Origin of the sequence: Streptomyces luteosporeus (assembly GCF_039532865.1) — a bacterium.
Lineage (GTDB): Bacteria > Actinomycetota > Actinomycetes > Streptomycetales > Streptomycetaceae > Streptomyces > Streptomyces luteosporeus.
On the sequence record NZ_BAAASL010000025.1, the window covers coordinates 53653 to 101830 of the forward strand.

Below are 48178 nucleotides of genomic sequence, written 5' to 3' on the forward strand. Positions count from 1 at the left end.
CCGGCACCAAGCAGGCCACCATCCCCGCGCTGGGCATCGACGACTGGGACAACCCGGAGCACCCCGTCTTCGCCGAGATCGCCCCGCTGCCCGCCGGCCTGGAGACGTGGGTCAGCCTGTACCTGGCCATCACCAAGAACCCCGAGCGCGGCACCTTCGTCTACGACGCCGCCACCGACCGGGCCGCCCTGCGCTGGAAGCGCGAGCAGAACGCGCCCGCGGTCGAGGCCGCCAAGTCGCTGTTCGACCGGATCAACAAGGCCAACGCGACCATGTACCGCTACGACCTCTTCGGCGCCCGGCTCAAGAACTTCGCCGACGACTTCTGCTACCACCCGCTCGGCGGCTGCGTCCTGGGCGAGGCCACCGACCTGTACGGCCGCGTCAAGGGCTACCGCAACCTCTACGTCACCGACGGCTCGCTCATCCCGGGCTCCATCGGCGTCAACCCCTTCGTGACCATCACGGCGCTCGCCGAGCGCAACGCCGAACAGGTCGTCCACCAGGACGTCACCCCGGCCTGAGCAGGCGCCTACGAGGTCTGCAGGTCGCTCGTGCCGTCGTGGGAGACCCACTCCCCGAACGGCACACCGCCCGTGACCCGGGAGCGGGCGCTGGAGAGCCGGCCGTCCATGCCGAGCACCACCGCCACCGTACGCCCCCGGGCGTCGCGGACCAGGGCGGGCGTCCCGCGGTGCGGGACGCCCCCCTCCCGCCACGGGCCGGGCCGCCCCGGCCCGGCCGACAGCCGGGCCAGGCCCGCGCCGTCCCGGGCCGCGAGCACCGTGGTGCCGCCCTCCTCCGAGAGCGCCACCCGCCCGTAGCCGCCGATCGGTTCGCAGGAGCCGACCGGGCGCCAGGTGCCGTCCGCAGGGCGGTCGAAGAGCAGCACCCGGGCGGTGCCCGCCTCGCGCATCGCCAGCCGCACGCCGCCGCCCGGCAGCGCCGCCAGGGCCGGCGGCGCGGCCGCCGCGGGCAGACGCGTCGGCCCGGCCGGGCGCAGCGGCGCGCCCGGCCCGTCGCTGGTCCAGTGCTGCACGGTGCGGGCGTCGGCGGCGACCACGTGCACCCGGCCCCGGCCGTCGACGACGGCGTCCAGCGCGTCCTCGATGCGCACCGGCGGCCGGTCGTCCTGCCCGGCCGGTGCCTCCCACGGCGACCACCGGCCGTCCGGGGTGCACGTACGGAAGGCGAGCCCGCCCGCCCAGTCCTTGACGAAGAGGTGCAGCGTGCCGTCCGCGCCGGCCACCGCGACCGGGTGCCCCACCTCCAGCGAGCGCTCCGGGTCCTCCTCGGGCGAGCCCAGCGAATGCCAGGGGCCGAAGGCCGGGGCACCGCCGGCCATGCCCTGCTGCACCGCCGTCATCACCTCCCGCCGGTGCGCGGTGCCCGGGCGCGGCAGCACCGTGCGCACGGAGAACAGCACCAGGGTGCCGTCGGGCCGGCGCAGCGCCTGCACCTGGCCCTCCAGCATCGAGCCGCCGGCCGGCACGGGCGGCGACCAGATGCCGCTGCCCGCCGCCGTCTCCGTCCAGCACTGCGCCTCGCCGTCGAGGACGGCGAAGGCGGCCAGCCGCCCGTCGGGCAGTACCTGTGCCCAGCGCTGGGTGCCCGGGGCGCGGTGGCGCAGGTTGTCGGACCAGCGGATGTCCTTCGACCGGTTGCCGATCTTGCGGTCGCCGCAGCCCGCCGCGTCGCCGCAGTCCCTGCCGTCGGCCCAGCCGTAGACGTCGAGCATCTCCACCTTGTGCGCGGTGGCCGCCCGGTCGAGGCTGTCGGGCAGCAGGGCCACCTCGTAGCCGACGTAGGCGTCCACGGCGGTCGGCCGGGCGTGCGGCCGGCCCCAGTACTGGGCGAGGGCGGCCTGGGTGAAGCGGGCCGAGGCCGTGTGGTCCTGGTGGTCGTGGAAGGCCAGGCCGCGCAGCACCGCCGGTACGCCGGGGAAGTCCGGCTGCGTCGGCAGATGGGTCGGCGTCGGGTCCAGCGTGCGCACGACGGTGGGCCGGTAGCGCTCCAGGACAGCCGTCAGGGAGTCGATCACCTGCTGCCGGGTGTAGCGCTGGGTGCGCCGGACCGGGCTCCCGGCCGGCACGAGGGTGGGCAGCTGCTCGGTCGCCCCCAGCCACAGGCCGCGCAGGCTCTCCCTGCGCGGCACCCGCACGTACCGGGCCTCCACCAGCTCCATGAAGATCAGCTGGATCTGCGGTGCGGCCCGGAGCGTCTGCAACTCGACCTGGAACCCCGGCAGCAGCGTCAGCGGCTCCACGCTCCAGGGGCTGAGCCAGTCGCCGGTGACCATGCGGGCGGTGGCCTCGCGCAGCCCGTTGATGCGCGCCCGGACGAACTCCGGCCGCTTCTGCGGCAGCCGGGCGTACCCCGGGGTGCGCGTGAGCGCGTTGCGCCCGTCGGACTCGCCGCCGGTCATGCAGACGGTGACCGCGGGCGCGCCGCTGCGCAGGGACTGCTCCAGCTCGGGGTTCATGAAGTACAGCGAGTCGTCCGCGTGCGCCATGACGTGCACGAACGCCTCGGCCGGCGCCGTCCGGGCGGGGCGTGCGGCGGTGTGCCCGGCCCCCCGCTCCCGCGGTGCCCCGGGGGCCAGCCACTGCCAGGCGCCGCTCATCGCGCCCGCCCCCAGGAGCAGACCGCCGCCGGCGCCGAGCATGTGACGACGTGCTATTCGTGCCGGCACGGACGCGTCCCCCTCCGCCGGGCGGGCCGGCGCGTGCATGGAAAAGGGCGATGGTGATCAATCGCCCGGTCGAACAAGACGCTGATCGTATGAGTCGTAACCTCCGGTTTTCCTGCTGTTGTGTAACAGCCGTGCCACGGCCACCCATGGATCGGGCATCAGCCGTGGCCGCGGCCGCCCACGGCGCGGCAGGCGTTGCGATCAACGGCTGATGCGATCATCCGTTACCGGCGGGCGGGCGTTGTCACCCCAGCGGGTGGGCCCGGCGCCCCGGCGACTCACACAGCGGGCGCCACCGGACGGTCGTTGAGGATCCGCTGGAAGAGGACGTGGTCCTGCCACACGCCGTTGATGTGCAGGTAGGCGGGGGCCACGCCGATCCGCTCGAAGCCGCACCGGGCCAGCACCCGCTGCGAGGCGGCGTTGGCGAGCACCGTACCGGCCTCCACGCGGTGCAGCCCGAGGTGCTCGTCCGCGTCCCGGCACACCGCCGCCACCGCGGCGGAGGCCAGGCCCCGGCCCGTGCGGGCCGCCGCGACCCAGTACCCGAGGTTGGCGCTGCGCCACGCGCCGTGGACGATGTTGTTCAGGTTCACCACGCCCACGATCTCGCCGGAGCCGGGCCCCGCCCCCTCCTCCTCGGCCAGCACCCACGGCATCGACCGGCCGGCCGCGCGCAGCTCCACCAGGTCCCGCAACCGGGCGGCCTGGCCCTCCGCCGTGAAGAACGACTCGCCGCGCACCGGCTCCCACGGCCGCAGGTGCTCGCGCTCCCGGCGGTACGCGCGGGCCATGGCCTCGGCGTCGTCCTCCGTCACCGGGCGCAGCACGAGGCCGGGGGCAAGGGTCTGGATACGGGATTCGAAGATCATCGTTCTACCGTAGCCGCGCTCCGGACACCGCTGTCATACCTGGGTATCACCTGCCGGACAGCACCGTGGAGTGACGCGGCGTCAGTCACCTGCTCCCTACGTTTCCCCTCGTCAGCACGGCAAGACGAGGGAGAACCACCGATGCGCCGCCTCAAGCGCACCCTGATCGCCGCGACCCTCGCGGCGACCGCCATGGCAGGCACCGCCGGCTGGGCCGCCGGGGACCGGCAGGACGCCGTCACCGGCCCGCCCGCCGGCAGCGCCGCGTGGCGCGCGGACGACGTGCTGCACCGGCCCCTGCCCGACCCGGCCACCGCCACCCCGCGCGAGGTCGCCCGCTTCTTCGCCTCCCTCGACGCCACCCGGCAGCAGCAGCTGGCGACCCGTCACCCCCTGGTGGTCGGCAACCTCGACGGCGCCCCCGTCGCCCTGCGCTACGCGGCCAACCGGCTCGCCATCACGGCCGAACGCGACCGGCAGCTGGCCCGCTCCACCGACCGCTCCCGCACCGCCCACGAACGCGAACAGGCCCGCGCCGCGGCCGCCCGCTACGCCCGCCTGCTCGCCCCCGGCCGCCAGATCCTCGCCTTCGACCCCCGCGGCCGCGGCCAGCTCGCCGAGGTGTACGGCGACTGGACGGCCGCCCGGCACACCGCCGTCGTGGTGCCCGGCTCCGACACCGACCTGGCCACCTTCGACCGCGGCGAGCAGCGCTACGACAGCCCGGCCGGCATGGCCCGCGCCCTGCGCGCGGAGATGGCGCGCCAGGACCCCGCCGCGCCCACCGCGGTGATCGCCTGGGCCGGCTACACCACCCCCGTCGGCGTCGGCCTCGACGCCGCCACCGGCCGCCTCGCCGAGGCCGGCGCCCCGCGCCTGGACCGCTTCCTCGCCGGACTCGCGGCCCTCGGCGGCGACACCGCGCCCGCCGTCTTCTGCCACAGCTACGGCTCCGTCGTCTGCGGCCTGGCCGCCCCGCACCTGGGCGCCGCCGAGGCCGCCGACCTCGTCGTCCTCGCCAGCCCCGGTGTGCACGCCGACTCCGCCGCCGCCCTGCACACCGGCGCCCGCGTCTGGGCCACCCGCCGCAACGGGGAGGACTGGATAGGCGACGTGCCCAACGTCAGCCTCTTCGGCCTCGGCCACGGCGCCGACCCCACCTCCGGCGCCTTCGGCGCCCTGAGCGTCCCCTCAACGGGCGCCCACGGCCACAGCGGCTACTTCACCCCGGGCACGCAGTCGCTGCGGCACTTCGCGCAGATAGCACTGCGGCGCTACGACGAGGTGCGCCGGGCCGCGTGAGCATGGCCGGCGGATCGGGGCAGCGCCCCGTCAGGGGCGCGGGGCAGTGTCGATCTGCGGCTCCGCCGCGCGGGCGCGATCGGCCACCGACGGCCCGCGCCCGACGCCCGACCGCGGCGCCCCGAAGGGGCGCGGGGAACTGCGCGACAAGCCACGACGCGCCCGCAGACGAAGTGCCGCGCTGCGCCCGGTCCCGGGGGCGGCGTGTCGACTGCGGGCCGTCGGTGGCCGGTCGCGCAGTTCCCCGCGCCCCTGACGGGGCGCTAAACGTGCCGCTCCACCAAGTGGTCGGCCAGTGCGAGCAGTTCGAGCCGTGCCCCCGGTGCCAGCGGCGCCGCCGACAGCCGCTGCCGCGCTGCGGCGGCCCGTTCGCGGGCCAGTGCCAGGGCCGCGGCGCGGCCGCCCGCCTCCTCGACCAGGTGCGCCGCCCGCCGGGCCGCGTCCGCGTCCAGGGGCGTGCCCAGCAGGGCCCCCAGCCGGCGGCCCGCCTCACAGCCCGCTGCCAGCGCCGCCACGACCGGCAGCGTCTTCTTGCCCCGCCGCAGGTCCCCGTGGACCGGCTTGCCCGTGTGCGCCGGGTCCCCCCAGATGCCGAGGACGTCGTCCACGGCCTGGAACGCGGTGCCCAGGTCCCTTCCCGCGGCGGCGAGGGCGTCGGTGACCGCCGCCGGCGCGCCCGCCAGCGCCGGGCCGAGGGTCAGGGCGCACGCCAGCAGGGCGCCCGTCTTGGCCGCCGCCATCGCCTCGTACTCGGCGGCCGTGACCGCCGCCGGGCCGGTCCAGGGGCGGGCCTCGAACAGCAGGTCCTCCGCCTGGCCGTGGACCAGCGCGCGCATCGCGCCGGCCAGCAGCCCGAGGGCCTGCGCGGTGTGCGGGCTGCCGGAGCCGGCCAGCCTCTCCACCGCGAGCGCGAAGAGGGCGTCTCCGGCCAGCACCGCCGGACCCGTGCCGTACTCCTTCCACGCGCTGGCCCGGTGCCGGCGCCGTTCGTCGCCGTCCATGATGTCGTCGTGCAGCAGCGAGAAGGTGTGCACGAGCTCCACGGCGACGGCCGCGGTCACGGCGTGCTCGCGCGGGGCGGCCACCGCCTCGGCGCCCAGGACGGCCAGGGCCTGGCGCATGCCCTTGCCCCCGCCGCCGGTGGCGGGCGTGCCGTCGGCCTCGCACCAGCCGAGGGAGAAGGAGGCCATGCGGTGCGGCCAGGGATGCAGGCTCGCCACGGCCTCCCGCAGCGCGGGTTCGGTCAGGGTGCGGCAGCGTGCGAGGACCTGCTGTGCCTCGACGACGGGGGGTGCGGTCGTCATCGCCGGACCCCTGCCGTCGCCGGGTCCAGCTCCGCGCGCGCCGTGTCGACCATCTCCCGCACGTGCCGCAGTCCCGTCCCCTCCAGCGACTGCCCCAGCGCGTCGAGCGCGGCGGCCGTGCGGGCGGGGTCCTCCCCGAGCCGGGCGCGGGACTTCAGGAGCCCGAGCGTCGCCAGCGCCGTGCCGCGCGGCTCGGCCATCTCCCGGAATTCGGCCAGCGCCTCCTCGTAGACGGCGCGCGCCTCCTCGTACCGGCCGGCGCGGAAGAGGACGTTGCCGCGCATCTTGTGGTTGTAGGCGAGCGCGCCGGCCAGGCGCATGCGGCGGCAGCCGGCCTCGGCCTGCGACAGCAGCTCCAGGGCCCGCTGCGTCTGCCCGCGCAGGGACAGTACGTCGGCGATGCCGCGCAGCGCCCAGGCGTGCCCGCGGGTGTCGTCGGCGCGCAGGGCTATGGAGGCCGCTTCCTCGAACATCTCCAGGGCCTTGTCGTGGGCGCCGGTGTTGCGGTGCATCTGCGCGATGCCCTCCAGGGCCCACACGGTGTGCCGGGCCTCGCCGCGTCGTCTGGCCTCGGCGAGCAGCTTCTCGTGCAGGTCGGCCACGGCCGCGTAGTCGCCCTGGATGCGGCCGGTCTCGGCCAGGCCGGCCAGGGAGTAGCCGCGCGCGACGACGTCGCCGCCCCGCTCGGCCAGTTCGGCGGCCAGGGCGAGGAGCCGGCGGGCGAGGGCGAGCCGGCCGCGCTGCCGGGCGAGCGTGCCGCCGCTCCAGACGGCCCAGGCCATGGCGCCCTCGTCGCCGGCCCGCCGCGCGGCGCGGTAGCTGGCCCGCCAGGCCCGGTCCGCCTCGGTGACCCGGCCCAGGCGTCTGGCGGCCTCGGCGGCGGCGAGGCCGGCGTGGGCCGACTCCAGGTCGCTGCCGGCCGCTTCGGCCTCGCGCAGCTGCTCGGTGGCCGTGTGCAGGACCTCCTCGATGGAGGAGTTGACCGAGAGCTCGCCGAGGGCTCCGCGGTACTCGGGGGCGAATGCCTTGCCGTACATCTGCTGCCTCTCATCGGGGACGTTCCGGGCGCGCGGGGCGGCCTCGCCGCCGCGCCGCCGTTGATCTCGAAAATACGTCCGGCCGGTGGGGGCGGGAGTCAGCCCCTGAGGCGGTCCTGGCGTACCTCTGAGGGCGGGTGGGGAGGGGGCGTGTCCTCCGTGAGACGGACACGGGGCGGAAGAGCGCGGCTTTGCTGAAGTTGATCTTCCGTTTACTCTTCGTTCACGAAGTGATGACCCATCACCGAAGGTCCAACCCCGCCCATGCCCTACTTAGTTGAAGGATGCACAGTGCCCCGTCGTCGCCCACCACGCCGTACCCACCGTCTCGCGCGCAGCGCGGCGGCGTCGGCCGTCGTCCTGGCCGTGCTGCCCGCGGCCCCCGCCGTCGCGAGCCCCTCGGCCACCCCGCACCTGGACGCCGTCGAGAAGTCGCTGCGCGAGGTCTCGCCCGGCCTGGAGGGTGACGTCTGGCAGCGCAGCGAGGGCAACCGCCTCGACGCCTCCGCCGCCGACCCGGCCGACTGGCTGCTGCAGACGCCCGGCTGCTGGAGCGACGCCACGTGCGCCGAACGGCCGGGCACCAAGCGGCTGCTGGCCAAGATGACGGAGAACATCTCCAAGGCGCGGCGCACCGTGGACATCTCCACCCTCGCGCCCTTCCCCGACGGCGCCTTCCAGGACGCGATAGCCGCCGGCCTGAAGTCGTCGGTGGCCGCCGGCAACAAGCTCAAGGTACGGGTGCTGGTCGGCGCCGCCCCCGTCTACCACATGAACGTCCTGCCCTCGAAGTACCGCGACGACCTCAAGGCCCGCCTCGGCGCCGCTGCCGACAACGTCACCCTCAACGTCGCGTCGATGACCACGTCCAAGACCGGCTTCTCCTGGAACCACTCCAAGCTGCTGGTCGTCGACGGGGCATCGGCCGTCACGGGCGGCATCAACAACTGGAAGGGCGACTACCTGGAGACCGCCCACCCCGTCACGGACGTCGACCTGGCGCTGACCGGACCGGCCGCGCACTCCGCCGGCCGCTACCTGGACACGCTGTGGGGCTGGACCTGCCGCAACAAGTCCAACATCGCCTCCGTCTGGTTCGCCTCCTCCGGCGGCGACTGCATGCCCGCCATGGAGAAGGAGGCCAACCCCGAGCCCGCCGGCCCCACCGGTGACGTCCCCGTCATCGCCGTCGGCGGCCTCGGCATCGGCATCAAGGACCGCGACACCTCCTCCGCGTACCGGCCGCAGCTGCCCACCGCCCCCGACACCAAGTGCGTCGTCGGCCTGCCCGACAGGACCAACGCCGACCGCGACTACGACACGGTCAACCCCGAGGAGAGCGCCCTGCGCGCCCTGGTGGCCAGCGCCGAGCGGCACATCGAGATCTCCCAGCAGGACCTCAACGCCACCTGCCCGCCCCTGCCGCGCTACGACGTCCGCCTCTACGACACCCTCGCCGCCAAGCTCGCCGCGGGCGTCAAGGTCCGCATCGTCGTCAGCGACCCGGCCAACCGCGGCGCGGTCGGCAGCGGAGGCTACTCCCAGATCAAGTCCCTGTCCGAGATCAGCGACACCCTCAAGGCCCGCCTCGCCAAGGTCACCGGCGACGACGGCAAGGCCCGCGCGGCGATGTGCAGCAACCTGCAGCTGGCCACCTTCCGCAGCTCCCCGAACGCCACGTGGGCCGACGGGCACCCCTACGCCCAGCACCACAAGCTGATCTCCGTCGACAGCTCGGCCTTCTACGTGGGCTCGAAGAACCTCTACCCCTCCTGGCTGCAGGACTTCGGCTACATCGTGGAGAGCCCGCAGGCCGCCAAGCAGCTGGAGAGCAGCCTGCTCGACCAGCAGTGGCGCCACTCCCAGGGCGGCGCGACGATCGACTACGCCCGGGGCGTGTGCAACGGCTGATCCGGCCGCCGTCCTTCTCCTGCGACGTCCTCGCTCATCGGGCACGCGCATTCGACCACCGATGAACAATCCGACGATCTGCTCGTATGAGTGAAACGGATTTCGTCTCGTGTGGTGGGAGGTGCCAGCATTTCGCTCGCCTCAACCCGATGAGCGAGGACATCTGGAGATCGCATGCAGCGTTGTGGGGGAATCGCCGTCCAGCGGCTGCGCCGCCTGGCGGTGGCGCTGACGGCCTCGACCGCGGCCGTCACTGCCGCCCTCCCGGCCGCCGGAGCACAGGCGGCCGGCGAGCCGCCGCCACCGACCGTCGGCGCCAAGGGCGCCTACCTGGCCGACGGCGACCAGCCGCTGTTCGGCAAGGCCGCCGACGTACGGCGCCCGATGGCCAGCACCACCAAGGTCATGACCGCGGTCGTGGTCGTCGACGAGCACGCAACCGACCTCGACCGCGAGGTCACCGTCAAACAGGTCTACCGCGACTGGGTGCGCGACCAGCAGGCCAGCACCGCCGACCTGCGCACCGGCGACCGGCTCACCGTACGGCAGCTGCTGTACGCCCTGATGCTGCCCTCCGGCTGCGACGCCGCCTACGCACTGGCCGACACCTTCGGCAGCGGCGCCACGGAAAAGGAACGCACCGAATCCTTCGTCGCCGACATGAACAAAAAAGCGCAGGAACTCGGGCTCGCCGACACCCATTACGATTCCTTCGACGGCAATTCCGGCCCCGCGGGAAAGAACTGGACGTCCCCGCACGACCTCGCCGTCCTCGCCGCGCACGCCCTGTCCAGCGACACCTTCGCCACCGTCGTGCGCGCGATGAGCACCCGGCAGCGGGCGCAGAACGTCAACCGCCTCTACACCTGGTACAACACCAACAAGCTGCTCGGCTCCTACGACGGCGTCATCGGCATCAAGACCGGCTCGACGCGCGCCGCCGGCCCCTGCCTGGTCTTCGCCGCCCGCCGCGGCGAGCACACCGTCATCGGCGCCATCCTCGCCGCCCAGGGCGACCGTTACCGCGACGCCGCGAAGATGCTCGACTACGCCTTCCACACCACCACGCGCATGACGCTGCGCCACCTGCCCGCCGGCGCCCACGAGGACTGAAAGGCTCCCGAGGCCGGAGAGGCCGGAGATGGGCGTGCTTCTCACAGCTCCCGGGCCGGCCGCGGCGAGGGGAGCGTGCCCATCGAGCGGTGCCGGAAGTACTCCACGGGCCGGCAGTACTCCAGCCCGTCCAGGCAGTCGCCGGAGAAGAAGCGCAGCAGCAGGTCGACCAGCTCGCCCGGGCACTCCAGGTGCACCAGGTGATCGGCGTTGCGCAGGGTGGTGAAGCGGGCGTCCGCCAGCCGGGCGGCCGCCTGCCGGCCCAGCGCCGGGGTGCTCAGCGGGTCGTGCTCACCGGTCACCACCAGGGCCGGCACCCGCACCGCCGACCCCCCGGGCAGCGTCGAACGCGCCAGGAGCCGCTCGGAGTTGTCCCGGAACTTGCGCAGGTCCTCGTCGCTCATCTCGTGCAGCGCCCGGTTCAGGCAGCGCACGACCGTGGGCCGGCGCGAGACCGTCACCCGGGGCGAGGTGCACATCATCCCCTCGATCACGCACTGCGCGAATTCGCTGCGCCGGCCCTCCTCCGCCAGCCGGACCGTCTGCTCGACCGTGGCCCGCACCCGCGGCGTCAGATGGGACATCGTGCCCACCAGCGCCAGGCGTTCGGCCCGCCCCGGGTGCGCCCGCGCCCACTCGTAGGCCACGGCCGTGCCGTAGGACGTGCCCAGGACGTTGACCGGGGACGGCGCCACCTTCTCCAGCAACTGGTCGAGGGCCTCGGCGAGGAAGTCGAAGCCGTAGTGCGCCGGCAGCCGGTCCGCCCCGCCCCAGCCCGGCAGGTCGACGGTGATCACGCTCGCCGCCTGGCGGCAGCCCTGCTCCAGCCGCCCCCACGCGTTCTGGTACTGGAACGCCCCGCCCACGAAGACGATGGGGGCGAGCCTGGCCCCGGGCTGGTGGACGACCCGGCCGCTGTACGCGTAACCGTCGAGGGTGAGCGGGATGACCTCTTCCAAGAGTGCGGTACGCGTCGGCACGGCCGGTCTCCGTTCGTGGGGGGCTTCACCAGGGGAACGAGAGCCGCGGCGGGACGTTACTGCCCGCCTGCCCGCCCGCCGCGGGCCCCCGCGGCCGGGCCCCGGCGGCCCGTTCAGGGGCACAGTGCGAGGATCTCCTGGCCGATCAGCGCGGGCAGCCGCTCCGCGATGCGGCGGTGACCCTGGTCGCTGACCACCGTCAGCGTGGCACCGCCGTCGTGCAGGCTCATCGTCACGGCCACCGGGTGCCCGGGGCTCAGCGACGGCAGTGCGGCGATGCCGGTCAGCCGGGCCCGGCCCAGCCCCAGCGGGCCCGCATGGGTGGCGAGGCTGGAACACAGCAGCGAGGAATACAGGCAGGAGTCGGCGTACCGGCCGAGCGCGTCGCCCACGGCGCCGTAGCGGTGCGGCCGCGAGGCCACCAGCAACGCCTGCGCCCGCGCCCGGCGCTTGAGCCCCGCCCGCCGCGTGAAGGCGTCCACGGCCGCGAGCCGCCGCAGCGGGCCGCCCGTCATCGGCAGCGGCACCCTGACCGCGGCGTAGTGGTTGCCCAGCGGCGCCGGCCCGCCGGGGGAGCGTACGTCCACGGGCACCATCGCGCACACGCCCGGCAGCCGCAGCCGCCCGGTCACCCCCGCCGCCCGCAGCGCACCGGCCGTCGCCGCCAGGAAGACGGCGTTGGCCGAGGCCCGGCCCGACGGCAGCGCCTCCCGGGCCGCACCCAGGTCCGCCGCCGGCACCCGGCACCAGGACACCACGCGCCGGGAGTCCACCGGCCCGTGGAACGGCAGCGGCCGCGCCCGGGGCACCAGGTCGGCCAGGGCCCGTGCCACGGCGAACCGTCCCGGGCCGCCGGGCGCCGGGCCCGGCAGACTGCGCTGCCCGGGCACCCCGGCCGGCTGGTCGAGCAGCGCCCGCATCAGCGTCACCATGGACATGCCGTCCAGCAGGGCGTGGTGACAGCACAACAGCAACGCGAAACCGCCCGCGGCCGGCAGCAGGTGCAGCCGCCACGCCGGCCGGTCCCGGCCCATCGGCTGGGCCAGCAGCTGCCCGGCCACGCCCGCGAGGCCGCCCGGCGGGCCCTCGGTGACGTGCCACTCGGGGGCGAAGGCCGTGGCCGGCGCCCACCACGGCCACGTACGGGGGTCCCCCCGGTCCGGCCCGGCGACCAGGCGCAGCCGCTCGTAGGCGCCCCAGCGGTCCGTCACCAGCTCGCGCAGCTCGCCGAGCCGGGGCGCCGGGCCCTCGAACCAGGCCAGCAGCCCGGCGGTCATGCACACCGCCCCGCTGCTCTGGTGCCGGTGCAGCCAGGCGTCCAGCGGTGGCATCGAGAACCCGGCGGGCTGCTCGGTGTCCGCCGGCAGGACCGGGGAAGGGGCGGGCGGGGGGAAGGGAAGTCTCACTACGGGCTCCTCGACGTTCCGCGACGTGCCGGCCGGACTCAACAGGTGGCCTCCGCGACCGCCCGGGACACCGCGCCCGCGCCGTCCTCCAGGCCCAGCCGGGCGGCCAGCTCCGTGGCCCGGCGGGCGAAGCGCGGCTCGGCCGTCACCCGCTGCAGCGCGCCGGCCAGTCGGTCCGCCGTCAGCCCGGAAAACGGCAGCACCCCTGGGCTCACCCCCAGCCGCACCAGCCGCTCGGCCCACCACGGCTGGTCGGTGAAGACCGGCACCGGGACCGCCGGCACGCCCGCGCGCAGCCCGGCGGCAGTGGTCCCGGCGCCGGCGTGGTGGACGACCGCGGCCATGCGCGGCAGCAGCCAGCCGTGCGGCATCGCCCCGACCGTGATGACGTCGTCGCTGACCACCGACAGGCCCGCCCAGCCGGACTGCACCACGCCCCGCACGCCCGCCTTCCGCAGCGCCTGCGCGGTGATCTCGGCGAGCCGCTGGGGATCGCCCGGCATCATGCTGCCGAAGCCCACGAACACCGGCGGCGGCCCCGCCGCCAGGAAGTCGCTGACCAGCCCCGGCGGCTGCCAGCCCGCGCACTCGTGCGGCCACCAGTAGCCGGCGACGTGCAGCCCGGGCCGCCAGTCCGCCGGGCGCGGCAGCACCGTGGGGCTGAAGCCGTGCCAGATCGGCCAGCGCGACCGCTCGCGCTCCGCCCGCAGCCGGTGCACGCTGCGGTGGGCGAGCCCCAGCCGCGCGTGCAGGCTGCGGTTGGCCGCGGCGTACAGCGCGTCCAGCACCCCGTTGGCGCAGCGGCCGCGCAGCCGGTTCGTCCGGCCCGGCGACCGCCACGCCGTCGTGCACGGCGAGAACGCCGCGGTGGGCGTGTCCGGCTGCAGGAACACGCCCATGCTCGGGATCTGGTGGTACTGCGCCACCACCCGCCCCAGCGGCGCCACCAGGGCCGACAGCAGCACCAGGTCGGCCTTGAGGTCCACCGCGGCCAGCACGCCCTCCACCAGCGCCAGCGCCGCCCGCTCGGTGGCCCGCGCGAACCGCGCCAGGGCCAGCGGCGAACGGCCGCCCCCGCGCAGCCGGTTGTGCGCGCCCAGCAGCTCCTCGAAGGGATCCCCGGGCAGCGGGCGCATCCGCAGCCCGCAGCAGGCCACCGTCTCCTCGAACCGCTCGTGCGCCACGATCTCCACGTCGTGGCCCTCGGCGAAGAGCCGGTGCCCCAGGCCGGTGTACGGAGCGACGGAACCCGTGGTGCCCGCTGTGATGATCTGGATGCGCATCTGTCCGGCCCTCCTGCCGCCCTGTCCTGTCAACGACACGACTCCGGCACGGATACGCACCCGCCCGAGGCGGTCCCTTCGTCCGAGGTCAGGGGGCTGGTCACCGGGGCGTCTCCCGTGATGGAGTCGGACCGCCGGGCCGACCGTTGCGCCATGAGAGTTGCGCCATGAGAGGGGATCCATGGACATTGCCGCGCTGCGCCGCGACACCCCGGGCTGCGCCCACCGCGTGCACCTGAACAACGCCGGTGCCGCCCTGCCGACCCGCGCCACCCTCGACACCGTGACCGGACACCTCGAACTCGAGGCGCGCATCGGCGGCTACGAGGCCGCGGCCGAACGCGAGGCCGACATCCGCGCGGTGCCCGCCCTCGTCGCCGAACTCCTCGGCGGCCGCCCCCACGAAGTGGCGCTGTTCGACAACGCCACCCACGCCTGGCAGGCCGCCTTCCACGCCCTGCCGCTGCGCCCGGGCGACCGCATCCTGACCGGCCGTTCGGAGTACGGCAGCAACGTGCTGGCCTACGTGCACGCCGCCCGGCGCACCGGGGCCGAGGTCGTGGTCGTGCCCGACGACGAACACGGCCAGCTCGACACTGCCGCGCTGGCCGAGCTCATCGACGAGCGCACCGCCCTGGTCGGGGTGAGCCACGTGCCCACCAGCGGCGGGCTGGTCAACCCCGTCGCCGAGATCGGCCGGATCACCCGCCGGGCCGGGGTGCCGTTCCTGCTGGACGCCACCCAGTCTGTCGGCCAGTTCCCGGTCGACGTCGCCGGGATCGGCTGCGACATGCTGTGCGCCACCGGCCGCAAGTTCCTGCGCGGCCCGCGCGGCACGGGCCTGCTGTGGGTGCGCGAGGAGATGCTCGAACGCCTGGAACCGCACGTCAGCGAGACCGCGTCCGCCCGCTGGGACGGCGACCGCGGCTACACCTGGCGCTCGGGCGCCCGCCGCTTCGCGACGTGGGAGATGAACTACGCGGCCGTTCTCGGCCTGGGCAGCGCCGTGCGCCAGGCCCTCGACCTCGGCCTGCCGGTCATCGGCGACCGGGCCGTCGCCCTGGGCGCCGCCCTGCGCGAGCGGATCGACGCCGTCCCCGGGGCCCGCACCCACGACCTGGGGCGCGACCGCTGCGCCATCGTCACCGCCTCCGTCGAGGGCGTTGCGGCGGAGGCGGTCAAGGCCGAACTGGCCCGCCACGGCATCAACGTGACGGTCACGGTGCCCGAGCAGTCGCAGTTCGACACCGAAGTGCGCGGCGTGCACCCGCTGGTGCGCCTCTCGCCGCACTACTACAACACCGAGGAGGAGCTGGACCGCGCCGCCGAGGTCCTGGCCGGCCTGGCGCGGCGGCCTCAGCCGAGGTAGTCGATCTGGTAGATGTGCAGCGTCCTGGTCTGGTGCCCGAGGTAGAGGACGAGGAAGACGTCGTCGAGCACCAGCATCCGCATGATGCCGTCGTCCTCGCCGTACGGGACGGTGGACGCGAGGGGGTCCGCGCAGGCGGCGGCGAGGACGCCGCTGAGGTGCTCGCTCACCGGTGCGGGCAGGCAGTCCCAGACGGCCGCTATCGTCGCATCGTATTTCAGCGCGTACACGCGGCCCAGACTGTCAGCTCAGGCCGTCCCGCGGGCGCGAACGAGGGCGGCGTCCCGCTGCACCTTCTGGGTGATGTCGATCCACTCGCCCGGCACCTGCCCGCCCGCCGCCTCCAGCGCGGCGTCCCGCCGGCCGCGCTCGACGGAGGCGAGGGTGCGCTCGGCGATGCCCTGCCACTTCGCGAGGACGGCGGCCGTCTCGCGGGCCGGGGCGCGGCCCAGTTCGAGGGCGAAGCGCCGGCACAGATCGGGGCAGCCGAGGACCTCGTGGATGCGGTCGGTGCTCCAGACCACTGGGGTGCCCATGCGTCCTCCCCGCGTCGGCGGCTCGACCGCCCAGAGTAGCGAAGACCGGCCGCAGGGGAGGGGGAACGCGCATCCGGCGGGTGACGGCCGAACGGGTCACGCACCGCTCAGTGCAGGAAGAGCACGCTGCGGAAGGACTCCAGGCGGTAGAAGCCGACCGGGAAGTAGGCGGCGGCACCCCGGCAGTCCGGGGTGTCGAACAGGTAGGCGTTGCGGTCGGTCTCGTTGCCCGCGATGCCCCGGGCGTCGCCGACGGCGTAGCAGCGCCCGTCGACCGGGTCGGTGATGTCGTGCGCCTCCGCCCCCTGCCGGGTGAAGTACGTGAACGTCCCGGTGGCCGCCCGGGCGCCGCACGGTGTGCTCAGCACCAGCGCCGTGGCCAGCGCGCAGACGAGGGGGCCCGGGATCGGATGTCGCATCGGTCGCAGTGCCCTTCGCCGCCCTCGCCGCCACCCCCTGTGGGCGGCGGCCCGGCCGCGACGGTACCGGCGCGGGGCAGGGGCCGGGCCGTTCGGCAGGTGCCGTCACCCGGACGGCTCAGTGCCCGGCCGGTACGGCCGGGAGTCGCTGCGGCCCAGGCGGTAGACGCGGCGGGCGTTGTCCGCCGCGACCATGGCTGCCACCCGCCCGGCGTCCGCCGCCGACCAGGCCCCCTCGGCCACCCAGCCCCCGAGCAACCGGGAAAGGGCCCGGCGGAAGAGCTCGGCACCCACCACGTACAGCTCGGGCAGGCCGTAGGCGTCGGTGGAGAACAGCAGCTTGCCGAAGGGGGTGAGCTCCAGCATCTCCGCCAGCACCGCGTGGGCCCGGGCGCCGGTGTGGGTGAGGGCCAGACCCATGTCGGCGTACACGTGGGGGAAGACGCTCGCCAGGTAGGCGGCGCCGCGGTGGTACGGGTAGCAGTGCAGCAGCACCACGGTGGCGCCGGTGGGGCGCACGGCGCGCACGAAGTCCGTCAGCAGCAGCGGGTCGCTGCGGTGCAGCGTCAGGTCGGGATCGCCGAAGCCGGTGTGCACCTGCAGGGGCAGCGCGGTGTCGGCCGCGGACCACAGCAGATGGCGCAGCAGGACCGGGTCCGTGAGGCGTTCGCCCGGTGCCCGCGTCAGGAGCCACTGGTCGGCGGCGGTGCGCACCTGTGCCGGGCGGGGGCGGTCCGGGGGCAGGTCGAGGCCGTGGCGGTAGGCGGCGACCGACTTGAAGCCCACCGCGTGGCGGGCGGCGTCGGTGACGGCGGTGGCGAGGGCGTCCAGGAAGGCGCCGGGCCCGTCGGCGGTGTCGGCGGCGCGCTCGGCCAGCGGTTCGAGACGGACGACCTCGTGCCAGGTGGCCCCGCCGCCGGCGGCGGCCAGCTCGCGGGGGCCGGTCAGGTCGCCGGGGATGCCGGTGTCCACGAGGTACTCGGCGATGCCGGTGGCCCCCAGCAGCCGCCGCGCGGCCTCGGCGGCGCCCAGGGCGCGCCGGCGTTCGAGGTAGTGGCCCGGGGTGCAGTGCGGTTCCAGGCCCAGCAGCGGCGGGCACCAGCGGCGGACGGCGAAGCCGAGCTGGGTGTCGAAGAAGGAGGTGCCCGTCGCGGGAGGCGCGTCCGACTCGGTCAGGTACGCCGCGAAGTCGCCGGCCGCCAGCTCCCGGCGGTCGATCCCGTGGCAGTGCTGGTCGACCAGCGGCGGGATGGCGAGAGCGGTGAGCGCGGTGCCGGGCACGTCAGTACCGTCCCCGGGTGGCGGCGGCGACGGCGGCGGGGGAGACGCCCTCGTACAGCTCGGCCTCGCCCCTGCGCACGGCCACGATCGCCTCGAACAGCGGGTCGCCGAGTGCCGAGCGCAGCAGCGCGGAACCGGAGAAGCGGTCGGTGGCCTCCGTCAGCGAGGTGGGCAGGCGCACCTGGCCGCCCGTCGTGGCCGGGTCGCCGGCCACCGGCGGCGGCAGGGCGCGCCCCTCCTCGATGCCGGCCAGTCCCGCGGCGATGACCGCGCCGGTCACGAGGTAGGGGTTGGCGGCCGCGTCGAAGCACTTGACCTCCGCGTTGGCGCCCGAGGGGTCGTCGGGGGCGCCGGTGACGAAGCGCAGTGCGGCCTCCCGGTTCTCCAGGCCCCAGCACTGGAAGGCCCCCGCCCAGCGCGAGGGCTCCAGGCGCAGGTAGCTGGCGGGCGAGGGGGCGCCCAGGGCCAGCAGGGCCGGCAGCTCGTGGAGGACGCCGGCGAGGAACGCCTCGCACTCCCGGTGCATCGCGAACGGCCCGTCGCCGGCCCGGCACAGGTTCACCCCCTCCCGCCACAGGCTCAGGTGCAGGTGGGCGCCGTTGCCCACGCCGCCGGGCTCGACGACGGGACCGAAGAAGGCGTCGAGGCCGTGGTCGGCGGAGACCGCACGGATCGTCTCGCGCACGAGGACGGCCAGGTCGGCGGCGTCCACCGGGTCGCTCGCGGCGACGGAGACCTCGAACTGCCCGGGCGTGTACTCGGGATGGATCTGCAGGGCCGTCACCTCCTGGGCGGCCAGGGCGGCGAGGACGTCCCTGAGGTAGCCGGACAGCTCGGTCACGCGCGCCATGCCGTACGCCGGTCCGGTCGCCGCGTAGCCGGGAGCGGGGCCGGGCGAGCCGGCGTGCGCGACGACCCACTCCGTCTCGAAGCCCATCCGCAGCTCCAGGCCCCGCTCGCCGGCGGCCCGCGCCATGCGCCGGGCGAACAGCCGCTGGCACGCCGCGTACGCCCCGCCGTGCTGCTCGTAGCGGTCGGCGGGCGCCCAGGCCCAGCCCGGGCGGGCGGCGAGCACCGTGAGCCGGTCGAGGTCGGGGAAGAGCCGCAGGTCGCCGTCGGGGCCGCCGATGTGGGGGCTGGTGACGGCGGAGTCGTCGCAGAGGAAGACGTCGAAGGTGGGCGAGGCCCCCACGCCCCAGCGGGCGGCGTGGCTCAGCCGGCCGGTCGGCACCGCCTTGACGCGCGTGATCCCGGCGTTGTCCACGAAGGTCAGGGCCACGGCGTGCACGCCCTGGGCGGTCAGCTGCGCCGCCGCCTGCCGGGCCGCCGACTCCGCCCGTTCCCGCTCCGGATCCGTCACGGTCCGCTCCTTGTCTCGAACACCACGGTCTGGGACTGCGCGTCTGAAGAATGCGTCTGAAGAATGCGCCTGGAGAACGCGCCTCATTACATCTCAACACCGCACACCAGGTGTGCGTTGCCGCGAACCGGCGGCGGCCGTGCGCCGCCGCCGGGACGCCGCGGGTCAGCGCGGGGAGAGCAGCCGCTCGGGGGCCGGGCCGCTGCCCTTGCCGGCCGGCGGGCGGGTGCCGCAGTACTCGGACTCCAGGAGGGCCTGCAGGTCGATCGCCGCCCAGTCGCCGTTGACGTTGAAGGCGGCGGTGTGCCGGCCGTCGGGGGTGGCCGCGGCCAGGGAGACCGAGCCGTGGACGCCGCCGCTGTGGAACCACACGTCCTTCCCGCACGACAGGCGGGCGGTCTCCACGCCGAGCCCGTATCCGACGGACCCGCCGTCGTTCGCCGGCACGGTGGTCAGCAGTTCGCGCTGCCGGCGTTCGGGCAGCAGCTCGCCGCCGAGCAGGGCGCCGTAGAAGCGGTTGAGGTCGCCCGTGGTGGAGATGATCTCGCCGGCCGCCCACCCCCAGCTCATGTTGAGTTCGGTGACGTCGTAGGTGCGGCCCTCCGGGTCGCCGGGTATTTTGCTGTAGGCGCGGCCGGAGGGGTCGGGCATCCAGGGCGAGGTACCGGGCAGGCTGGTCTGGTGCAGGCCGAGTTTGCGCAGGATGCGCCGCTCGATCTCCGAGGCGTAGGAGTGTCCGGTGACCTTCTCGACCACCATGCCGGCCAGGATGTAGTTGGTGTTGGAGTACTCCCACTTGCCCGGCTCGCCGGGTGAGAAGGAGGGGGCGTGCCGCATGGCGGTCGCCACCAGCTGGGCCGGGGTGCGGGTCTCGTACCGGTGTGCGGTGAAGTCCTGGGTGAGCTCCTTCCGGAAGGCCGGATCCTGCGTGTAGTTGTAGATGCCGCTGGTGTGGTTGAGCAGTTGGCGCAGGGTGATGCGGTTGCCGTCGTGGCCGTTGCCGTGGACGACGCCGGGCAGGTACTTCTCCACGGTGTCGTCGAGGTCGAGCCGGCCCTCGTCCTCCAACTGCAGCAGCACCACCGAGGTGAAGACCTTGCTGATGCTGCCGATGCGGAAGTGGTCCCGCTCCTGGCGCTTGCGGCCGGAGGCGAGGTCGGCGACGCCCGCGGAGGCGTTCCAGGCCAGCGTCCGGCCGCCGCTCTGTTCCCGGGTGCCGCCGAGGACGCCGGGCAGCCCGGCCCTGACGTGCTCCTCCATCACGGCGCGGGTCGCGGCGTGCCGGTCCTGTGCACGGGCCGGGGCGGCCGTCGCGGTGGTGGTCAGGGCCGTCGTGGTCAGGGTGGTGGCGGCCAGTGCGGCGGTCACGGCGATGCCCAGCGGCGTCCGGCGCGGTCTTGTCGCGGTCATGGGTGCCTGCCCCTCGGTCGGAAGCGTTCCTGATCGCCTCCGAGGACCGCGTGCGGGGCGTGCACCGTTGAACGGCGGCGGCCGGGAGCATCGACTTCCGGCCAGGGGACTGCTGTGCCGATCAGTCAGGAAATATCACTCGTATCCTGCCAATCTCACCCGATCGACGGAATGCACCGAAAGTGCTGGCGCATCTACCCTTTCAGCATGCCGATGTGGGGTCGCGCCGCAGTCCTGCCGCCCGTGGTGCGGGCAGTGGTCGCCGTGCTGACCTCCGTCCTGCTGGTGCTGTCGGGTTCGGTGTCCGCCGGCGCGGAGCCCGTCCCCGTCCGCGCGGGGGCACCCGTCTCCGCGCTGGTGGAGGACGACTCCTCCGACGACTGCGTCACCTGTACGACCGAACAGCGCGTACCGCGCCCGGGGAGGGTCGGGCGGCCGGCGGGCAGGCGCACCTGCCCGCCGGCCTTCGTGCCCGCCGCCGGGGTGGCCGGGGGGCTCCCCGGCCCGCGGGCGCCGGCCCGGCCCGGTGACGCCGTCGCCACCGGGCACGCGCACCACTCCGTCCTGCGCTGCTGAGCACGTCCACGCCCCGTCCCCTCCTTCACGGGGGGCGGGGCGTCGCCGTGTCCCGGCTGTCCCGCAGGTACGACCCAGGAGTGACGTCATGCGCATCGATGCTGCGCGCGCACTCGGCGCCTACGTGCGCGCCGAGGCCTACCGTTCCGTCCGCCCCACGCCCGAGCCGGAGCCGGCTCCCGTCGTGGTGGAGGAATCCGTCGAGGAAATCGCCGAGGAAATGGCCGAGGAGATCGCCCAGGGGTTCGGTGCCGGGCGCGCCGGCGGGCGGCTTGCGGGGGAGCGTCCCTGCGGGCCGGCCGCCCGCGCCCGGCTGATCGCCCGGCTGCTGTTCCCGCGCCGCCACGAGGAGGGGCCGGCGCAGGGCTGACGAAGGGCCCCCGCCGGCGGGGATGCCGACGTGCGAGGCATGCCGTACCACCATAAATTGGTCGTGCCCTGCCGTCAGCCCTCGCCGAGGAGGGTCGCATGCCCAGCCACACGCTCAAGGACAAGGTCGTCGTGATCGGGGGCGCTTCGAGGAACCTCGGAGGCCTGATCGCGAAGGAAGTCGCCGCGGACGGCGCGAAGGTGGTCGTCCACTACAACAGCCCGTCCTCCAAGGAGGGGGCCCAGCACACCGCCGAGGCGGTCAGGGCGGCCGGCGGCGAGGCGGTGGTGCACGAGGCCGACCTCAGCCGGCCGTCGGAGGTCGAGGGCCTGTTCGAGGTCGCGGTGGGCGCCTTCGGCCGGGTCGACTGTCTGGTGAACACGGCCGGCATGGTGGTCAAGAAGCCGATGACCCAGGTCACCGAGGACGAGTACGACAAGATGTTCGCGGTGAACTCCAAGGCGGCCTTCTTCACGATGCAGGAGGCCGCCCGCCGCATCGAGGACGGCGGGAAGATCGTCACGATCGTCACCTCGCTGCTCGCCGCCTACACGGGGCTGTACTCGGTCTACGCCGGCAGCAAGGCGCCGGTCGAGCACTTCACCCGGGCGCTGTCGAAGGAGTTGTTCGGCCGGAACATCTCGGTGAACAACATCGCCCCCGGCCCCATGGACACCTCGTTCTTCTACCCGGCCGAGACCGACGACTCCATCGCGTACCACAAGTCCTCGTCCATGAACGGCGAACTGACCAAGATCGAGGACATCGTGCCGTACGTGAAGTTCCTGCTGACCGACGGCTGGTGGCTCAACGGCCAGACGCTGTTCGTCAACGGCGGCTACACCACCCGCTGACCCTCCAGCGCGAACAGCCGCACCAGCGCAGGAATGCGGTACCGCGTCCCGCTCTCCGTCTCCGTCACCTCCAGCAGGTGACAGTCCAGCAGGTCGCCGAGGATCCGGTGCACCCGGGGCGCCCCGCAGCCCAGCAGCGCGGCCGCCCCCTCCAGGCCGAAGACGTCCCCGCCGTCCGCGGCCAGCCGGAGCAGGGCCCACCGGGCCCGGTCGTCGAGCAGGGCGAAGGCCGCCGCCACGGACGCCCGCACCGACAGGTCCCCCGCGCTCAGTTCGCGCAGCCTGGTCCGCGGCTCGCCCAGCACCTCCTGCGCGAGCGTGCCCAGCGTCCAGTGCGGCCGGGCCCGCAGCCGGCAACCGGCCACCCGCAGCGCCAGCGGCAGCCGGCCGCACAGCTCGGCCACCCGCGCGGCCTCCCACGGCGCCCGGCCCACCCGCTCCGCCCCTACCGTCCGGGCGAGGAAGGCGAGCGCCTCGCCGGCCGTGAAGGCGCCCACCTCGACGTGCCGGGCGCCCGGCAGCGCCGCGAGCCGCCGCCGGCCGGTGGCGAGCACGGCCGAACCGCCGAGCGCCGGACACACGCAGCGGATCTGGCCCTCGCCGACGGCGTCGTCGAGGACGATGAGCACGCGCCGGCGCGCGAGGACGGCGCGCAGGCGCGCGCTCGCCTCCTCCGGCGAGTCGTACGCCCCCGCCGGGGCGCCCAGGGACCGCAGGACCCGGCGGACGACCTCGTCGGGGCGCGGCGCCGGGCGGCCGGCGGGCGCCAGGTCGACGTGGACCTGCCCGTCGGGGAAGGCGCCGCGGCAGCGGTGGGCGGCGTGGACCGCCAGCGCGGTCCTGCCCGCCCCCGGATGCCCGGTGATCAGCACCAGCCGCTGCGGCGGCCCCAGCGGCGGGCACAAGGCCGCGCGCACTTCGCGCAGTTCGGCCGTGCGGCCCGTGAAGTCCGCGACGTCGGGCGGCAACTCGCGCGGAATGCCGTCGTCCGGGGACAGGGGCCGCGGCCGCACCGGCCGCTCAGGACCGGGCCCGGGGGAGAGGCGGGCCATGACGGCCGCCTCCAGCAGCCGCCGGGCGCCGTCCCGCCCGCCCGCCACCTGCTGACGCTGCGTCAGAGCACTCGTCAGGAGCTCGACCGACTTGCGCTGGGGGCTCGCCGTACGGCCGCGCTCCAGATCGCTGATGGCCCGCACGCTCAGCGTCGAGGCGCGGGCGAGCTCCTCCTGCGTCATCCCCGCCGAGAGCCGGCAGCGGCGCAGCAGCGCACCGAAGGCGACCTCCTGGGAACCGTCCACCCCACCCATTCCCCCTCGTGCCGGCAGCCTCCCCCGCGACCGGCCCCTTCCAGCGTAAGGTGCCCACCGACACGGTCAAGATGCCTCCTACCACCCGCAATGCAGGCAATACGGTGAGACGGCGCGAACCCGGCGCCGGAGCACGCGGCGCCATGCGCCCGGCGGACGTGCGCACACCACCCGCCCCACGAACCGGAAGCCGACCGGCAGTTGGCCGACAGAAGCCCGGCGAAGGCGTTGCGGCCCCCGCCCACCCCGGACCACGATGCGCCCCAGGGCGCCGCGGGCCCGCCGCGGCGTCCTGCACCCGGAAGGTGGTCGATGGAACGGCAACGCACCGCCCGGCCCGGGCCGCGCTACGTCAAGGGCCACTGCTGCGGCGACGGCTTCCTCCTCCTGCTCGACCCCGGCGACCGGATCCCGCTGTCCGAGGACGCCGTGCGCCGCGTGTGCGACCCGCACGCCGGGCTGGGCGGCGACGGGCTGGTGCGGCTGGTGGAGAGCGCGGGCGGCGGCTCCCACCGCAGGCCGCGCACCGCCTGGTTCCTGGACTGCCGCGAGCCCGACGGCTCGCACACCCTCCTGTGCGGACCCGGCGCCGGCTTCGCCGCCCGCTACCTCGCCGAGGCCGGCCTCGCCCCCGCGGGCCCGGTGCGCTTCGCCACCCCCGTCGGCGACCAGCGCGCCACCGTCGACGACAAGGGCCGCGCCACCGTCGAACTGCCCCGCCCCCGCGTGCTGGGCACCGCGTCGGTGACCGCCGAGGACCGCACCCACCCGGCCACGACGGTCTCGCTCGGCAGCCTGCACCTCGTCAGCGTCGTCGACACCCCCGTCTCCTACCTCGACCTGACGAAGGAACCCCGGACGGACTCCGCCGCCTTCCCCCGCACCGCAGGCGTCATCCGCCCCGCCCCCGACCTCGTCTTCGTCAACGTGCTGCCCCGCGGCAGCCTGCGCGTGCGCGCCTACCGGCCCGGCACCGGCGAAGTACGCACCGGCGGCACCGTCGCCTGCGCTGCGGCCGCCGCCGTCCAGCACGCCGCCGGCGGCTGGGACACCACCGTCGTGGAGAACCCCGCCGGAGCCCTCACCGTCACCCTCGCCGCCGGCGCCCCCGCACGGCTGACCGGCCCCACCGCGATCAGCGCCGAAGGCACGCTCGACACCCGCTGGCTGACACCGGCCTGAGCGCACCGGGACGACGTACCGCGCCGGGCCCGCCGACGTGCGGCACTACGGCGCCCCGCAGGGGCGCGGGGAACTGCGCGATCGCCACAGACGGCCCGCAGTCGATACGCGACCGGCGAGGGCCGGGTGCCGCGCGGCGGAGCCGCAGATCAACACTGCCCCGCGCCCCTACGGGGCGCCGTGGCGTCACCTCTTCGTCCGACGGCCGCTTGGCCTACGGCCCCGGCGCGCCCCGGCGCGCCGTGACCACCGCGGCGGCCGTGCGCGGTGCCACCCGGCCGGGCGACGCGCCCCGGTGTCCGCGGTTGCGCGAGTGCGCAGCTGCCCCGAGGGTTGGTGTCAAGATCATCGAACCGGTGTCGTGCCGGGGTGAGGTGAGGGACCGTGCCGTGCCGGCGGTCCGTCACCCGTGAGGAGTCGTGCATGTCCGGATACGCAGAGGTCTTCCGGCGTGGCCGGGGGCGCCACCGGCGGCGCCGGCGGATTCCGCTGAAGACCGTGGCGGTGCTCTCCGCGCTGGTGACCTGCTCCGCGTTCGCGGTGACCCGGATGGAGGACGACCCCCTGGACTGCGCGCCCGGCCGCGGCGCCGACGGGCGCCCGGCACGCCTGCCCGTCGAATGCCGGGGTGCCAACGCGGCCCTGCGGGCGGGAGCGCCGGCCGGCAAGGCGCCGGGCCGCGCCGGCGGCGAGGGCGGGGACGGGGTGCCGCACGACGGCGACGGCGGCCGCCCCGGCCGGGCCCCGGCGCAGCCGGAGGCCGAGGGCGGCTACGACCGCGAGCGGTGCGGCAACACCTCCGGGCGCCTGCTGCTGTCCCTGGACGACTGGGCCTACAGCGACCCGGAGCGCTCGGTGCGCATCGGCGCCCAGCTGCAGGCCCAGGGCGTCCGGGCGGCGTTCTTCCTCATCGGCAAGTTCGCCGCGCAGTACCCCAATATCACCGCCACCCTGCGGCAGCAGGGGCACTGGGTGGGCAACCACTCCTTCACCCACAAGCAGCTCACGGCCCTCGACGACCAGGAGCTGCACGACGAGATCCGCAGTGGCGTGGGCGGGAACCTGCTGCGGCCCCCGTACGGCGACGCCGGCGAACGCGAGCGCGACGTGGCCGCGGATCTGGGCTATCGCATCTGCAACTGGACCATCGACACGCACGACTGGGAGAAGGGCGACGGCCCGGGCGGACTGCGCAGCGCCGAGGCCGTCCGGGCGAGCGTGCGCGACGCCTCGCAGGAGGAGAAGCACAACGGCGTGATCCTCGGGCACCTGTTCAGCAACTTCCCCGCGGCGCTCAACGACATCATCGCCGACCTGCACGCCCAGGGGTACCAGCTGTGCCGCAACACCGGCCCCGTCACGGAGAACGTCCCCCACCCGCTGCCCTGCTGATCCGCCGGCTGCCGGGTGCGGCGCTCACGCATAGCGCAGGTACTTCGCCCGTACGGCCTCGAACGCCGCGAGTTCCGTGCGCCAGGCGCCGACGACCTCGTCCGTGTCCGCACCCGCGTCGATCATGGTGCGCAGCCGTGCGGACCCCGAGAGCTTGTCGATGAAGTGGTCCGGGCGCCAGGCGAACCCGCGCCACGTGCGCTTGGCGGTCACCAGCAGGGCCACGGCCGTGCGCAGGGGGTCGTAGGCGGCGCGGTCGTGGACGTGCAGGTGCACGCCGCCCATCGTCCTGCCCTGGAACGGGCCGAAGGTGGGGACGAAGTACGCCTCGCGGAAGTGCACGCCGGGCAGGCGGGCGGCGCGCGCGGCCCTGGCCCAGCGCCCGTCCAGTCCCTCAGCGCCCAGCATTTCGAACGGCCGCACCGTACCGCGCCCCTCGGACATGGTGGTGCCCTCGAACAAGCCGGCGCCGCAGTAGACGAGGGCGGTGTCCGGGGTGGCCATGTTGGGGCTGGGCGGCACCCACGGCAGCCCGGTGGCGTCGAAGAAGTCCGTGCGCCGCCAGCCGGTCATCTCCACGACGGTCAGCTCCGCCCTGCGGCCGGCGACGGCGGGTACGAATTCGCCGTTGTACAGCAGTGCGAGCTCGCCGACGGTCATGCCGTGCGCCTGGGCGATGGGCGCCCGGCCGACGAAGGTGGCCCACCGGGGGTCGAGGACGGGCCCGAGGGCGTGCCGGCCCGAAACCGGGTTGGGCCGGTCCAGGACGACGAAGCGCTTGCCGGCCGCGGCGGCCGCGACCAGGCAGTCGTAGAGCGTCCAGATGCACGTGTAGTAGCGGGCGCCGCAGTCCTGGCTGTCGTAGACGAGGGTGTCCACCCCGGCCCGCTCGAACAGCTCGACCAGGAGCTGCCCGCTCTTGCGGTAGGTGTCGTACACCGGAAGCCCCGTCGCCGCGTCCCTGGAGTCGCCCTCGGACAGGCCGGCCTGCGGCGTGCCCCGGTAGCCGTGCTCGCCGCCGAGGACGGCGACCGTACGTACCCTGCGGTCGGCGTGCATGACGTCGACGATGCCGCGCGCGTCCCAGGTGATGCCGCTCTGGTTGGTGATGACGCCGACCCGCTGCCCGGCGAGCAGCCGGTAGCCGTCGGCGGCCAGCCGCTCGAACCCGGTGCGCACCCGGCCGGCGCGGCGCGGGGCCGCACCGGCCGGGGCGCGGGCCGCCGCTCCCCACGCGGCGGCGGTTCCGGTGGTCATCAGGGCCCGTCTGGATACCGTCGGCCTATAGGGCGTCACATCGCGCAAAGTAGCCCATCGGTGCGGCCGTCGCGGGCATCCCACGCGGCCGGCATGCGCTGCTCTGCCCTCTGGGCCGGTGCCGTCAGTACCGCACGGGCAGGGCCCGCAGGCCGCGCGGGGCCAGGCGGTAACCGGGGATTGCTCCCTGGTTCGGGTCGGTGCGTCACCTGCTGGTCAGGCCGGGGCCACCAGCAACGGACGCAGCCGGCCCTTGCGCGCCCGTTCGACCCAGCGCGCCCCGTGCGTCGCGAACACCGTGAGGGGGACGGCGAGGGCGATCCCCACCAGGGCGCCGGCGGCGACGTCGTGGGGGTAGTGCACGCCGATCCACACGCGGGAGGCGGCCATCGCGACCGCCGCCAGCACGGCCACCGCGCCCACTCTGCGGTCGACGAGCCACAGCGCACCGGCCGCCGCGAAGGCGACCACCGCGTGGTTGCTCGGGAAGGACCAGTCGTCCCGCGGCGGGCACGCCGCGAGCGTGAAGCTGCCGGGGATCGAGCGGCAGGGCCGTTCCTCGCGCACCACCGCCTTGAGCAGCAGGTCCACGCCGTAGACCGCCACCACGACCAGCGGGACGGCCAGCGCCCGGGCCATCATCGGCGAGTCCGAGCGCCGGGCCCGCCACCAGGCGACGAGCATCAGCGCGGCGAACAGCGCCAGACCGAACGCCGACCAGGTGCAGACCGTGTCGTTCAGCAGCCACGGCGCGTGCTGGGCGTCGTGCGTGATGTCCGTGTAGAGGCCGCCGTCGATGCCCGAGCCGTCGAACCCGGCGGAGGGTGCGGGCCGCGGCCCGGGGCCCGTGAGCGCCGTCAACGGGCCCCCTCGGGGTCCGAGGGAACCTCGGGAGTCTGATCGGTGTGGGGCGGGCGCGCCACGGCCCCGCCGGACCGTCCGGCGGCCGCCCGGCGCCTGCCGCGCAGCACCTCAAGGGCCACCGGCAGCAGCGACACCGCCACCACCAGGCCCACCAGCGGCAGCAGATAGTGGTCGACGTCGGGTACGGCCGACCCCAGGGCGTACCCCGCCAGCGTCAGCCCCACCGTCCACACCAGCCCCCCGGTCACCTGCCACAGCGCGAAGACGCGCGCCGGGACCCCGAGCGCCCCCACGAGCGGATTCAGCACCGTGCGCACCACCGGCACGAAGCGGGCCAGGACGATCGCCCGCGCGTGCCCGTAGCGGCCGAGCAACTCCTCGGCGCGGGCGGCGCCTTCCAGCAGCCGTCGGTTGCGCGAGCGCGCCAGCAGGGCGCGACCGCCGCGCGCCCCCAGGACGTACCCGCACTGCGCGCCCAGCAGGGCGCCGGCCACGGCGGCGGCCAGTACGGGCAGCAGGTCCAGGTGCGGACCGGAGTGGGTTCCGGAGCGGCACAGCAGCCCCGCGGTGAACAGCAACGAGTCGCCGGGCAGCAGGAAGCCGATGAGCAGACCGGTCTCCGCGAACAGCACGACGGCGATGCCGAGCGTGCCGAAGGCCGTCAGCACCGAGGACGCGTCCAGGACGTTGACGGCCAGTGTGGGGGCGGATGCTACGAGCACGAGTGCGAGGCCTCCCTGATCGAGGGGCGGCGGACGGCCGGCCCTGCGGAATTGCGTTCGAGCCGGGAATCCGGCCGGGCCGCCCCGGCGCGGTGCCGCCCGTCCGGACATACAAGAATCCCCCCGCCCCGGGGCCCGTACACCCGGAGCGGGGGGAATTCATGGCACTGAGACGATCGTCAGTGCCCCTCGCCTTCGTTGCCCGAACCGTTGCCCGAAATGATCGGGATCTCGTCGACCAGGTGCGACAGCGGGTCGTCGCCGTCGTTGATGGTCGAGTTGTCCGTGCACTGCTGCTGCTGCTGGGACGTGAGGATCGGAACGTCCTGGACGCCGATGTTGATCAGGGCGAGGACCGACTGGATGCCGACCTTGCCGATGCCCAGGCAGAGCTTGTTGAGCGAGCCCTGGATCAGGCTCATCTGCGGGCTTTCGTGACCCCCGGTCCGGGTGTTGCCGTAGCCGGTCTTCGCACCGTTGGCGTTGGCCACATCCTGGTCGTTGTCGATGGCCATCGCTGGAGAGGCGACGGCACCCACGACGGATGCCGTTACCGCTGCCGTGGCGAGCACCTTGTTGAGCACGTCACTTGCCTTTCGATCGATCGATGATTCCCACCGGGAAGCGAACTGAGTAACTGCGGGCGAATTGAGAAGTTCCGGAGTTTCACTCATTCGCTCCAGTGCGGAATTGCCGGAAGAAGGGCAGGAACACAGGTCAACTCCTTTGTGGCCCCGGGCCTTGCGATTTCCCCCCGGTCCGGCTGGTAGCGTGCGCGGCGCGGCGGGTTCGCCGACCGCCCGGCCCGCCCGGACAGCGCCCCCACGCGCCGAGTCCGGGCGGGCCTTCACAGGTTCCGCCGAGCACCGCCGAACCCGCCGGGGTTCGCTGCAGAAGGGCGTGACGTGACCGTCGAATACATCCGTTACCGCATCGCGGACCCCGAGCGCCGCGCCGCCTTCGAGAAGGCCTACGCCGCGGCGGCCCCGCACCTGTACGCCGCTCCCCAGTGCCTGGGGTACGAACTCTCGCGCGGGGTCGAGGAACCGGAGCGCTACGTCCTGCGCATCGAGTGGTCCTCCGTCGAGGACCACGAACACGGATTCCGCCACGGCCCCCACTTCCCGCCGTTCTTCGCCCACGTCGGCCCGTACGCGCGGGACATCGAGGAGATGCGGCACTATGAGCGGACGCTGCTGGTCGACAAGCACCGAAGGTGAACGGGCGAACGGCGAAGGGCGCAGGGGTGGAGGCGAACGGGCGCAGGGCGAACCGTGGCGGTTTTGTGAACGGCGTGTGACGCGTGCCACGCCGCCGGCCTCTGGCCCTTCCTTTGGGAACGTATAAGCTGGCGTTATGAACATGCTCGTCAAGCGCCGCCACGTGGACTTCGCCCGCGTCACGAGCACGTCCTGTCGCCGCTGCGGCTGACACCTCACGCCTGAGCCCGTCCCGTACCCGGGACCCGCGGCCGCGTGTTCCCTCCGGGCGATCTCTTGTCGCGCCTGGACGTCCCCTCCTGCTTTCCACCCCTCCCCGGCCCCGCTCCGTCCGCACACCCTGCGGCTGTCCGGCGGGCCGTCCGGCCACCCGCCGGGCGTGACCGGGCTCTCACGCAGTGGACCTTCCATGATCAATGAGCTTCCCGTCCTCGACCTCTCCGCCGCCTCCGCCGGCCCCGACGCCCGGGCCCGCTTCCGCGAGGCCCTGCACGCCGCCGCGCGCGACGTGGGCTTCTTCCAGCTCACCGGCCACGGCATCACCCCCGAGGAGACCGCGGAGCTGATGCGCGTCATGCGGGCGTTCTTCGCCCTGCCCGAAGCCGAGCGGCTCGCCATCAGCAACCTCAACTCCCCCCACTTCCGCGGCTACACGCGCATCGGCGACGAGCGCACGGGCGGCAGCCAGGACTGGCGCGACCAGCTCGACATCGGCGCCGAGCGCGAGCCGCACGTCCCCGGCCCCGGCGAGCCCGGCTACTGGTGGCTGGACGGTCCCAACCAGTGGCCCGCCGCCCTCCCCGAGCTGCGCACCACCGCCCTGGCCTGGGTCGAGCGGCTCGGCGACGTCGCCCGGCGCCTGCTGCACGAACTGCTGGCCTCGATCGGCGCGCCGGAGGACTTCTACGACGACGCCTTCGCCGACCGCCCCCACCTGCACCTCAAGCTCGTGCGCTACCCCGGCACCGCCCCCGACGGCGCGGGCCAGGGCGTGGGCTGGCACAAGGACTACGGCTTCCTGACCCTGCTGCTGCAGGACCAGGTCGGCGGCCTGCAGGTCGACCGCGGCGACGGCACGCCCATCGACGTGCCCCCGCTGCCCGGCGCCTTCGTGATCAACCTCGGCGAACTGCTGGAGGTCGCGACCAACGGCTACCTCAAGGCCACCAACCACCGGGTGATCAGCCCGGCCGGCAGCCGCGAGCGGTTCTCCGTGCCCTTCTTCTTCAACCCCCGGCTCGACGCCCGCATCGCGCCGCTGCCCTTCGCCCACGCCGACCGGGCCCCGGGCGTCACGCAGGACACGGCCAACCCGCTGTTCGCCGAGTACGGCCGCAACGAGATCAAGGGCTGGCTGCGTGCCCACCCGGATGTGGCCCGGCGCCACCACGCCGCACTGCTGGAGGAGACCTCCGCGGCCGCGGCCTGAGCCCCGCGCCGCCCGGCCCGCTCCGGGCCGGGCGGCACCCATTGCCAAGATCACACTCCGCCCGGTTTTTTCCTCGTGGATCAAGGGTTTACGAGGTCCACGCAGGGAATCACCCTCGCAACACGGTGCCCAGGGCACCACGGGGGAAGGTACGGGGGTGTACGGCGATGAACGCCACACAGCACGCGACACGGAACGCGACACGGAGCGCGACCCGCCGACGCGAGGCGGCGCGGAACGCGGCACCGCACGCCGTTCTGGGCACGGGCATCGGCTGGCGGCCGGAGATCGCCGGAGCCGTCGAACGGCTGCCCGGCCTGGACTGGGTCGAGGTCGTGGCGGAGAACATCTGCCCCGGCCACCTGCCCGAGGAGCTCCGCCGCCTGCGCGAGCGCGGCACGCCCGTCGTCCCGCACGGCGTCGGCCTCGGCCTCGGCGGCGCCGAGCGGCCCGACCTCGGCCGCCTCGTCGCCCTCGCCGAGCTGGCCGAGGCGCTGCAGGCACCCCTGGTCAGCGAGCACATCGCCTTCGTCCGGGCCGGCGGCGGCCACAGCGGCCGGCCCGCCATGGAGGCCGGGCACCTGCTGCCCGTGCCCCGCACCCGCGACGCCCTCGACGTCCTGTGCGCCAACGTGCGCGCCGCCCAGGCGGTCCTGCCCGTCCCGCTCGCCCTGGAGAACATCGCGGCCTTCCTCGCCTGGCCCGGCGAGGAGCTCACCGAGGCGCAGTTCCTCACCGAGCTCGTCGAGCGCACCGGCGTACGGCTCCTCGTCGACGTCGCCAACCTCCACACCAACCACGTCAACCGCGGCGAGGACCCGGCCGCCGTCCTCGACGGCCTGCCCCTGGAGGCCATTGCCTACGTGCACGTGGCCGGCGGGTTCGAGCGCGACGGCCTGTGGCACGACAGCCACGCCCACCCCGTCGGCGAACCCGTCCTCGCCGTGCTCGCCGAGCTCTGCGACCGCATCGCGCCGCCCGGGGTCCTCCTCGAACGCGACGACCTCTTCCCCGGAGAAGCCGAACTGGCCGCGGAACTCGACGCCGTCCGCGCTGTCGTGGCGGGTGCCCGTGTCCGCGCCTGAGCACGCGGCGGGCACCGAGGCCGCCCGCCGGCGGCTCGCCGACGCCCAGCACGCCCTGCTGTCCGCCCTCGTCGCCGGCGGCCCGCCGCCCGACGGCTTCGACGAGCGGCGGCTGACCGCCCAGCGCCGTGCCCTGCTGGCCAAACGCGTCTCCGTCGTCGGCAAGGTGGCCCCCGAACTGCCCGGGATCCTGGGCGCCGGCTTCCGCGACCTGTTCCTCGCCTACGCCCGCAACCGCCCCATGACCGGCGGCTACCGCAAGGACGCGCTGAACTTCGCCCACCACCTGCTGCTGCGAGGCGCCGTCCCCGATCCGGAGCGCCGACGACGGCTGGCCGCGTGGGCCGACGGGCACCACACCCCCGCGCAGCCGCCCCGGGGGCCGCTGCACCGCCTCGCCGCGGCCCTGCGCCGCCGGCACACCGCGCACTGACGCGCCGATCACCTGCCGATCGAAAGGCATCCGACCCATGACCCTCGTCGTCGTGGCGGCACTGTGTGCCGCGCTGCTGTGCATCCTCATACCGACCGCCCGGCTGATGCCCCTGCGCCGCCAGGCCCGGGGCTCGTCCTGGTCGGTCCGGCCCGAGGACCTGGACCTGGCCGTCGTCGCCTACCTGCGGGGCGGCGCCGGCCGCGTCGCGGACACCGCCGTGACCGCCATGCACGCCGACGGGCGCCTCACCGTCAGCGGCGGCCGGGTACAGGTGGTCGAGCCCGTCGCGCACAACGCCGTGGAACGGGCCCTGCTCAAGCACTGCGGCTCCGACTGGAGCAACACCCTGCGCACCCTGCGCACGAAGCTGCGCCAGGACGACGCCATGGCCCCCCTCGACACCACCCTGGTCAAGCTGGGCCTCCTGCTGCCCCCGCAGCTGCGGCGCCGGTGGCCCCGGGCCGTCAAGGTCCAGCTCGCCGGGCTGATCGCCGGTACGGCGCTCGCCCTTGCCGTCCTCGTCCAGGGCGACCTGTGGGCCTGGGCGCTCGTGCCGCTGCTGGCGGCCGTGCCGGCCCTGGTGATCCGGCACCACTGCCGGCCGCCCGCCGGGATCCCGTACACGGACGCGGGTGCGGCCCTGGCCCGCAGCATCGGGACCGACGACCCGTGGAGCAGGAAGAACGCGGAGACCCACCCGGCCGGAGAGGCCGGGATCGTCGCCGTGCACGGTACGGGCGTGCTGCCCGGCAAGGACTTGCGCAAGGCGTTCGAGCAGGCGGCGCAGCGAGGGAGGAACCGGCGCCGCTCGGGCAGCTCGTCCTCCTCTTCGTCTTCCTCGTCCTCCTCGTCCTCGTCGTCGCTGGCCGTGGTGGGTGCCTCGTGCGACGGGGGCACCTTCTGCGGCGGTGGTGACTCAGGGGGCTCCTCGGACTCCGGCAGCTCCTCGGACTCCGGTGGTTCGAGCTGTTCGTCGTCCTGCTCGTCGTCCAGCAGCTGTTCGAGCTGCGGTGGTGGAAGCAGCTGCTCCTCCTGAGACGGAGGGGAGCGGGGGGCGATTACCGGACAGTCGCCCGCGCGAACGTCCGGTCATCGCCCGCTGTCGGGAGAGGACGGTGTGCGGTTCTGAGGGAACGTGTGCGGCCGGATGTCTTCTTGTGCACCATCCGTGCCCGGGCGGACACTCGTTCGCGACTCGCTTGGCATGAACGCGACGTGCGGTTGCCGTCATGCCGGCCAGACCCTCCGGGCCCGGCGCCTCCCGCCGGGCACACCCCCCTCACAGGAGGTCGACGAGTTGACTCCCTCACGCATGCCCGCCCGGCGCACGACCCTCGCGGTCGCCGCCACCGTGGCCCTGGCCACGGCATCCCTCACCCTCCAGCAGGCCCAGGCGGCCGCGCCCGGCCCGCAGGCGCTGACCGCCGCCCGCGCGACCGGGCTCGCCCAGCGCCTCGGTACCGAATTCGCCGCCGGCACCGCCGGTTCGTACTACGACGCCCGGAGCCGCACCCTCGTCGTCAACGTCCTCGACGCCACCACCGCCCAGCAGGTCAGGGCCGCCGGGGCGCAGCCGCGGACGGTCACGCACTCCTCCGCCGAACTGGCCGCCGCCAGAGTGCTCCTGAGCCACCGCGCGGCCGTTCCCGGCACCGCCTGGTCCGCCGACCCCAGGAGCAACAAGGTCGTCGTCACCGTCGACAGCACCGTCACCGGCGACCGGCTGGCGCGCGTGCAGAAGGCCGTCGCCGACCTCGGCGACCGCGCGGCCCTGCGGCACACGACCGGCAGGATCCGGCCCCTCCTCGCGGGCGGCGACGCGATATGGGGCAGCGGCGTGCGCTGTTCCCTCGGCTTCAACGTCACCAAGTCCGGCGAGCCGTACTTCCTGACGGCCGGGCACTGCGGCAACGCCTCGGCCTCCTGGTCCCCTTCCTACGGGGGTTCCGTGGTCGGCTCGACCGAGACCTCGTCCTTCCCCGGCCACGACTACGCCCTCGTGCGCTACACCTCCGGCAGTGTCTCCCACCCGAGCGCGGTCGACATGTACGACGGCGGCAGCCAGTCCATCAGCAGCGCCGGCGAGGCCACGGTCGGCGAGCAGGTCCGGCGCAGCGGCAGCACCACGCAGGTCCACGACGGCCAGGTCACCGGCCTCGACGTCACCGTCAACTACGAGGAGGGCCAGGTCGACGGGCTGATCGGCACGACCGTGTGCGCCGAGCCCGGCGACAGCGGCGGCGCCCTGTTCGACGGCGACACCGCGCTCGGCCTGACCTCCGGCGGCAGCGGCGACTGCTCCTCCGGCGGCGAGACGTTCTTCCAGCCCGTGCCCGCCGCCCTCCAGGCGGTCGGCGCCCAGTTGCCCTGATCCCGCGGGCCCGGCCCCCTGCGCCGCGGGCGGGGGCCGGGCCCGTCACGGCTGCAAGCGGCCCGCGCAAAACCCGGGGGCGTTCCCGGCGGTGCGAGTGGCATGCTGTGGGGCGTGAACGGTCCGCAGATCCACCTGACTTTCGCCCCCGGCCTGCAGCTCTTCGTCGCCGCCGAGCGACGCCGGCCCCGGGCGCCCTTCGTCACCGACGGCGTCTCCACCCTGGGGCACGTCGTGGAGTCCCTGGGCGTCCCGCTCACCGAGGTCGGCCGGCTGCTCGTCGACGGCCGCCCGGTCCCCGTCTCCCACGTGCCGGCGGCCGGCGAACACGTGGAGGTGGAAGCGGTCGAGCGGCCCCAGGAGGTGCCGGGGGCACCGCTGCGCTTCCTGTTGGACGTCCACCTGGGCACGCTCGCGCGGCGGTTGCGGCTGCTGGGCGTCGACGCGGCGTACGAGAGCGAGGACATCGGCGACCCGGCCCTTGCGGCGCTCTCCGCCGCGGAGCGGCGCGTGCTGCTCTCGCGGGACCGCGGCCTGCTGCGCCGGCGCGAGATCTGGGCGGGCGGCTACGTCTACAGCGACCGGCCCGACGACCAGCTCAGGGACGTCCTGGGCCGCTTCGGCCCGCCGCTGGCGCCCTGGACGCGCTGCACGGCCTGCAACGGTCCGCTGCAGGACGCCGACAAGGACGCGGTGCGCGAACACCTCGAGCACGGGACGCGCCGCACGTACGACGTCTTCGCCCAGTGCGTCGCCTGCGGGCGGGTCTACTGGCGCGGCGCGCACCACGCGCGGCTGCAGGCGATCGTCGACGGGGCGGTCCGCGAGTTCGGGACGGCGGCGGCCTAGGAGCCTGCCTCTGACGCCACCGGTGTCGCATTCCGCCCCACGGGTGCACGCTGGAGAGGTACTGCCGGAGGAGGTGCACTCATGAAGACGATCGTTGGCTGGCACGTCGAGGTGGAGTTCGAGGAGATCGAGAAGCGGACCCACGCGGCGGTGCTGCTCAGGCTCCCGGACGGTACGGAGCTCAGGGCGCGGGCCCATGCCACCCGGCACCCGGACGACCCCGAGCAGGAGCGGGTCGGCGAGGAGGTCGCCGCGGCCCGGGCGCTGAACGAACTGTCCCGGGAACTGCTGCAGAAGGCCGGGCACGACATCGAAGAGGTCACCCATGTGGCCGCGCACCCCAGGATGTGAGGCGGGGCCCGCGTCCGCCGGCCAGGCCGGATCTACTTTCGTCGGACCACATCGCGACCTTCGGTGAATGTGCCGGACGGGCGGGTCTGCCTAAGGTGCGGGGGTGGATGCGACATCGTGGGCACGTGATCTGAGGCGGCGCCTGACCGACCGGCGGGAGTGGTCGCGGCGCCGGGTCGTCGGCGAGAGCCTGCTGGCCGTCGTCCTGGCACTGCTGACCGTCTGGTCGGAGCTGGTGGAGGACCACGGCTGGCCGAGGGCCGTCGCGGCGACCCTCGGCGTCGTGGTGCTGCTGCTGGTGCGGCGCGCGCTGCCCGCGACGGCGCTGATCGCCGCGGCCGTCCTGGCCGGGCTCGCCGACAGCGGGGCGGTGCTGGTGCTCGCGGTGGCCGGCTGGTCCGCCGGGCGCCGGATCGCCGGGGTGCTGCGGGCGCTGCTGGCCTTCGCCGCCTCCCTGGTGCTGTTCGTGGGGCTGGCCGCGTGGGCGGGGCACCAGTCGTCCACGTTCATCGTGGTGCTGAACACCCTGTTCTTCCTGGTGCTCACCGTCGTCCCCGGCCTGGCCAGCCGCTACTGGACCCAGCGCCGGACGCTGCTGCAGACGCTGCAGCAGCGCAACGCCCAGCTGCTGCGCGAGCGCCAGATGATCGCGGGGCAGGCCAGGATGCGCGAGCGGCAGCGCATCGCCCAGGACATGCACGACAGCCTGGGCCACCAGCTGGCCCTCATCGCCGTGCAGACCGGCGCGCTGGAGGTGGACCGGACGCTGACCGGGCAGCAGCGCGAGGCGGTCGGCGTGCTGCGCCAGGCCTCGGTGGCGGCGATGCACGAGCTGCGGGAGGTCGTGGGCATCCTGCGGGACGGCACCCCGCAGGACGAGCACTCCGGCTCCCGCGGCGTCACCGGCATTCCCGCGCTGGTCGACGCCGCGACGGCGGCCGGGATGCGGGTGTCCCTGGAGAGTACGGGGGAGGAGCGGCCGCTGGCGCCCGCCGCCGACCACGCCGGTTACCGGGTGGTCCAGGAGGGCCTGACCAACGCCGCCAAGCACGCGCCGGGGGCGCCGATCACGGTCGGGCTGCACTACGAGCCGGACTCCCTGCTGGTCGAGGTCGCCAACGGGACTGTGCCCCTGGGGCGGCGGGTCGCCGAGGCCGGCCGGAGCCACCCCGAGCCGGTGAGCGGCGGGCAGGGGCTGACCGGGTTGCGCGAGCGGGCCCGGCTGATCGGCGGGATGGTCTTCACCGGCCCCGCCGAGGGCGGCGGCTTCCGGCTCGCGGCCGTGATCCCGTACGACTCCGCGGAGGGCAGAGAGGCCGGTGCCGCCCAGCGGGCGGCCCTGGGGGAGGCGACGATCGCCGACGCGACGGACGACTTTCGGCGGCAGACCGGGCCCTGGGCTCCGGGCGAGGGTGGAGCGGTCATCGACCCGCTCGACCCCCGCGAGGAGTTCAAGGACATCATGGGCACCAAGAAGAGCAGCGGCTGTGCGATCGGCTGTGCAGCGGGCCTGCTGATCATGCTGGGGCTGGGGATCCTGGCCCTCTTCGGGGTCGTCCAGCTCGTGGACGAGCTCGACAAGGGAATGATCGAGCCCAGCGTCTACGAGTCCGTCCGCATCGGGGACTCCGAGCAGCAGGTGCGGCAGAAGCTGCCCTCCGGCAGATCGATCATCACTTCCGACGTGCGCGGCAAGATACCGGCCGAGCCGGCGGGGGCCAGCTGCCTGGTGCTGCTGTCCACCGACACCTCGCGCGGCCTGGACACCGATACCGTGTACCGGTTCTGCTTCACGGACGGGAAGCTGTCCGAGAAGCGTGAGTTCCACGTCAAGAGCTAGCGAGAGCCGGCGGGCAGCAGCCCCGCGCCCGGCACCAGGAGTTGAACCCAGTTGATCCGCGTCCTCATTGCCGACGACGAGCCGCTCATCCGGGCCGGAATCCGGATGATCCTCACCTCGGCCGACGACATCGAGGTCGTGGCGGAGGCGGCGGACGGGCGCGAGGCCGTCGAGCAGGCCCGGTGCCACCGTGTGGACGTGGCGCTCCTCGACATCCAGATGCCGCGGCTGGACGGGCTGGCCGCCCTGGCCGAGCTCGGCCGCAGCGCCCCCGGCGTCCGGGTGCTGATCCTGACCACCTTCGGCGAACGGGACAACGTGCTGCGGGCGCTGCGGCAGGGCGGCGCCGGCTTCCTGCTGAAGGACTCGGCGCCCGGCGAGCTCATCGGCGCCGTGCGGGCGGCCGCCGCGGGTGACGCCTACCTCTCCCCGGCAGCCACCCGGCACGTCGTCGACTCCCTCGCCACCGGGAAGGCCGGCGCCGCCGACACCCGTGCCGCGGAAGCCCGCAGACGCGTGGCGGTCCTCGGCGAGCGCGAGCTGGAGGTGCTCGCCCTGCTCGGCGAGGGCCTGTCCAACGCCGACGCCGGCCGCCGGCTGCACATGAGCGAGGCCACGGTGAAGACGTACGTCAGTCGCATCCTCGCCAAGCTGGAATGCGACAACCGGGTGCAGGCCGCCCTGCTGGCACGTGACGCGGGCCTCGGGCGATGAGGGATCTCCCTACGCACTCCTGATGGCGGAAAGCAAGGTTTCCGGCCATCTTCACCTGACATGTGGTCAGGGGAGTGGTCCATATGCGATATCTTCTAAGGCGTTCCGGCGCGACCGCGCGTCAGATCCAAAATCGTAGCCGCGGCACGACGCTGAGGATGCAATCCACGCACCTCACGGAACACCTTTCAACAGTCACGTGGCGGGCTCAACTGGCCAGAACCCGCCACGCATTGCTGTGTCGCAATACCCAAAGAACCTTCACCTGCCCGCATGACCTAGGCAAAGGCCATATGTCCGTCCTTCAACTATCGGACCTCATCAGTTATGCCCGCCATAACTCTCCCTTTTACTCGGCGCTCTACGCCGACCTGCCGCCCGGCACCGACCGGCTCACGGACCTGCCCGTCGTCGAGCAGGGCGCCTTCTGGGCGGCCAACACCCTCCACGACAACCGGGTCCTGACCGCCCCGCTGTCGGAAGCGGTCGTCTACAAGACCGGCGGCACCACCGGCGCCCCCAAGTTCTCCTGCTACACCCGCGAGGAGTGGCGCGAGTTCACCGCCGCCTTCGGCCAGGGCCTCGTCGACGCCGGCCTGCGCCCCGGCCACCGGGTGGCCGACCTGTTCTACGCCGGCGAGCTCTACGCCAGCTTCCTGTTCATCCTGGACTCCCTCGCCCAGGCCCCCGTCGACAACGTCCGCCTGCCCATCGGCGGCGCCGCCCCTCTTGAGACCACCGTCCCCGCACTCGAGGACTTCGCGGCCCACGTCGTCGCCGGCACGCCCACGACCCTGTGCCGCCTGGCCGAGCACATCGTCGCCACCGGCCGCACCCTGCCCGGCGTCGAGCTGCTCTTCTTCGGTGGCGAGGCGCTCTTCGACGACCAGCGCAGGCTGTTGCGCGCCGCGTTCCCCAACGCCGAAGCGCGCTCCCTGGGTTACGCGAGCGTCGACGCCGGACTCCTGGGCCGTCCCGTACCCGGGCCCGACCCCCGTCTGCACCGCGCGTTCACCCCGCACACCGTCGTCGAGATCCTCGACGAGACGACCGGCGAGCCCATCCGCGAGGCCGGCCGCCCCGGCCGCGTCGTCGTCACCCAGCTCTACCGCCGCCTCATGCCCGTCATCCGCTACCCCGCGGGCGACCGCGCCGCATGGGCCGACCCCGAGGCCGGCACCTTCCGCATCCTCGGCCGGGCCGAGGAAGGCGTGCGCGTCGGCCCCGTCTCCCTGTACTCCGAGGACACCTTCGCCGCCGTCGCCGAGGCCGACACCACCGGCCGCATCACCGGCACCCAGCTCGTCGTACGCCGCTGGGACGGCCGCGACGGGCTCGTGCTGCGCCTGGCGACCGCCCCCGGCGACGCCGACGCGGCCGGCCTGGAGGTCCTGGCCAAGTCGATCGTCACGCACCTGGACGAGGTGCGCCCGCTGTACCCCGACAGCGTCCGGGCCGGCCACGTGCACCCGGTCACCGTCGAATGGGTGCGCCACGGCGACCTGACCGTCAACCCGCGCTCGGGCAAGCTCGTCCGCGTCATCGACGAGAGGCCGACCGCATGACCGCCCCCGCCACGGACGCGGGGCGCGGGACGTCCCGTACGCCCCTCGTCCTGCGCAACCGCGCCTTCGGCACCGTCTGGGCCGCCCAGGTGCTCACCCAGGCCGCGGTGCGCATGTTCCAGGTCGGCGTCTCCTGGTGGCTCGTCGCCTACGCCGTCTCCGGCGGCCGGGGCCTGGCCTCGGGGCTGTTCATGGCCGTCAGCACCCTGCCCGCGGTCGCCCTGGCACCCGTGGTCGCCCGGACGATCGCGCGCCACGCCCACCGCTCGGTGCTGCGCGCGGCCGCGGCCGGCGCCGGCACCGCGGCCGCCGCCCTGGCCTGCTGGGCGTACGCCGCCGACCTGCCGCTGGCCGCGGCGTACGCGGCGACGCTGGCACTGGCCACCGGCCAGGCGTTCTTCGACCCCTGCCTGACCACCTCCGTCCCCGAGCTCGTCGACGACGCGGACATCGAGGCGGCCACCGGGTTCGAGCTGTCCACCCAGTCCCTGGCGAGCCTGGGCGGCGCCCTGCTCGGCGCCCTGATCGTCGACGGCGCCGGCCTGGCCGGCCTCGCCACCGGCTGCGCCGCCGCCTACCTGACGGCGGCCCTCCTCATCACGACGGTCCGCTTCCGCCCGCAGGCCGCCCACGGCGCCGCCGAGGATGCCACGAACACCGCGAACACCGAGGAGACGGGCGCTTCGGCCCAGCCGAAGCTGCGCCGGATCCTCGGCGGGCTCCCCTTCGTCCGCCGCATCCTGCTCTGCTTCACCGCGGCCAACCTCTTCACCACCGCCGTCTTCGTCATCATCCCCCTGTACACCCGCTCGGTGCTGGGGGACGGCGGCGGCACCGTGGCCCTGCTGGAGGCCTCCCTGGGCGCCGGCACGCTCATCGGCTCCTTCACCGGCGCCCGCGTCCCCGGCCGTCCCACGACCGCCGGTGCGTGCCTGATGGGCCTCATGGCCCTCGCCCTCGCCGTCCCCGGCCTGGCGCCGGGCCGCCCCGTCATGGCGGGCTGCCTGCTGGTGGCCGGCTGGTGCGTGGGCGTGATCGGGGTGCGCTTCGTCGCCCTGTTCCAGCGGCTGGTCCCGCCGGCCGACAAGCCCGGCTTCTTCGCCGTCATGCAGGCCGTCCTCGGCGCGACGTTCCCCGTCGCCTCCCTGCTGTTCGGCCTGCTCGGCGACCACGTCGAGCCCCGCGTCCTGTGCCTGGTCCAGGCGGCCGGACTGCTCCCCGCCGCCTGCGCCCTCGCCCTCCTGCGCGAGGAGCGCCCCACCGCGCCCACCGCCCCGGCAGCCCCCGAACCTCAGCTCACCGCCTCCGGAGGAGAGCGATGACCACCACGATCGACCGTGCGGCCCCCGCCGACATCGCCGATCTGCGCCAGCTCTACTACGCCGTCTACGGCCCGCACTACCCGGCCGCGCTGGGCACCGACCCCGCCGAGATGTCCCGCCTCATCGCCGACCCGCACACCCTGTGGCTGGTGGCCCGCTGCGCCCGCACCGGCCACCTGGCCGGCTCGGCGGCCATCCACGGCGAGCCCGGCAGCCGCATCGGCCGCCTCGAAGGACTGGCCGTGCACCCCGACCACCGGGCCGGCGGGCTCGCCCACACCCTGACCGACGAGCTGTGCCGGCAGATGCTCACCGCCGGCCGCCTGGACTCGGTGTACGCGACCGTACGCACCGTCAGCGCCGGCCCGCAGCGGGTCGTCACCCGCAACGGGTTCACGCCGCTGGGCGTCCTGCCCAACGCCGTCGACCTCAGCAGCCGCGAGAGCCTCGCACTCTACGCGCGTTACTCCCCGGGCGTGCTCGACCGGCGCCTCCCCGTGCCCGAGGTCCCCGCCCCGCTCGCCCAGCTGCTGCGCACCGTCGCCCGCACCCTGGGCACCGACGGCCCCGAGCCCCGCGCGACCGCGCCCGCCCCGGCGCCCGAGGGCCGCTCCACCGCACGGCTGGAGATGGTCGAGGCCCCCGCCTTCGTCCGCCGCCGCTTCCACGAGCGCTTCCCGGACGCGACCAGCTGGTTCTACCCGCTGCACACGCCCAACGCCCTGCTCGTCGCCGACGACGGCGGCTTCGAGGTGTACGCCTACCTCAACCGCACCGGCCGCTACTGCGCGCTGATCGCGGCCCACCCCTCCCCGGCCACTGCCGCCGGGTACCTCGAAGCCATCACCCGGACCCTCACCCGCGCCGGCACCGGGTACGTCGAGGCACTCGTGCCGCTCGCCGAGCACGGGCCGCTCTCCGCCTTCCTCGCCCAGGGGTTCATCCCCAGCGCCCTGTACCCGGCGATGCGCCCCGACCCCAGCGGCACCGGCTTCCACGACTACGTCGTGATGACCCGCACCGCCGAACAGATCGACTTCCGCGGCGTGGTCGTCGACACCGCTCTGCAGCCCTACGTGGACGCCTACCTGTCGGCCTGGGCGGCCACCTACCTGCCCACACTCGAGGTCGCCTCATGAACCCGATCAACCCCCACCTCGCACCGGTCGCCGTCCCCGACCCCGCGGCCCTCGCCGCCGTCCAGCAGCTGTGCGACCTGACCGACCCCTACGCCACCGGCCCCGCCGAGGACGAACTGTTCGCCGCCGCCATGGCCGAGAGCAACGCCTGGCACGCCGAGCGCTCCCCGTTCTTCCGCAGCCTGTACGCCGCGACCGCCGCCGAGCAGCCCTTCCACGCGCCCCTGGTGCACGCCAACTTCTTCAAGCGGCACGAAGTGCTCTCCATCGACCGCGACGCCGTCGACCTGCACCTGACCTCCTCCGGCACCACCGGCCAGAAGTCGCAGATGTTCTTCGACAACTGGACCATCCGCTCCGCCCAGCGCATGGTGGCCCGCATCTTCGAGCGCAACGGCTGGATCACCCCCGACCAGCAGGTCAACTACCTGCTCTACAGCTACCAGCCGGCCCCCGACCTGAAGCTCGGCACCTCCTTCACCGACAACTACCTGTGCGACTTCGCACCGGCCCGCCAGGTCGAGTACGCCCTGCGCCACACCGGAGGCGGCCACGAGTTCGACCCCTTCGGCTGCATCGCCGCACTCCAGCGCTTCGCACAGGACGACGCCCCCGTACGGATCCTGGGCTTCCCGGCGTTCCTGTGGTTCACCCTGGAGCGCATGCGGGCCATGGGCCTGCCGCCGCTGCAGCTGCCCGAGGGCTCCCTCGTCATGCTCGGCGGCGGCTGGAAGGGCAACGCCGACCGGCAGATCGGCAAGGACGCCTTCTACGCCCGCGTCACCGAACAGCTCGGCATCCCCTCCGAGCGCATCCGCGACACCTTCGGCTCCGTCGAGCACTGCATCCCCTACATCGAGTGCGAGCAGCACCGCCTGCACGCCCCCGTCTGGTCCCGGGTGTTCATCCGCTCCACCCGCACCCTCGAACCGCTGCCCTACGGCGAGGTGGGCTACCTGCACCTCGTCTCGCCGTACATCACCTCCGTACCGGCACAGAGCGTCGTCATGGGCGACCTGGCCGAGCTGCACCCGGGCGACGCCTGCGCCTGCGAGCTCGACACCCCCTGGTTCATCCACCGCGGCCGCGCCGGAGTGAGCCGCAACCGAAGCTGTGCGGTGGCCGCCGCCGAACTCATGAAGGGCCTGTCGTGACCACCGAGACCATCAAGCACCACTACTGGCAGGGCACCTTCGTCGACGACGAGGAGGCCGCCCGCCGCCTGGCCGCCCTGCCGGCAGCCGTCGAGGCGGCCCTGGCGACGCCCCTGCGGACCGAGACCGTCCTCGCCGCCTGCGACGCGCTCGCCACCGCCCTGAGCGAGCCCGGCCACCCCGTCCGCACCCGCCTGACCCCGCACCTGCCCGAGGACGAGGCGGACGCCGTCCTGAGCGAGCTGGCCGCCTTCCTCGCCCGCCCGCAGCTCACCCGCAAGCTCCGCCGCGAACTCGGCGACGGCGCCCCCCAGCGGCTGACCCGCCCCGACGCCAAGGAAACCGTCTACGAGGCGTGGGCGCCCGTCGGCCTCATCGCCCACATCGCCCCCGGCAACGCCGCCACCGTCGCCCCGCTGAGCATCGTCGAGGGCCTCCTCGCCGGCAACGTCAACGTCCTCAAGACCAGCAGCGCCGACACCCTCCTGGCCCAGCACCTGCTCGCCGAACTCGCCGCGCTCGATCCGACCGGCGCCCTCGCCGAACGCGTCATCGTGCTGCGCTTCCCCTCCTCCCGCCAGGACTGGCTGCAGCAGATGTGCGCGCCCGCCGACGCGGTTGCCGTCTGGGGCGGCGAAGCGGCCGTCGAGGGCGTCGCCGCCCACGTACCGCCCGGGTGCCGGCTGGTGGAATGGGGACACAAGATCTCCTTCGCCTACCTCACCCGCGACTCCTGGCAGGACCCCGCCACCGTCACCGCCCTCGCCGGCGACGTGTGCCTGCTCGAACAGCAGGCGTGCTCCAGCCCCCAGGTCGTCTACCTCGACACCGACGACGACAAGGACGTCTTCGCCTTCGCCGAACACCTGGCCCGTGCCCTCGCCGCCCAGCCGGCCGCCGAGGAGCAGCAGCCGCTGAGCCCGGGGGAGGAGGCCGAGCTCACCACCACCGAGCTCATCGCCCGCCTGGAGGAGCACCTCGGCCTGACCCGCGTCCTCGCCGCACCCGACGGCTCCTGGCGCGTCATGGCCGACACCCGCCCGGCCCTGACCGCCTCCCCGCTGCACCGCAGCGTCTGGGTCAAGCCCCTGCCCCGCACGGACCTGCTGCGCACCTTGCGCCCCATGCGCCGCTACCTGCAGACAGCCGGCATCGGCGGGAGCCGCGCCGACATCGCCGAGCTCTCCCGCCTCGTCCTCGCCGCCGGCGCCACGCGCGTCACCCCCGTTGGCGCCATGCTCGGCAGCTACGCCGGCGAACCGCACGACGGCGTCTACGCCCTGCAGCGCTACAGCCGCCGCGTCGCCGTCCAGGCCGACGAGCGCTTCGCCACCACCGCCTGCCTCGACGACCTCGTCCGCACCCCCGACGTCCCGGCGCCCGCCGGCCCGCTGCTCGACAAGGCCGCCGTGCAGGTGCTCAACGACGCCGTCGCGGCGCAGGACGCCGAACTGTACTTCCGCAGTGGCGGCACCACCGGCAAGCCCGCCCTGTCGCTGTTCACCTACGACGACTACGACACCCAGATGCACGCCGCCGCCCGCGGCCTGATCGCCGCCGGCTACGACCCGGCCCGCGACCGCACCGCCAACCTCTTCTACTGCGGCGGCATGTACGGCGGCTTCATCAGCTTCTTCTCCATCCTCGAACGCCTGGGCGGCGTCCAGCTGCCCATGGCCGCCGGTGCCGACCACCGCGTCACGGCGGAGACGATCGTCGCCCACCGGGCCGACACCCTCTTCGGCATGCCCTCCTACCTCTGGCAGCTCCTGCACGACCAGGCGGACCTGCTGCGCGCGTACGGCGGCATTCGCAAGATCTTCTACGGCGGCGAGCACTTCACCGCCGAACAGCGCCGCACCCTCACCGATGACTTCGGCATCGAGGTCGTCCGCTCCATCACCTACGGCAGCACCGACCTCGGCCCGCTGGGTTACCAGTGCACCGAGAGCACCGGCGGCATCCACCACCTGCACGCCGACCTGCACACCCTGGAGATCCTCGACACCGACTCCGACCGCCCGGTCGCACCCGGTGACACCGGCCGCCTCGTCTTCACCACCCACGCGCGCCGCGGCCAGAAACTCGACCGCTACGTCATCGGCGACCTCGGCCGGGCCGTGCCCGGCCCCTGCCCCTGCGGCAACCGCTCCCCGCGCTTCGAACTCCTCGGGCGCGGCGGCGACGTCATGCGCGTGGCCTCCTATTTCCTCAACTACCGCCGCTTCCTCGCAATCGCCGGGGCCGACTGCGGCTACAGCGGCGAACTCCAGCTGATCCTCAGCCGCTGCGACGCCCGCGAGCACCTGACCGTACGCGTCGAGCACTCCGCCACCACCGGCCCGGACGCCCTGCGCGCCGCCTTCCTGGCCGGCTACGAGGAACTGCGCTCGGCCGTCGACGACCGCCTGCTCGACCTGGCGGTGGAGCAGACGGACCGCGCCGGCTTCGCCCGCACCGCGAGCACCGGCAAGCTGCGCGCCGTGGTGGACAACCGCCACTGAACCCCCGCCGCCGTGGGTACGGCTCAGGGGGCGGGCCGCCGACCGGCGGTCCGCCCCCGATCACGGAGGTGGCACGGATGGCGCAGGACCCGGGGCTGCGGCCCGAGCCGCAGACGATGCACGCGGCCGTCGAGGAGGCGTACGGTCCGGGCGACCTCGGCGGTACGCCCCTGTTCGGCGGCGGGTTCATCAACTTCGGCCACTGGCAGGGCATCGACCTCGACGGCGAGCCGACCGAGGAGGACCGGATCCGCAGTCAGCAGGCCCTGTACCGGCACGTCCTCGGCACCCTGGCGCCCACCGCCGGGCTGCGCGTCCTGGAGGTCGGCTGCGGCCTGGGCACGGGGTGCGCGATGGCGCTCGCCGAGTACGGCGTCGCGCACGTCACCGGCATGGACATCCACCCGCGGCAACTCGACCGCGCCCGCCGGGCCCAGGCCGCCCTCCTGGCCGACGCCGACCGCCCGGGGCGGCTGGCCTTCGCCCAAGGGGCGGCCGAGGACATGCCGTTTCCCGCGGCCGCCTTCGACCGCGTGTACACCGTGGAGGCCGCCCAGCACTTCCGCGACCTCGGCGCGTTCGCCCGGGAGACCGCCCGGGTCCTCACGCCCGGCGGCCGGGCCGCGGTCACCAGCTTCTTCGTCCCGGACGCCCACCCGGACCGGCCCGGGCAACTAGCCGGCCTCCTGCAGACGTTCGCCGACGGCCTGGACGTCGCCCACAGCATCCCCGAGCTGACCGGGAGCCTGGAGAAGGCCGGCCTGACCGGGATCAGCGTCACCTCCATCGGTGCGTCGGTGTGGCCCGGCTGGGACCGCTGGCTGTCGACCATGTGGCGGCCCGGCACCTGGCCCCGCAACTTCCTGCGCGCCTACCGGGACGGCCTCCTGGACTACTACACGGTGACCGCCGAGCGGCCCGTGGGGTGACGCCGGGGCGTGACGCCGGGCCGGGTCAGGCCGGCCCGGCGTGCCCCTTGTCGTCGTCGACGATCTCGGCGTCGACGACGTCGTCGTCGGCCTTGGCCTGCTGGCCGTCACCGGCGGCACCGGCAGCTCCCTGCGCAGCCTGGGCGTCGGCGTACATGGCCTGGCCGAGCTTCTGGCTGACCGCGGCGACCTTCTCGATCGAGGTCCGGATGCCGCCGGTGTCGTCCGTCTTCAGCTTCTCCTTCAGCTCGGCGACGGCCGTCTCCACCTCACCCTTGACGTCCGCCGGGACCTTGTCCTGGTTGTCCCCCAGGAACTTCTCGGTCTGGTAGACGAGCTGCTCGCCCTGGTTGCGGGTCTCGGCGGCCTCGCGGCGGCGGTGGTCCTCCTCCGCGTACTGCTCGGCCTCCTGGCGCATGCGGTCGACCTCGTCCTTCGGCAGCGAGGAGCCGCCGGTGACGGTCATCTTCT

At 74.3% G+C, this 48178-nt stretch carries 43 protein-coding genes and 1 pseudogene (1 of these 44 cut by a window edge); 25 read left to right on the forward strand and 19 right to left on the reverse strand.

What is annotated here, in order from left to right; translation table 11 throughout:
• Nucleotides 1-524: the 3' end of a GMC oxidoreductase gene (locus ABD361_RS26630; protein ID WP_344438884.1), read on the forward strand. The gene continues 1093 nt to the left of window position 1, outside the view; only the last 524 of its 1617 coding nucleotides appear in the window; the start codon falls outside the window, past its left edge; it ends in the stop codon at nt 522-524.
• A gap of 8 nt (nt 525-532) precedes the next feature.
• Here the strand turns inward: ABD361_RS26630 and ABD361_RS26635 are convergent, their stop codons facing one another.
• A complete protein-coding gene (locus ABD361_RS26635; RefSeq protein ID WP_344438796.1) occupies nt 533-2692 on the reverse strand; it encodes a PIG-L family deacetylase in 2160 nt (719 codons plus the stop codon).
• Nucleotides 2693-2970: 278 nt separating this feature from the next.
• Nucleotides 2971-3564 (reverse strand): GNAT family N-acetyltransferase, encoded by a 594-nt coding sequence (locus tag ABD361_RS26640; protein WP_344438798.1) that lies wholly within the window; start codon nt 3562-3564, stop codon nt 2971-2973.
• A 141-nt stretch (nt 3565-3705) separates the two neighbouring features.
• Here ABD361_RS26640 and ABD361_RS26645 point away from each other — a divergent pair, with 141 nt between their 5' ends.
• Nucleotides 3706-4866, forward strand: a complete 1161-nt coding sequence (locus ABD361_RS26645) for an alpha/beta hydrolase (RefSeq protein WP_344438800.1) — start codon at nt 3706-3708, stop codon at nt 4864-4866.
• 263 nt (nt 4867-5129) lie between these two features.
• On the opposite strand, the gene ABD361_RS26650 is transcribed toward ABD361_RS26645, so the two are convergent.
• Nucleotides 5130-6170 (reverse strand): polyprenyl synthetase family protein, encoded by a 1041-nt coding sequence (locus ABD361_RS26650; protein WP_344438802.1) that lies wholly within the window; start codon nt 6168-6170, stop codon nt 5130-5132.
• On the reverse strand, nt 6167-7207 hold the full coding sequence (locus ABD361_RS26655) for a tetratricopeptide repeat protein (protein WP_344438805.1): 1041 nt from the start codon (nt 7205-7207) through the stop codon (nt 6167-6169). The genes ABD361_RS26650 and ABD361_RS26655 overlap by 4 nt, the downstream gene beginning before the upstream one ends.
• Nucleotides 7208-7498: 291 nt before the next feature.
• Between ABD361_RS26655 and ABD361_RS26660 the strand changes: the two genes are divergently transcribed.
• Nucleotides 7499-9118 (forward strand): phospholipase D-like domain-containing protein, encoded by a 1620-nt coding sequence (locus tag ABD361_RS26660; RefSeq protein WP_344438807.1) that lies wholly within the window; start codon nt 7499-7501, stop codon nt 9116-9118.
• A gap of 174 nt (nt 9119-9292) precedes the next feature.
• Nucleotides 9293-10231: a D-alanyl-D-alanine carboxypeptidase family protein gene (locus ABD361_RS26665; RefSeq protein WP_344438809.1), complete on the forward strand. Its 939-nt coding sequence runs from the start codon at nt 9293-9295 to the stop codon at nt 10229-10231.
• Nucleotides 10232-10272: 41 nt separating this feature from the next.
• On the opposite strand, the gene ABD361_RS26670 is transcribed toward ABD361_RS26665, so the two are convergent.
• From ABD361_RS26670 to ABD361_RS26680, 3 genes are all read right to left on the reverse strand, one after another.
• Nucleotides 10273-11211 carry an alpha/beta fold hydrolase gene (locus ABD361_RS26670; RefSeq protein WP_344438811.1) on the reverse strand — a complete coding sequence of 313 codons (939 nt, stop codon included), beginning with the start codon at nt 11209-11211 and terminating at the stop codon, nt 10273-10275.
• 113 nt (nt 11212-11324) lie between these two features.
• Nucleotides 11325-12617: a wax ester/triacylglycerol synthase domain-containing protein gene (locus ABD361_RS26675; RefSeq protein ID WP_344438813.1), complete on the reverse strand. Its 1293-nt coding sequence runs from the start codon at nt 12615-12617 to the stop codon at nt 11325-11327.
• A gap of 38 nt (nt 12618-12655) precedes the next feature.
• Complete coding sequence (locus tag ABD361_RS26680; RefSeq protein ID WP_344438815.1) at nt 12656-13900, reverse strand: glycosyltransferase; 1245 nt, start codon at nt 13898-13900, stop codon at nt 12656-12658.
• A 181-nt stretch (nt 13901-14081) separates the two neighbouring features.
• Between ABD361_RS26680 and ABD361_RS26685 the strand changes: the two genes are divergently transcribed.
• Nucleotides 14082-15269, forward strand: coding sequence for an aminotransferase class V-fold PLP-dependent enzyme (locus tag ABD361_RS26685; protein WP_344438817.1), 1188 nt, complete (start codon nt 14082-14084; stop codon nt 15267-15269).
• Here ABD361_RS26685 and ABD361_RS26690 read toward each other — a convergent pair.
• From ABD361_RS26690 to ABD361_RS26715, 6 genes are all read right to left on the reverse strand, one after another.
• Complete coding sequence (locus ABD361_RS26690) at nt 15257-15499, reverse strand: hypothetical protein (RefSeq protein WP_344438819.1); 243 nt, start codon at nt 15497-15499, stop codon at nt 15257-15259. The two genes, ABD361_RS26685 and ABD361_RS26690, sit on opposite strands and share 13 nt — an antisense overlap.
• 18 nt (nt 15500-15517) lie before the next feature.
• Nucleotides 15518-15805 carry a hypothetical protein gene (locus ABD361_RS26695; RefSeq protein WP_344438821.1) on the reverse strand — a complete coding sequence of 96 codons (288 nt, stop codon included), beginning with the start codon at nt 15803-15805 and terminating at the stop codon, nt 15518-15520.
• Nucleotides 15806-15912: 107 nt separating this feature from the next.
• Nucleotides 15913-16224 carry a hypothetical protein gene (locus tag ABD361_RS26700; protein ID WP_344438823.1) on the reverse strand — a complete coding sequence of 104 codons (312 nt, stop codon included), beginning with the start codon at nt 16222-16224 and terminating at the stop codon, nt 15913-15915.
• Between the two features lie 105 nt (nt 16225-16329).
• Nucleotides 16330-17505 (reverse strand): amidohydrolase family protein, encoded by a 1176-nt coding sequence (locus tag ABD361_RS26705; RefSeq protein ID WP_344438825.1) that lies wholly within the window; start codon nt 17503-17505, stop codon nt 16330-16332.
• A 1-nt stretch (nt 17506) separates the two neighbouring features.
• Nucleotides 17507-18865, reverse strand: a complete 1359-nt coding sequence (locus tag ABD361_RS26710) for a type I glutamate--ammonia ligase (protein ID WP_344438827.1) — start codon at nt 18863-18865, stop codon at nt 17507-17509.
• Between the two features lie 165 nt (nt 18866-19030).
• Nucleotides 19031-20275, reverse strand: coding sequence for a serine hydrolase domain-containing protein (locus ABD361_RS26715; protein ID WP_344438829.1), 1245 nt, complete (start codon nt 20273-20275; stop codon nt 19031-19033).
• A 207-nt stretch (nt 20276-20482) separates the two neighbouring features.
• Here ABD361_RS26715 and ABD361_RS26720 point away from each other — a divergent pair, with 207 nt between their 5' ends.
• The 3 genes from ABD361_RS26720 (at nt 20483) to ABD361_RS26730 (ending at nt 22075) form a co-directional block, all read left to right on the forward strand.
• Complete coding sequence (locus ABD361_RS26720) at nt 20483-20851, forward strand: hypothetical protein (protein WP_344438831.1); 369 nt, start codon at nt 20483-20485, stop codon at nt 20849-20851.
• Nucleotides 20852-20939: 88 nt separating this feature from the next.
• Nucleotides 20940-21221 (forward strand): hypothetical protein, encoded by a 282-nt coding sequence (locus tag ABD361_RS26725; protein ID WP_344438833.1) that lies wholly within the window; start codon nt 20940-20942, stop codon nt 21219-21221.
• A gap of 98 nt (nt 21222-21319) precedes the next feature.
• Nucleotides 21320-22075: an SDR family oxidoreductase gene (locus ABD361_RS26730; protein WP_344438836.1), complete on the forward strand. Its 756-nt coding sequence runs from the start codon at nt 21320-21322 to the stop codon at nt 22073-22075.
• Here the strand turns inward: ABD361_RS26730 and ABD361_RS26735 are convergent.
• Nucleotides 22060-23373, reverse strand: a complete 1314-nt coding sequence (locus ABD361_RS26735) for a helix-turn-helix domain-containing protein (protein WP_344438838.1) — start codon at nt 23371-23373, stop codon at nt 22060-22062. The genes ABD361_RS26730 and ABD361_RS26735 overlap by 16 nt on opposite strands.
• A 321-nt stretch (nt 23374-23694) precedes the next feature.
• On the opposite strand from ABD361_RS26735, the gene ABD361_RS26740 reads away from it, so the two are divergent.
• Together ABD361_RS26740 and ABD361_RS26745 are read left to right on the forward strand one after the other, a co-directional pair.
• The gene (locus tag ABD361_RS26740) at nt 23695-24564 is read left to right on the forward strand and encodes a diaminopimelate epimerase (RefSeq protein WP_344438839.1); all 870 of its coding nucleotides are present in this window, start codon (nt 23695-23697) and stop codon (nt 24562-24564) included.
• Between the two features lie 423 nt (nt 24565-24987).
• Nucleotides 24988-25956 carry a polysaccharide deacetylase family protein gene (locus ABD361_RS26745; protein WP_344438841.1) on the forward strand — a complete coding sequence of 323 codons (969 nt, stop codon included), beginning with the start codon at nt 24988-24990 and terminating at the stop codon, nt 25954-25956.
• 24 nt (nt 25957-25980) lie between these two features.
• Here the strand turns inward: ABD361_RS26745 and ABD361_RS26750 are convergent, their stop codons facing one another.
• From ABD361_RS26750 to ABD361_RS26765, 4 genes are all read right to left on the reverse strand, one after another.
• On the reverse strand, nt 25981-27213 hold the full coding sequence (locus ABD361_RS26750; protein WP_344438843.1) for an exo-beta-N-acetylmuramidase NamZ family protein: 1233 nt from the start codon (nt 27211-27213) through the stop codon (nt 25981-25983).
• 216 nt (nt 27214-27429) lie between these two features.
• On the reverse strand, nt 27430-28074 hold the full coding sequence (locus ABD361_RS26755; protein ID WP_344438846.1) for a phosphatase PAP2 family protein: 645 nt from the start codon (nt 28072-28074) through the stop codon (nt 27430-27432).
• On the reverse strand, nt 28071-28799 hold the full coding sequence (locus ABD361_RS26760; protein ID WP_344438848.1) for a DedA family protein: 729 nt from the start codon (nt 28797-28799) through the stop codon (nt 28071-28073). Before ABD361_RS26760 ends, ABD361_RS26755 begins: the two co-directional genes overlap by 4 nt.
• A gap of 179 nt (nt 28800-28978) precedes the next feature.
• Nucleotides 28979-29383, reverse strand: a complete 405-nt coding sequence (locus tag ABD361_RS26765; protein ID WP_344438850.1) for a rodlin — start codon at nt 29381-29383, stop codon at nt 28979-28981.
• A 321-nt stretch (nt 29384-29704) separates the two neighbouring features.
• On the opposite strand from ABD361_RS26765, the gene ABD361_RS26770 reads away from it, so the two are divergent.
• From ABD361_RS26770 to ABD361_RS26840, 15 genes and pseudogenes are all read left to right on the forward strand, one after another.
• Nucleotides 29705-30019: a putative quinol monooxygenase gene (locus ABD361_RS26770; protein WP_344438852.1), complete on the forward strand. Its 315-nt coding sequence runs from the start codon at nt 29705-29707 to the stop codon at nt 30017-30019.
• A 409-nt stretch (nt 30020-30428) separates the two neighbouring features.
• The gene (locus ABD361_RS26775) at nt 30429-31448 is read left to right on the forward strand and encodes an isopenicillin N synthase family dioxygenase (protein WP_344438854.1); all 1020 of its coding nucleotides are present in this window, start codon (nt 30429-30431) and stop codon (nt 31446-31448) included.
• A 257-nt stretch (nt 31449-31705) separates the two neighbouring features.
• A pseudogene (locus ABD361_RS26780) lies at nt 31706-32966 on the forward strand (MbnB/TglH/ChrH family RiPP precursor modification enzyme).
• A gap of 37 nt (nt 32967-33003) precedes the next feature.
• The gene (locus ABD361_RS26785) at nt 33004-34005 is read left to right on the forward strand and encodes a TIGR04222 domain-containing membrane protein (RefSeq protein ID WP_344438855.1); all 1002 of its coding nucleotides are present in this window, start codon (nt 33004-33006) and stop codon (nt 34003-34005) included.
• Nucleotides 34006-34266: 261 nt separating this feature from the next.
• Nucleotides 34267-35340 carry a S1 family peptidase gene (locus tag ABD361_RS26790; protein ID WP_344438857.1) on the forward strand — a complete coding sequence of 358 codons (1074 nt, stop codon included), beginning with the start codon at nt 34267-34269 and terminating at the stop codon, nt 35338-35340.
• Nucleotides 35341-35454: 114 nt separating this feature from the next.
• Nucleotides 35455-36189, forward strand: coding sequence for a Mut7-C RNAse domain-containing protein (locus ABD361_RS26795; protein WP_344438859.1), 735 nt, complete (start codon nt 35455-35457; stop codon nt 36187-36189).
• An 81-nt stretch (nt 36190-36270) separates the two neighbouring features.
• Entirely contained in the window at nt 36271-36540 is a 270-nt protein-coding gene (locus ABD361_RS26800; RefSeq protein ID WP_344438861.1) for a DUF1876 domain-containing protein, read from the forward strand.
• 103 nt (nt 36541-36643) lie between these two features.
• Nucleotides 36644-38380 carry a sensor histidine kinase gene (locus ABD361_RS26805; RefSeq protein WP_344438863.1) on the forward strand — a complete coding sequence of 579 codons (1737 nt, stop codon included), beginning with the start codon at nt 36644-36646 and terminating at the stop codon, nt 38378-38380.
• A 51-nt stretch (nt 38381-38431) separates the two neighbouring features.
• Nucleotides 38432-39094 carry a response regulator transcription factor gene (locus tag ABD361_RS26810; protein ID WP_344438866.1) on the forward strand — a complete coding sequence of 221 codons (663 nt, stop codon included), beginning with the start codon at nt 38432-38434 and terminating at the stop codon, nt 39092-39094.
• A gap of 293 nt (nt 39095-39387) precedes the next feature.
• Nucleotides 39388-40659, forward strand: a complete 1272-nt coding sequence (locus ABD361_RS26815) for a phenylacetate--CoA ligase family protein (protein WP_344438868.1) — start codon at nt 39388-39390, stop codon at nt 40657-40659.
• Nucleotides 40656-41981 carry an MFS transporter gene (locus ABD361_RS26820; RefSeq protein ID WP_344438870.1) on the forward strand — a complete coding sequence of 442 codons (1326 nt, stop codon included), beginning with the start codon at nt 40656-40658 and terminating at the stop codon, nt 41979-41981. Before ABD361_RS26815 ends, ABD361_RS26820 begins: the two co-directional genes overlap by 4 nt.
• Nucleotides 41978-43120 carry a GNAT family N-acetyltransferase gene (locus ABD361_RS26825; protein ID WP_344438872.1) on the forward strand — a complete coding sequence of 381 codons (1143 nt, stop codon included), beginning with the start codon at nt 41978-41980 and terminating at the stop codon, nt 43118-43120. The genes ABD361_RS26820 and ABD361_RS26825 overlap by 4 nt, the downstream gene beginning before the upstream one ends.
• On the forward strand, nt 43117-44274 hold the full coding sequence (locus ABD361_RS26830; RefSeq protein WP_344438874.1) for a LuxE/PaaK family acyltransferase: 1158 nt from the start codon (nt 43117-43119) through the stop codon (nt 44272-44274). The genes ABD361_RS26825 and ABD361_RS26830 overlap by 4 nt, the downstream gene beginning before the upstream one ends.
• Nucleotides 44271-46778, forward strand: a complete 2508-nt coding sequence (locus ABD361_RS26835; RefSeq protein ID WP_344438876.1) for an acyl-CoA reductase — start codon at nt 44271-44273, stop codon at nt 46776-46778. Before ABD361_RS26830 ends, ABD361_RS26835 begins: the two co-directional genes overlap by 4 nt.
• A gap of 77 nt (nt 46779-46855) precedes the next feature.
• The gene (locus ABD361_RS26840; RefSeq protein WP_344438878.1) at nt 46856-47707 is read left to right on the forward strand and encodes a class I SAM-dependent methyltransferase; all 852 of its coding nucleotides are present in this window, start codon (nt 46856-46858) and stop codon (nt 47705-47707) included.
• Between the two features lie 25 nt (nt 47708-47732).
• On the opposite strand, the gene ABD361_RS26845 is transcribed toward ABD361_RS26840, so the two are convergent.
• The coding region (locus tag ABD361_RS26845) for an Hsp70 family protein (protein ID WP_344438880.1) at nt 47733-48178 on the reverse strand (446 nt) is incomplete at its 5' end.

What these genes read in the sequence shown, in the direction of transcription:
- ABD361_RS26650 (WP_344438802.1), bottom strand. Translation starts at nt 6,170, where the DNA reads ATGACGACCGCACCCCCCGTCGTCGAGGCACAGCAGGTCCTCGCACGC.
- ABD361_RS26830 (WP_344438874.1), top strand. Translation starts at nt 43,117, where the DNA reads ATGAACCCGATCAACCCCCACCTCGCACCGGTCGCCGTCCCCGACCCC.
- ABD361_RS26645 (WP_344438800.1), top strand. Translation starts at nt 3,706, where the DNA reads ATGCGCCGCCTCAAGCGCACCCTGATCGCCGCGACCCTCGCGGCGACC.
- ABD361_RS26655 (WP_344438805.1), bottom strand. Translation starts at nt 7,207, where the DNA reads ATGTACGGCAAGGCATTCGCCCCCGAGTACCGCGGAGCCCTCGGCGAG.
- ABD361_RS26680 (WP_344438815.1), bottom strand. Translation starts at nt 13,900, where the DNA reads ATGCGCATCCAGATCATCACAGCGGGCACCACGGGTTCCGTCGCTCCG.
- ABD361_RS26685 (WP_344438817.1), top strand. Translation starts at nt 14,082, where the DNA reads ATGGACATTGCCGCGCTGCGCCGCGACACCCCGGGCTGCGCCCACCGC.
- ABD361_RS26720 (WP_344438831.1), top strand. Translation starts at nt 20,483, where the DNA reads ATGCCGATGTGGGGTCGCGCCGCAGTCCTGCCGCCCGTGGTGCGGGCA.
- ABD361_RS26750 (WP_344438843.1), bottom strand. Translation starts at nt 27,213, where the DNA reads ATGACCACCGGAACCGCCGCCGCGTGGGGAGCGGCGGCCCGCGCCCCG.
- ABD361_RS26815 (WP_344438868.1), top strand. Translation starts at nt 39,388, where the DNA reads ATGTCCGTCCTTCAACTATCGGACCTCATCAGTTATGCCCGCCATAAC.
- ABD361_RS26725 (WP_344438833.1), top strand. Translation starts at nt 20,940, where the DNA reads ATGCGCATCGATGCTGCGCGCGCACTCGGCGCCTACGTGCGCGCCGAG.
- ABD361_RS26825 (WP_344438872.1), top strand. Translation starts at nt 41,978, where the DNA reads ATGACCACCACGATCGACCGTGCGGCCCCCGCCGACATCGCCGATCTG.
- ABD361_RS26740 (WP_344438839.1), top strand. Translation starts at nt 23,695, where the DNA reads ATGGAACGGCAACGCACCGCCCGGCCCGGGCCGCGCTACGTCAAGGGC.
- ABD361_RS26745 (WP_344438841.1), top strand. Translation starts at nt 24,988, where the DNA reads ATGTCCGGATACGCAGAGGTCTTCCGGCGTGGCCGGGGGCGCCACCGG.
- ABD361_RS26800 (WP_344438861.1), top strand. Translation starts at nt 36,271, where the DNA reads ATGAAGACGATCGTTGGCTGGCACGTCGAGGTGGAGTTCGAGGAGATC.
- ABD361_RS26640 (WP_344438798.1), bottom strand. Translation starts at nt 3,564, where the DNA reads ATGATCTTCGAATCCCGTATCCAGACCCTTGCCCCCGGCCTCGTGCTG.
- ABD361_RS26730 (WP_344438836.1), top strand. Translation starts at nt 21,320, where the DNA reads ATGCCCAGCCACACGCTCAAGGACAAGGTCGTCGTGATCGGGGGCGCT.
- ABD361_RS26700 (WP_344438823.1), bottom strand. Translation starts at nt 16,224, where the DNA reads ATGCGACATCCGATCCCGGGCCCCCTCGTCTGCGCGCTGGCCACGGCG.
- ABD361_RS26840 (WP_344438878.1), top strand. Translation starts at nt 46,856, where the DNA reads ATGGCGCAGGACCCGGGGCTGCGGCCCGAGCCGCAGACGATGCACGCG.
- ABD361_RS26715 (WP_344438829.1), bottom strand. Translation starts at nt 20,275, where the DNA reads ATGACCGCGACAAGACCGCGCCGGACGCCGCTGGGCATCGCCGTGACC.
- ABD361_RS26695 (WP_344438821.1), bottom strand. Translation starts at nt 15,805, where the DNA reads ATGGGCACCCCAGTGGTCTGGAGCACCGACCGCATCCACGAGGTCCTC.
- ABD361_RS26665 (WP_344438809.1), top strand. Translation starts at nt 9,293, where the DNA reads ATGCAGCGTTGTGGGGGAATCGCCGTCCAGCGGCTGCGCCGCCTGGCG.
- ABD361_RS26785 (WP_344438855.1), top strand. Translation starts at nt 33,004, where the DNA reads ATGACCCTCGTCGTCGTGGCGGCACTGTGTGCCGCGCTGCTGTGCATC.
- ABD361_RS26775 (WP_344438854.1), top strand. Translation starts at nt 30,429, where the DNA reads ATGATCAATGAGCTTCCCGTCCTCGACCTCTCCGCCGCCTCCGCCGGC.
- ABD361_RS26820 (WP_344438870.1), top strand. Translation starts at nt 40,656, where the DNA reads ATGACCGCCCCCGCCACGGACGCGGGGCGCGGGACGTCCCGTACGCCC.